This window comes from Parafrankia irregularis, from assembly GCF_001536285.1.
Classification (GTDB): domain Bacteria; phylum Actinomycetota; class Actinomycetes; order Frankiales; family Frankiaceae; genus Parafrankia; species Parafrankia irregularis.
The window spans coordinates 171587-229120 of the sequence record NZ_FAOZ01000002.1 but is presented as its reverse complement, the minus strand read 5'-3'; the positions used below and the strand labels follow the sequence as shown (position 1 = coordinate 229120).

General features: G+C 70.1%; 52 protein-coding genes, 1 tRNA gene and 2 pseudogenes (1 of these 55 running past the window's edge). 21 read left to right on the top strand and 34 right to left on the bottom strand.

The features are described from left to right. The 5 genes from AWX74_RS03510 to AWX74_RS03490 all read right to left on the bottom strand — a co-directional run. A protein-coding gene (locus tag AWX74_RS03510) for an NsdA family TPR-like regulatory protein (RefSeq protein WP_054568007.1) crosses the window boundary here: on the bottom strand, positions 1–521 show its 5' portion. 829 nt of this gene lie to the left of the window's left edge; 521 of the gene's 1350 nt are visible here — the first part of the coding sequence; it begins with the start codon at positions 519–521; its stop codon lies beyond the left edge, outside the window. 848 nt (positions 522–1369) lie between these two features. Then, positions 1370–2689, bottom strand: a complete 1320-nt coding sequence (locus AWX74_RS03505) for an ABC transporter ATP-binding protein (protein WP_091271516.1) — start codon at positions 2687–2689, stop codon at positions 1370–1372. Continuing rightward, positions 2686–4017 (bottom strand): extracellular solute-binding protein, encoded by a 1332-nt coding sequence (locus AWX74_RS03500; RefSeq protein ID WP_397311815.1) that lies wholly within the window; start codon positions 4015–4017, stop codon positions 2686–2688. Before AWX74_RS03500 ends, AWX74_RS03505 begins: the two co-directional genes overlap by 4 nt. 80 nt (positions 4018–4097) lie before the next feature. After that, positions 4098–4973 (bottom strand): carbohydrate ABC transporter permease, encoded by an 876-nt coding sequence (locus tag AWX74_RS03495; protein WP_091271514.1) that lies wholly within the window; start codon positions 4971–4973, stop codon positions 4098–4100. Between the two features lie 59 nt (positions 4974–5032). Continuing rightward, positions 5033–6040: a carbohydrate ABC transporter permease gene (locus AWX74_RS03490; RefSeq protein WP_242666059.1), complete on the bottom strand. Its 1008-nt coding sequence runs from the start codon at positions 6038–6040 to the stop codon at positions 5033–5035. Between the two features lie 480 nt (positions 6041–6520). Here AWX74_RS03490 and AWX74_RS03485 point away from each other — a divergent pair, with 480 nt between their 5' ends. The 4 genes from AWX74_RS03485 (at position 6521) to AWX74_RS03470 (ending at position 10734) form a co-directional block, all read left to right on the top strand. After that, positions 6521–7882: a DUF349 domain-containing protein gene (locus AWX74_RS03485; RefSeq protein WP_226931067.1), complete on the top strand. Its 1362-nt coding sequence runs from the start codon at positions 6521–6523 to the stop codon at positions 7880–7882. A gap of 324 nt (positions 7883–8206) precedes the next feature. After that, the gene (locus AWX74_RS03480) at positions 8207–9112 is read left to right on the top strand and encodes a helix-turn-helix domain-containing protein (RefSeq protein WP_091271508.1); all 906 of its coding nucleotides are present in this window, start codon (positions 8207–8209) and stop codon (positions 9110–9112) included. A 41-nt stretch (positions 9113–9153) separates the two neighbouring features. Continuing rightward, positions 9154–9621, top strand: a complete 468-nt coding sequence (locus AWX74_RS03475; protein ID WP_054568013.1) for a hypothetical protein — start codon at positions 9154–9156, stop codon at positions 9619–9621. A gap of 192 nt (positions 9622–9813) precedes the next feature. Further along, positions 9814–10734, top strand: coding sequence for an aldo/keto reductase (locus tag AWX74_RS03470; protein ID WP_235498068.1), 921 nt, complete (start codon positions 9814–9816; stop codon positions 10732–10734). 125 nt (positions 10735–10859) lie between these two features. Here the strand turns inward: AWX74_RS03470 and AWX74_RS03465 are convergent, their stop codons facing one another. Further along, a complete protein-coding gene (locus tag AWX74_RS03465) occupies positions 10860–11342 on the bottom strand; it encodes a DUF1269 domain-containing protein (RefSeq protein ID WP_091272040.1) in 483 nt (160 codons plus the stop codon). Positions 11343–11420: 78 nt separating this feature from the next. Here AWX74_RS03465 and AWX74_RS03460 point away from each other — a divergent pair, with 78 nt between their 5' ends. Beyond that, a complete protein-coding gene (locus tag AWX74_RS03460) occupies positions 11421–11945 on the top strand; it encodes an O-acetyl-ADP-ribose deacetylase (protein WP_091271506.1) in 525 nt (174 codons plus the stop codon). On the opposite strand, the gene AWX74_RS03455 is transcribed toward AWX74_RS03460, so the two are convergent. Beyond that, entirely contained in the window at positions 11832–12869 is a 1038-nt protein-coding gene (locus AWX74_RS03455; RefSeq protein WP_242666058.1) for a class I SAM-dependent methyltransferase, read from the bottom strand. The two genes, AWX74_RS03460 and AWX74_RS03455, sit on opposite strands and share 114 nt — an antisense overlap. Before the next feature lie 188 nt (positions 12870–13057). On the opposite strand from AWX74_RS03455, the gene mshA reads away from it, so the two are divergent. Together mshA and AWX74_RS03445 are read left to right on the top strand one after the other, a co-directional pair. Then, positions 13058–14389, top strand: coding sequence for a D-inositol-3-phosphate glycosyltransferase (gene mshA, locus AWX74_RS03450; RefSeq protein WP_091271503.1), 1332 nt, complete (start codon positions 13058–13060; stop codon positions 14387–14389). Positions 14390–14393: 4 nt separating this feature from the next. Beyond that, positions 14394–14888, top strand: a complete 495-nt coding sequence (locus AWX74_RS03445) for a type III secretion system chaperone family protein (RefSeq protein ID WP_091271501.1) — start codon at positions 14394–14396, stop codon at positions 14886–14888. 323 nt (positions 14889–15211) lie between these two features. Here the strand turns inward: AWX74_RS03445 and AWX74_RS03440 are convergent, their stop codons facing one another. Beyond that, positions 15212–15796, bottom strand: coding sequence for a nitrobindin family protein (locus AWX74_RS03440; RefSeq protein WP_091271499.1), 585 nt, complete (start codon positions 15794–15796; stop codon positions 15212–15214). Positions 15797–16045: 249 nt separating this feature from the next. Between AWX74_RS03440 and AWX74_RS03435 the strand changes: the two genes are divergently transcribed. Together AWX74_RS03435 and AWX74_RS03430 are read left to right on the top strand one after the other, a co-directional pair. Then, on the top strand, positions 16046–16408 hold the full coding sequence (locus AWX74_RS03435) for a DsrE family protein (RefSeq protein ID WP_054568020.1): 363 nt from the start codon (positions 16046–16048) through the stop codon (positions 16406–16408). Between the two features lie 166 nt (positions 16409–16574). Beyond that, positions 16575–16826, top strand: a complete 252-nt coding sequence (locus tag AWX74_RS03430) for a hypothetical protein (RefSeq protein WP_091271497.1) — start codon at positions 16575–16577, stop codon at positions 16824–16826. 118 nt (positions 16827–16944) lie between these two features. Here AWX74_RS03430 and shc read toward each other — a convergent pair whose 3' ends face one another. The 10 genes from shc to AWX74_RS03385 form a co-directional block, all read right to left on the bottom strand. Further along, entirely contained in the window at positions 16945–19149 is a 2205-nt protein-coding gene (gene shc / locus AWX74_RS03425; RefSeq protein ID WP_091271494.1) for a squalene--hopene cyclase, read from the bottom strand. 158 nt (positions 19150–19307) lie between these two features. Continuing rightward, the gene (locus tag AWX74_RS03420; RefSeq protein WP_091272038.1) at positions 19308–19991 is read right to left on the bottom strand and encodes a TetR/AcrR family transcriptional regulator; all 684 of its coding nucleotides are present in this window, start codon (positions 19989–19991) and stop codon (positions 19308–19310) included. Positions 19992–20354: 363 nt separating this feature from the next. Continuing rightward, positions 20355–20654, bottom strand: coding sequence for a DUF1416 domain-containing protein (locus tag AWX74_RS03415; RefSeq protein WP_006542398.1), 300 nt, complete (start codon positions 20652–20654; stop codon positions 20355–20357). 2 nt (positions 20655–20656) lie between these two features. Further along, positions 20657–21490 carry a sulfurtransferase gene (locus AWX74_RS03410; RefSeq protein ID WP_054568022.1) on the bottom strand — a complete coding sequence of 278 codons (834 nt, stop codon included), beginning with the start codon at positions 21488–21490 and terminating at the stop codon, positions 20657–20659. Between the two features lie 199 nt (positions 21491–21689). Then, positions 21690–21767: a putative leader peptide gene (locus tag AWX74_RS42380; protein ID WP_369809810.1), complete on the bottom strand. Its 78-nt coding sequence runs from the start codon at positions 21765–21767 to the stop codon at positions 21690–21692. A 49-nt stretch (positions 21768–21816) separates the two neighbouring features. Continuing rightward, on the bottom strand, positions 21817–22209 hold the full coding sequence (locus AWX74_RS03405; protein ID WP_091271491.1) for a thioredoxin family protein: 393 nt from the start codon (positions 22207–22209) through the stop codon (positions 21817–21819). Positions 22210–22226: 17 nt separating this feature from the next. Next, on the bottom strand, positions 22227–22994 hold the full coding sequence (locus AWX74_RS03400) for an LmeA family phospholipid-binding protein (RefSeq protein ID WP_091271489.1): 768 nt from the start codon (positions 22992–22994) through the stop codon (positions 22227–22229). Next, positions 22991–24079, bottom strand: coding sequence for a hypothetical protein (locus AWX74_RS03395; protein ID WP_091271486.1), 1089 nt, complete (start codon positions 24077–24079; stop codon positions 22991–22993). Before AWX74_RS03395 ends, AWX74_RS03400 begins: the two co-directional genes overlap by 4 nt. A gap of 121 nt (positions 24080–24200) precedes the next feature. After that, positions 24201–24455 (bottom strand): MoaD/ThiS family protein, encoded by a 255-nt coding sequence (locus AWX74_RS03390; RefSeq protein WP_091271484.1) that lies wholly within the window; start codon positions 24453–24455, stop codon positions 24201–24203. Positions 24456–24532: 77 nt separating this feature from the next. Further along, positions 24533–25315 carry an alpha/beta hydrolase gene (locus AWX74_RS03385; protein ID WP_242666057.1) on the bottom strand — a complete coding sequence of 261 codons (783 nt, stop codon included), beginning with the start codon at positions 25313–25315 and terminating at the stop codon, positions 24533–24535. Positions 25316–25533: 218 nt separating this feature from the next. Between AWX74_RS03385 and AWX74_RS03380 the strand changes: the two genes are divergently transcribed. Together AWX74_RS03380 and mshD are read left to right on the top strand one after the other, a co-directional pair. Beyond that, positions 25534–26274, top strand: a complete 741-nt coding sequence (locus AWX74_RS03380) for a response regulator transcription factor (RefSeq protein ID WP_006542391.1) — start codon at positions 25534–25536, stop codon at positions 26272–26274. Positions 26275–26762: 488 nt separating this feature from the next. Next, the gene (mshD, locus tag AWX74_RS03375; protein WP_091271482.1) at positions 26763–27755 is read left to right on the top strand and encodes a mycothiol synthase; all 993 of its coding nucleotides are present in this window, start codon (positions 26763–26765) and stop codon (positions 27753–27755) included. Here the strand turns inward: mshD and AWX74_RS03370 are convergent. Then, positions 27719–28138, bottom strand: coding sequence for an STAS domain-containing protein (locus AWX74_RS03370; RefSeq protein ID WP_242666056.1), 420 nt, complete (start codon positions 28136–28138; stop codon positions 27719–27721). The two genes, mshD and AWX74_RS03370, sit on opposite strands and share 37 nt — an antisense overlap. Before the next feature lie 651 nt (positions 28139–28789). On the opposite strand from AWX74_RS03370, the gene AWX74_RS41110 reads away from it, so the two are divergent. After that, on the top strand, positions 28790–29428 hold the full coding sequence (locus AWX74_RS41110; protein WP_091271477.1) for a hypothetical protein: 639 nt from the start codon (positions 28790–28792) through the stop codon (positions 29426–29428). A 151-nt stretch (positions 29429–29579) separates the two neighbouring features. On the opposite strand, the gene AWX74_RS03360 is transcribed toward AWX74_RS41110, so the two are convergent. The 3 genes from AWX74_RS03360 to AWX74_RS03350 form a co-directional block, all read right to left on the bottom strand. After that, complete coding sequence (locus tag AWX74_RS03360; RefSeq protein ID WP_006542387.1) at positions 29580–29981, bottom strand: hypothetical protein; 402 nt, start codon at positions 29979–29981, stop codon at positions 29580–29582. Between the two features lie 257 nt (positions 29982–30238). Next, positions 30239–30937 carry a pentapeptide repeat-containing protein gene (locus AWX74_RS03355; protein ID WP_091271475.1) on the bottom strand — a complete coding sequence of 233 codons (699 nt, stop codon included), beginning with the start codon at positions 30935–30937 and terminating at the stop codon, positions 30239–30241. Positions 30938–31017: 80 nt separating this feature from the next. Then, positions 31018–31653, bottom strand: a complete 636-nt coding sequence (locus AWX74_RS03350; protein ID WP_091271473.1) for a TMEM165/GDT1 family protein — start codon at positions 31651–31653, stop codon at positions 31018–31020. 463 nt (positions 31654–32116) lie between these two features. Between AWX74_RS03350 and selA the strand changes: the two genes are divergently transcribed. The 3 genes from selA to AWX74_RS03330 all read left to right on the top strand — a co-directional run bounded on the left by selA (position 32117) and on the right by AWX74_RS03330 (position 36156). After that, on the top strand, positions 32117–33838 hold the full coding sequence (gene selA, locus AWX74_RS03345; protein ID WP_091271470.1) for an L-seryl-tRNA(Sec) selenium transferase: 1722 nt from the start codon (positions 32117–32119) through the stop codon (positions 33836–33838). A 526-nt stretch (positions 33839–34364) separates the two neighbouring features. Next, entirely contained in the window at positions 34365–34832 is a 468-nt protein-coding gene (locus AWX74_RS03340) for a hypothetical protein (protein ID WP_242666055.1), read from the top strand. A gap of 307 nt (positions 34833–35139) precedes the next feature. Next, a complete protein-coding gene (locus AWX74_RS03330) occupies positions 35140–36156 on the top strand; it encodes an HpcH/HpaI aldolase/citrate lyase family protein (protein WP_207550248.1) in 1017 nt (338 codons plus the stop codon). A gap of 147 nt (positions 36157–36303) precedes the next feature. Here the strand turns inward: AWX74_RS03330 and AWX74_RS03325 are convergent, their stop codons facing one another. The 4 genes and pseudogenes from AWX74_RS03325 to AWX74_RS03310 all read right to left on the bottom strand — a co-directional run bounded on the left by AWX74_RS03325 (position 36304) and on the right by AWX74_RS03310 (position 40775). Continuing rightward, positions 36304–37491: a CaiB/BaiF CoA transferase family protein gene (locus AWX74_RS03325; RefSeq protein ID WP_091271465.1), complete on the bottom strand. Its 1188-nt coding sequence runs from the start codon at positions 37489–37491 to the stop codon at positions 36304–36306. Between the two features lie 271 nt (positions 37492–37762). Beyond that, positions 37763–37912: pseudogene (locus AWX74_RS41100) on the bottom strand (helix-turn-helix domain-containing protein); the annotation flags it as partial. 70 nt (positions 37913–37982) lie between these two features. Further along, the gene (locus tag AWX74_RS03315) at positions 37983–38702 is read right to left on the bottom strand and encodes an HD domain-containing protein (protein ID WP_091271462.1); all 720 of its coding nucleotides are present in this window, start codon (positions 38700–38702) and stop codon (positions 37983–37985) included. Positions 38703–38989: 287 nt separating this feature from the next. Continuing rightward, positions 38990–40775: pseudogene (locus AWX74_RS03310) on the bottom strand (hydantoinase B/oxoprolinase family protein). A 330-nt stretch (positions 40776–41105) separates the two neighbouring features. Between AWX74_RS03310 and AWX74_RS03305 the strand changes: the two are divergent. The 4 genes from AWX74_RS03305 (at position 41106) to hpnH (ending at position 47190) form a co-directional block, all read left to right on the top strand. Further along, positions 41106–42755, top strand: coding sequence for an NAD(P)/FAD-dependent oxidoreductase (locus AWX74_RS03305; protein ID WP_091271460.1), 1650 nt, complete (start codon positions 41106–41108; stop codon positions 42753–42755). A 1023-nt stretch (positions 42756–43778) separates the two neighbouring features. Beyond that, positions 43779–44252, top strand: coding sequence for a peroxiredoxin (locus tag AWX74_RS03300; protein WP_091271456.1), 474 nt, complete (start codon positions 43779–43781; stop codon positions 44250–44252). Between the two features lie 575 nt (positions 44253–44827). Further along, positions 44828–45199 carry a hypothetical protein gene (locus AWX74_RS03295; RefSeq protein WP_006542369.1) on the top strand — a complete coding sequence of 124 codons (372 nt, stop codon included), beginning with the start codon at positions 44828–44830 and terminating at the stop codon, positions 45197–45199. A gap of 992 nt (positions 45200–46191) precedes the next feature. Then, positions 46192–47190 carry an adenosyl-hopene transferase HpnH gene (gene hpnH / locus AWX74_RS03290; RefSeq protein WP_006542368.1) on the top strand — a complete coding sequence of 333 codons (999 nt, stop codon included), beginning with the start codon at positions 46192–46194 and terminating at the stop codon, positions 47188–47190. Between the two features lie 112 nt (positions 47191–47302). On the opposite strand, the gene AWX74_RS03285 is transcribed toward hpnH, so the two are convergent. Continuing rightward, the gene (locus tag AWX74_RS03285; protein WP_165615466.1) at positions 47303–48163 is read right to left on the bottom strand and encodes a helix-turn-helix domain-containing protein; all 861 of its coding nucleotides are present in this window, start codon (positions 48161–48163) and stop codon (positions 47303–47305) included. Positions 48164–48669: 506 nt separating this feature from the next. On the opposite strand from AWX74_RS03285, the gene AWX74_RS03280 reads away from it, so the two are divergent. Further along, a complete protein-coding gene (locus AWX74_RS03280; protein WP_226931069.1) occupies positions 48670–48831 on the top strand; it encodes a hypothetical protein in 162 nt (53 codons plus the stop codon). Positions 48832–49043: 212 nt separating this feature from the next. Here the strand turns inward: AWX74_RS03280 and AWX74_RS03275 are convergent, their stop codons facing one another. Both AWX74_RS03275 and AWX74_RS03270 read right to left on the bottom strand, forming a co-directional pair. Beyond that, a complete protein-coding gene (locus tag AWX74_RS03275; RefSeq protein ID WP_091271448.1) occupies positions 49044–50015 on the bottom strand; it encodes an LLM class flavin-dependent oxidoreductase in 972 nt (323 codons plus the stop codon). Between the two features lie 100 nt (positions 50016–50115). Further along, the gene (locus AWX74_RS03270; RefSeq protein WP_091271446.1) at positions 50116–51240 is read right to left on the bottom strand and encodes an XdhC family protein; all 1125 of its coding nucleotides are present in this window, start codon (positions 51238–51240) and stop codon (positions 50116–50118) included. A gap of 250 nt (positions 51241–51490) precedes the next feature. Here AWX74_RS03270 and AWX74_RS03265 point away from each other — a divergent pair, with 250 nt between their 5' ends. Next, positions 51491–52099, top strand: a complete 609-nt coding sequence (locus AWX74_RS03265; protein ID WP_091271443.1) for a nucleotidyltransferase family protein — start codon at positions 51491–51493, stop codon at positions 52097–52099. Positions 52100–52168: 69 nt separating this feature from the next. Here the strand turns inward: AWX74_RS03265 and AWX74_RS03260 are convergent, their stop codons facing one another. The 5 genes from AWX74_RS03260 to AWX74_RS03240 form a co-directional block, all read right to left on the bottom strand. After that, positions 52169–52522: a DUF4326 domain-containing protein gene (locus tag AWX74_RS03260; RefSeq protein WP_091271440.1), complete on the bottom strand. Its 354-nt coding sequence runs from the start codon at positions 52520–52522 to the stop codon at positions 52169–52171. Between the two features lie 175 nt (positions 52523–52697). Further along, positions 52698–52787: transfer RNA gene (locus tag AWX74_RS03255), tRNA-Ser, on the bottom strand. A gap of 158 nt (positions 52788–52945) precedes the next feature. After that, positions 52946–55312 carry a [protein-PII] uridylyltransferase gene (locus tag AWX74_RS03250; protein WP_091271438.1) on the bottom strand — a complete coding sequence of 789 codons (2367 nt, stop codon included), beginning with the start codon at positions 55310–55312 and terminating at the stop codon, positions 52946–52948. Positions 55313–55479: 167 nt separating this feature from the next. Further along, complete coding sequence (locus tag AWX74_RS03245; protein WP_054568042.1) at positions 55480–55818, bottom strand: P-II family nitrogen regulator; 339 nt, start codon at positions 55816–55818, stop codon at positions 55480–55482. After that, the gene (locus AWX74_RS03240) at positions 55815–57098 is read right to left on the bottom strand and encodes an ammonium transporter (protein WP_054568043.1); all 1284 of its coding nucleotides are present in this window, start codon (positions 57096–57098) and stop codon (positions 55815–55817) included. Before AWX74_RS03240 ends, AWX74_RS03245 begins: the two co-directional genes overlap by 4 nt. Positions 57099–57534: the final 436 nt, after the last annotated feature.

Genomic DNA, 57534 nt, shown 5'->3' with positions numbered 1-57534 from the left:
TCCATCACCCGCAGGCCCGGGATGTTGTGCTCGATGCGGTTGACGATCTGCTCGTCGACCCGGCCGCCCGCGAGCGCCGCCTGCATCCGGGCCGGTTCCAGGCCGAGCCACTCCGCGGACAGGGAGGCGACACCGGTACCGGTGATCGTGAGGAAGCCACGCCGGTCGGTCAGCGCGTCCTCGACGACGTCCATGAGAGCGGTGACGCTGCCCGAGGACGTCCACGGGTACTCGGTGCGTACCGCGTCACCGGTGGGCAGCCAGGCCGGCCACGGGTGGGATTCCAGCCGGTCGGCCGGCACGCCGAGCTCGGCCGCGAGCGCCAGCTGGGACACCCGGTCGGGGACGACCCCGCGGTGCTCCCACCGCCAGACTTTCTGGCGTTCCGCGGCCATGTTCGCGACGCCGAGATCTCGGGCGCGACGCGCGACGACGCGGGCAAGCCGTTGGTAGGACCACCCACGCTGCGCGCGGACGAAGGCCAGTGGGTGAGTGCAGGCATGGGCGTTATCCGTCAGCATCGGCGCATCTCCTCTGGGTCCCTGACACAGTCGATTGCGTGACCAGCTCGCAACGCTATGTCGCGACATCTTTGTGACCCAGGGGTGTGGAGAGTGCGATGTGCGCAGAGAGGTCACACACGGACCACTTCAGCGCTGTGATTGCACGCTTCGCCCATCAACCCGCGTGCGACGATGCCCGGCATCGTCCCGCAGAAGCGAGATGCGGCCCATCATCGGACAAGTCCGATGACTATCCCGTCGTCGGATGCGCCCGAAAAATTCGGGCGACGCACCCTCGGCACCACCAGACTCCCCACAGGGAACGGCGCGCCGAGCAAACCGGTGCAGTTGTTCCCGTCAGCCGCGCGCCAAGCCGCCTGCGACACGGGAACGTCACCTTTGCCCGGAATAAGCCTTCATCATCGAAGGCCCGACCAACAGGGGCAAAGGTCCATCCCTGAGCTCGCCGACAGACACTTCGAACAACGGAAGATCTCCACAGTAACTCCGGAACACAAATTCCGAGCCGAAGGACCTCCGGGACGCGCCAGGAGCCAGGCCATGCTCGCCCGCGGGATGCCGACGTTGCCACCAGACAAGGCCGCAGGCCGCCGCCGCGGCTGGCATTGCCACCGGACAGGAGCGAAGGATCCCGGTCGCGAGGGTGCCCGTCGCGAAATCACGTCGACCGAGATCGGCGCCGCTCGAAGATCATGGAATTTCGGTCGCGCCGACGACCACGATCCTCAACACTTGCCCGGCAGCAACGGCGTCCCGAGGCTCGGGATTCGCTACGGGCTCGAGGGCGGCCAAAAACCTTCGCTCTTCGAGCTGGCTACGGATCGAGACGGCAGGACGGCAGGACGTCAGGACGGCTGCCGAGCGGCGGGCACGGGAAGGGAGCGGCCGTCCGCCCCGAAGCACAGCAACGCCGAGGCGGGCGCGGTCACCGTCACGACCTCGTCCGGCACCACCGGGACACTGACGTCCACCCGCAGGCCGAGCATGCCCGCCGCGGACCGCACGAACATGGTCCGTTCCGCGCCGAGCCGCTCCGCCACGACAACCTGCCCGTGCAGGCTCAACCCGCTGTCCGGCGCGTCCGGACCGGCGCCGTGCGCCGCCCTGTCCGCCGCCCGACCGGCCGCACCAGCAGCTCCACCTGCACCACCGGCGGTCTGACCGGCCGCTTCGCCCGCCGCCCGGCCTCCCGCGCCGCCGGCCGGCCGACCTGTCACCTCACCGGTCGACACCGCCGGGGCACCCGGGCCGGCGGACGAGCCGGGGACGTCCCGGGAGGTCCCGGGGGAATCCCCGGCTCGGACCAGCCGCAGGTGCTCCGGCCGAACGCCGACGGCGACCGCGGACGGCGGCGCCGCCACGGAGAAGCCCGGGCCGTTCAGACGGCCCTTGGCCCATGTGCCCTCGAGCACGTTCATCGGCGGGCTGCCGACGAAGGTCGCCACGAAACGGGTGGCCGGCAGGTCGTAGATCTCGTCGGGCGTCGCGATCTGTTCGATGGCGCCCTGGTTCATGACCGCCACCCGGTCCCCGACGGCCATCGCCTCGGCCTGGTCGTGGGTGACGAAGACGGCCGTGGTGCCGAGCTGGCGCAGCAGGTCGACGATCTCCACCCGGAGCTCGACCCGCAGCTTCGCGTCGAGCCCGGACATCGGCTCGTCCAGCAGGACGACCCGGGCCCGGGTCGCCAGCGCCCGGCCGATGGCCACCCGCTGGCGCTGGCCGCCGGACATCTGGGCCGGCCGGCGGCGGGCCAGCTCCGCGATGCCGAGCATGCGCAGCGTCTCGTCGGCACGCGCCCGCGCCGCCGCGCGTGACATCCCGCGGCCGTAGCGCAGCGCCAGCACGAGATTGTCCTGCGCGGACAGGTGCGGATAGAGCGCGTAGTGCTGGAACACCATCGAGACGTCCCGCTGGTGCGGCGGGACTCCGAGCTGGCTGCGGCCGTCGAAGCGCAGCTCGCCGGTGGTCGGCTGCTCGAGGCCGGCGAGGATGCGCAGCAGGGTCGACTTGCCCGAACCGGACGGGCCGAGCAGGGCGACGATCTCGCCCGCGGCGATCGTCAGGTCAACGCCCGCGAGCGCGCGCACGGAACCGAAGTCCCGGCCGATGCCGACCGCGTCGACCTGCGCGCCCGGGGTGGCGATGACCGCGTGTGTCGTCACTGGTTGAAGCTCTCTGCCTCTGCCTGGGCCGCTGCCAGGGTCTGGTCGATGTCCGCACCGCCCATGATGCGCACGACCTGGTTGTTGATGGCCTGCGGCAGCTCCGGGCCACGGGCGCCGGCCCAGGACGGTGGCGCGACCAGCGACGGTGCCAGCTCGTTGAACGCGGCGAGCTGGGGGTACTGGCGGTAGAACGGCGCCAGCCGGGCCAGCGCGTCGGAGTCGACGGGCAGGTAGCTCAACGACTCGGTGCTCGCCGCGACGACGTCCGGGGCGAGCAGGGAGACGACCAGCTCGGTCGCCATCTCCCGCTGGCACCGGTCGGTGGCCAGCACGGTCAGCGCGTTGCCGCGGGCCACCGGTGCCTGCCTGCCCGCGGGCAGCGTGGGGAACGGCACCGCACCGGCCCGGAAGCCACGCGCCCCCTGGTCCTGGATGAACTTCAGCCCGCCGGCGAGCGACTCGACCGTCATCACGGTCATCGCGGTCTCCTTGCGGTACCCGAAGCGGAGCAGGCCCTGGTTCGTCGGATCGGTCGACTGTGGTCCGTAGGTGGCGGCCTTCGCGAGGAACTGCGCCGCCTCGCGGGCCTGCGGCGTGTCCAGCCGGGGCCGGCCGTCGTCGCCCTGGATCGGCGCGCCCTTGGAGCTGGCGAGGGTGTTCAGCACCCACTGACCGAACTGCTGGCCGGTCGGGATGTCGATGGGCTGGACGTCCTGCCCGGACGTCGCGATCTTCTCGGCCGCGGCGAGCACGCCGGCGGTGGTCGTGAGCGAGCCGGGATCAACCCCGGCCTTCTCCAGGACGTCGAGGTTGTAGACCAGCGCCAGGGTCGAGACCTGCTGGGGTATCCCGATCTGGCGGCCGCCGATCTGGCCGAGCCCGACCAGCCGCTGGTCGTAGGAGGCTCGCAGCAGCCGCGGCGACAGCTCCTGCGCACCGAGCCGCCCGGCGAACTCCGGCAGCAGGTCGAGGCCGGCGACCGCGACGTCGGCCCGCTGGCCGGCGGCGGAGTCCGTGCTCAGCTGCTGGGCCAGCCCGGCGTAGCTGGTGGCCGATGTGACGAGCTCCACCGTGAGCCCCGGATGCGCCTTCTCCATGGCGGCCTTGCCCGACCTGGCGACGTTCTCGAGGTTCTCGATCGTGTACAGCCGCAGGGTTCTGACCGCGGCGGCGCACTGCGACGACGCCTTCGAGCCCGTCGCGTCGTCGACCCCGGTCGTCGCGGAACGCGCCGTCGGGCCGAGGCTCCGGGCCGGATCAGGCGGTGCTGAGCCGCCTCCGCCGCAGGCGGCGAGGGTGAGCAGCGCCGCCGCGGCGACCGGCACCGCGCGTCGGCCACGGAGAGTTCGGTCGCGCAGTGTTCGGTTCCGAAGTGTCCGGCCACGGAGAGTTCGAATACCAGTGATCATGCCGCCTGCCCAGTGCCCGAGATCCCCGCCGACAGCCGCCGCTGGGCGACGACGAACACGAGCAGCGTCGGCAGGCTGATGATCAATGATCCCGCGGCGAGCTGGGCGAAGTCGGGAAACGCCGAGTTCTTCGTGGCGAGCCCGGCCAGCGCGAGCGGCGGGGTGGCGATGTCGGGCGACCGCGCGACCAGCAGCGGCCAAAGGTACTCGTTGAACGAGAGCAGGAAGCTGAACACGCTGACCGTGGCAATCGCCGGTGCGCAGAGCGGGACGATGACCAGCCGCAGGGTGCGCCAGGTCCCGAGCCCGTCCATCCGTGCCGCTTCCAGCACCGACGCGGGAATCGTCGTCATGTACTGACGCAGCAGGAAGATCGCGGCGGCATGGCTCATGAACGGAAGGACCAGGCCGACCCGGGTGTCGGCGAACCCGAGCGCCGAAATCGTCACATAGTTGGGGACAGCCGTGACCTGCGGCGGGACGAGCAGGGTGGCAAGCACGACACCGAAGAGCACCGAACGGCCACGGAACGGCACCCAGGCGAACGCGTACGCCGCGGGGATCGCGGTGATCAGCTGCAGCGCCAGAATCGCCAGGCTGACCAGGACACCGGTGACGAGCGCCGACCCCAGATCGGCCGCCGTCCAGGCGTTCTCGAACGAGTCGAAGCTGACCGAGGACGGCAGCGGGTTGGACGAGAACGTGAGGGCGTTCTGCGGTGGGCCCAGGGCCGTGCGCAGCATCCACACGAACGGGAGCAGCGCGGCGGTGACACCGACCGCGAGAAACGCGAACCGCGCCGTCGTCGACACCGCCCGGGCCGGGCGCAGCGGCGGGCTCACCACCGCACCGGTGCCCAGGCCCGAACCCACACTCGACCTCGCTCTCACCCTCGACCTCGACCTCGCGCCCGGGCCCGCATCCCGGCCCGTCACGATCGGCGTCCTTCCGCCGCGGAGGCAGCGCCCGCGGAACCCGCACCGGAGGCCGCGGGGACGGTGACAGCCGGTGTCGGCGCGCCGGCGTCAGTGCCCGCCGCGGCGTCCTCCCGGGCCGTTCTGAGCCGGCGGCCCAGCAACGCGCCCGCGGCGCCGAGAAGCACCACTGCCACCAGCAGCAGGAGAGCAATCATCGACGCGTAGCCGATCCGGTAGGAGCCTTTGAAACCGACCTCATAGATGTAGTAGATGATCGTGGTGCTGGAGTCCAGCGGTCCGCCTTCGGTCAGCACCGCCACCGTCTCGAATGTCTGCAGCGTCAGAACGGTGACGAATACCGCCAGGAACACCGTCGTGGGAGCCAACAGCGGCAGGGTGATGTGGCGCAGGCAGGCCAGCCCACGGATCCCGTCCACATCCGCCGCCTCATGGACGGACCGTGGAATCGCGGTGAGACCCGCGAGGTAGACCACGAACACCAGGCTGGTCAGGCGCCAGCCACCGACGAGCGCGACCACCGGCAAGGCGGTGGCCTTGTCGCCCAGCCAGTCCACCGGGTCGATACCGACGACCCCGACCAGGGTGTTCGCCAGTCCGTCCGGGTTGCTGTCGAAGATGTATTTGAAGACCACGGCCATCGCGACCATGTTCGCGCTGGCCGGCAGAAAGAGCGCGAAGCGGACCAGCGGGCGGCCCCGGGTGACCCGCTCCGCCGCCAGCGCCAGCAGCAGGCCGAGCAGCACGGACGGAATAACCGTCAGCAGGCAGTAGACGAGGGTGTTACGGACAGCGCGCCCCAGATCCGGGTCCGCCAGTGCTTCCCGCAGATTCGCCGTCCCGACCCAGTGGAAGTCGAGACCGGTCAGTTTCTTGTCGGTGCCGGCCACGAAGGCGGACACAAGTGCCGGCCCGATCACGAACACGCACAGCCCGACAAATGCCGGCGCGACCAGTGCGGCCGCCCGCCAGCCATCCCGTCCGGCTCCCGTACCCTCCGCCACGGTTATGCATCTTGGCCCCGGCCGGAGCGACACGCACGCACCGGGGTGTGTGGAAATCATGAACAGCCCGGGTCATTCCCGCCACAGCCTGGTGAGGCGCGGGCTGCCCGGGCAGCGCAGGTGCGGGCGTGACGCTGGTCGCGGCACCCGCCCACACCGCCAGGCCACCGCCGGCCCCTACCGCCGGCCCGCAACCAAGCCCGCAACCAGTCCACAATCGCGCCACTACCAGGACACCGCCAGGCCACCGCCGAGCCACCGCCAGTCCGCTCGCAGGCCTGCAGCCAGGCCTGGTCGCAGGCCACCGCCGGGCGCCCGAACGCCGCCAGGCCACCGGGCCGCACGGGTGCCGCGACGCGCGACGCGCTCGCCGCGACCACGGGCTCCGGCGGGCCCGACGCGGCTGGCGGCACGGCGCGCGGGCGCTGCGCCAGATCCGGTGCCCGCCGACGGTCCCCTTCTGGCCGAATGCCTGCAACAATGACAGGCATCTTGATGTCGATCTTCGGGAACGCGATGAGTGACCGCAGCGACGGCGGACGCGACGACAGCGCACGCCTGGGCACCGGGCCTGATGCGGCTGCCCGCCACCACGACGGGGACGGACGTCCCGGCGGAACCGGCGGCAGCGACCAGGTAAGCAACGACCAGAGCGAATGGGGCCGAGTCTCGTCCGACGGCACGGTCTACCTCCGCACCGCCGAGGGCGAGCGGGCGGTTGGTTCCTGGCGCGCGGGCAGTCCGGAGGAAGGTCTCGCACACTTCCGCCGGCGGTTCGACGACCTGGCCGCCGAGGTGGTGCTGCTGGAGCGGCGGCTGACCGTCAGCGGCGTCGACCCCGCCGGCATCGCCGGCAGTGCCCGGCGGCTGCGCGACGGGCTGGCCGAGGCGGCCGTGGTCGGTGATGTGGGCGCCCTCGCCGCCCGTCTCGACGCGGTCCTGGCCGCGACGGACGTCCGGCGCACGGAGCTCGCGGCCCAGCGCGCCCAGCGGGTGGCCGCCGCCGTCGCGGCGAAGGAGGAACTGGTCGCCGAGGCGGAGCAGCTCACCCGCAGCTCCGAGTGGAAGGCGACCAGCGAGCGCTTCCGCACCATCGGCGAGGACTTCCGCGCGATCACCGGTGTCGACAAGCGGACCGACTCGGCGCTGTGGCGGCGGATCGCGGTGGCCCGTGACGAGTTCACCCGCCGCCGAACCGCACACTTCGCCGCGCTCGACACCCAGCGCACCCGCTCCCGGGAGCGCAAGGAAGCGATCATCGCCGAGGCGGTCAGCATCTCGGGCTCGAGCGACTGGGGTGCGACGACGGCGCGTTACCGGGCTCTGATGGTCGAGTGGAAGTCGGCCGGGCGGGCCGCGAAGGACGTCGACGACGAGCTGTGGAACCAGTTCCGCGCCGCGCAGGACGCGTTCTTCAGCCGGCGCAACGCCGTCAACGCCGAGCGCGACGCGGAGCTGCGGGCCAACCAGGCCAGCAAGGAGGAGCTGCTCGCCGAGGCGACCGCGCTCGACCCCGCGGACGTCGAGCGGTCACTGCGCCGCTACCGGGAGATCCAGGACCGTTGGGATGCCATCGGGCATGTCCCGCGTGACGCTGTGAACAGTTTGGAGCGCCAGCTCAGCTCCATCGGCGACAAGCTGCGTGAGGCCTCGGACGCCCGCTGGGACCGGCGGGAGATCGAGGAGTCACCGTTCCTGCGCAAGCTGCGCGAGTCGATCACGAAGCTCGAGGCGAAGCTGGAGCGGGCCCGGGCCAACGGGCGGGCCCGCGAGATCGCGGAGGCCGAGAGCGCGCTGGCCACCCAGCGGGCCTGGCTCGCCCAGGCCGAGCAGCAGAGCTAGTCGCGCCTCCTTCGCAGGTGCGTGCGGCGGTGCTGTGGTGGGCTCTGCCGTGCCGACCTGGGCGGGCGGGTCCGAAGAGTGGAGGGTTTTCGTCGTTCCGACGGCCAGAATCCTCCACTCTTCGTGCTTTCCAGGTGACCCGCTGCCCCTTTTAGCCCGATCCATCTACCCGAGCGAGACCACCTGAGCCGGCCACATCCGCGTCTCGCCGCCGACGACACCACTCCGAACGCGGCGGTTGTGCTAACTGTCCGCTTGCCAGAGCTAGCATGCGGCCGTATCGTCCGGGGTGTCAGGGCGTAGTTGCGGAGGTGGGTGACTGCCGTGGCGGCAATCCACGTGAAGGATGTCGGCGACTTCATCCGTGAGCAGCGGCGCGGAGCGCAGATCTCGTTGCGTCAGCTCGCGCGGCAGGCCGGCGTGAGCAATCCCTACCTGAGCCAGATCGAGCGCGGCCTGCGCCGGCCGTCGGCCGAGATCCTCCAGCAGATCGCGAAGGCGCTGCGGATCTCCGCGGAGGTTCTTTACGTGCAGGCCGGGATTCTGGAGGAACGGGAGGGCGGCGAGGATCTGATCGCCGCCGTGCACGCCGACGACACGCTGACCGAGCGGCAGAAGCAGGTCATCGTCGACATCTACGACGCGTTCCGCCGGGAGAACGCGCTCACCGGGGCGTCCTCGGGCGCGAAGCCGGCCGAGGCCCCACTTCCCACGGCCAGCGGCCTGAAGCCAGAGGCGCCGGCCGTTCCGGAAGCACCGACTGCACCAGAAGCACCGACTGCACCAGAAGCACCGGCTGCACCAGAAGCACCGGCTGCTCCAGAAGCACCGGCCGTGGAATCCGGCGCGGAGGCCGTCTCACCCAGGGCCGGCAAGGTGCGGAGGACCCGGAAGGCCGGCACCACCCCGCCGAAACCATCCGGTACGTCCGCTCCGGACGGCTCTGGCAGCTCTGACGGATCTGACAGCTCTGGCGGCGAGGGATCCGGCGCCGCCAGGCCGGCCGGGCGCAGGTCAGCGTCGGCCGGCACCCGACGCACCGCCGGCGCCGCCCGTTCGGCCTCGAAGGCGGGGGCCGGGAGCAGGACGCCGCGTAGCAGCGGTACGAAGCGCACGTCGGCCACCGCCGCCAAAGGCTCCAACGCCGTTGGTTCCAAGACGGCGGCAGCGGAGGCCGGCGGCGAACCCACCACGGCATCGGCGCCGCCGCAGGACGACAGCACCACCTGACCCAACAACATCACAATCAGCGGAGATCACTAGGAGATCACATGGCCACCACCCGAACCAGCGCAAAGGCAAAGAGCGAAGTTCCGGCGCCCAGCTCCGACGTCCGCAAGCCGCTCTACGCCTCCGTCGGCGCCGCGGATGCCGCGGTCGAGAAGCTCCTGACGCTTCCCGCGGCCTACGGCACAGAGGTTCGCCGGATCTCGGACCGGGTGAGCCAGATTCCCGCCCAGGCGGTCCGGGTACCCGTCCAGGTCAGCTCGGCCGTCCTGGCGCTGCCGATCACGGTCGGCTCCCAGATCTCCGACCTGCAGGGCCGGGCGACCGAGCTCTACAACTCGTTCGCCAGCCGCGGCGAGAAGCGCGTCGCGGGCATCCGCCGCAGCCCCTCGACCGAGGAGGCCGTCAAGCGCACACGGACGGCAGCCAGCCAGACCCGGGCCGCTCGCACCTCGACGCGCCGCGCGGCCAGCGCGACCGGACGCGCCATCAGCGACGCGGTCACCCAGTAGCAGCGGTCACCCGGTAGCAGCGCTCACGGGCACCCGAAAGCAGCACAGCCACACAAAAAGGACCACCAGCACACAACACGGCCAACCCGCCGACTCCGCGCACCACGAACCAGGCCCCCTGAGTGCCACCGGTTCGTGGTGCGCGTGTTGTATCGGGGCATGCGCTATCGTCCCCTGGGTTCTTCGGGCCTGATGGTCTCCGTCGTTGGGCTTGGCTGCAACAACTTCGGCTCGCGGGTGGACCTCTCCGGTACCCGCGCCGTCGTCGACGCCGCACTGGATGCGGGCGTCAACTTCTTCGACACCGCCGACACCTACGGGAACAAGGGCGGTTCCGAAACGCTGCTGGGGCACGTGCTGCGTGGGCGGCGCGACGATGTCGTCCTCGCCACCAAGGTCGGCAAGGACATGGGCGGCATGTACGGCCAGGACTTCAACGCGCGGGCATCGCGCCGCTACATCCGCAAGGCCGTCGAGGGATCGCTCAGCCGGTTGCAGACGGACTACATCGACCTCTACCAGCTCCACTCCCTCGACCCGTTCACCCCGATCGAGGAGACCCTGGAGGCCCTCGGCGAGCTCGTCCAGGAGGGCAAGGTCCGCTACGTGGGCTCCTGCAACCTCGACGCCTGGCAGGTGGCGGACGCGGAGTGGACCGCCCGCGCGTCCGGAACAACCCGCTTCATCTCGGCGCAGAACCACTACAACCTGCTCACCCGGGAGCCCGAGGCCGAGCTCGTGCCCGCCACCCTCAAGTACGGCATCGGTGTCATCCCCTACTTCCCGCTCGCGAACGGCGTGCTGAGCGGCAAGTACCGGCGTGACGAGATGCCACCGCCCGGCACCCGCCTGTCGGGACGTCAGGACGAGCTCACCGACGAGCTGTTCGACCGTGTCGAGGTGCTGGAGGCCTTCGCGCGGGAACGGGACCGCTCCCTGCTCGACGTCGCGATCGGCGGACTCGCCGCCCAGCCCGGGGTGGCCTCCGTGATCGCCGGTGCGACGACCGCCGAGCAGATCCGGGCCAACGCCGCCGCCGGCCAGTGGCAGCCGCGCCCGGACGATCTCAGCGTGCTCGACAAGATCGCCCCGACCCGACGTCCGGTGTCCTGACCTCCACCTCCTGAGCGGTGCGCTGAGCCGACGTTCTGGGCCCAGGTTGGCCCCGGGGCCGCTCCCCGGGGCCAGAACGGCCAGCGCCGTCAGCATCGTCAGCGCGGCCAGCGCGGCCAGCACCGTCAGCGTGCGGTCGGCTCGCCCCGCAGCGCGCGGATCAGGGCCCCCTCACGTTCCGGGGACAACGACGTCCTGATCACCATCGGCCGGTACTCGCGCAGCGCGTCGACCACCGCCGGATGGGACCGCCGGACGAGCAGGAACACGGCGGCACGACCTGGCTGGAGACAGCCGACGACCCGGCGGACCATGGCGCCGTCGATCGGCTCGGTCACCAGCAGCCGTCCCGCGATCGCACCGCACCCGGCACCTACCAGCAGGCCGACCATCGGCGCGAGGAAGAGCGCGCCGACCGCGCTCCCGCACGCCGCGCCGCTCAGCGCCGCCGACCGGGTCCGGTGCGTCAGGTGCCTCACCTGCACCGTGCCGTCGTCGTCACGCCAGGCCAGGGCCTCGTCCGCCAGGTTGATGGTGCCCGCCCGGGACATTCGCTGACACCGGGCCCAGACCTCCTCCGCCTGCTGCCTGCTGTCGAACTCGAGCACGACCAGTTCCGCCACAGACCCATCGCATCGCAGGCCATTGACATCTGGCAAACCGAGGGAGTCGGTTAGAGTGTCCGTATGGTCACGGTGAGCCTGCTCCAGGGTGACATCACCAGCCAGGCCGTCGATGCGATTGTGAACGCCGCGAACTCGTCGCTACTCGGTGGTGGTGGGGTCGATGGGGCCATCCACCGGGCTGGCGGGCCCGAGATCCTCGCGGCCTGCCGGCGGCTCCGGGCCGGCGCGCTGCCCGACGGGCTGCCCACCGGCGGCGCGGTCGCCACCACGGCCGGCCGGCTGGCGGCCCGCCACGTCATCCACGTCGTCGGCCCCGTGCACGCGCCCGGGCAGGACCGTTCCCATCTGCTCCGTTCCTGCTACACGCAGGCCCTCGCGGTGGCGGATGAGATCGGCGCACGCACCGTCGCCCTGCCAGCCGTCAGCGCCGGCGCATACGGCTGGCCGGCCCGCGATGCCGCCGACATCGCGCTAACCACCGTGCTCACGGCTCCCACCTCCGTCAAGGAGGCCAGGTTCGTCCTGTTCGACGAAGCGATGCTCCGTGTCTTCACCGAGGCTCTCGGCGCTCTCCAGCCACGATGAGCCCACGCCGGACGGCGGCAACCCCTCGGGGCCGGGCGGCGTGGGCCCGGCATCCAGCCGCGTGCGCCCGGCATCCAGCGGCATAGATCCGAGGCCGGGCGGTGTGGGCCCGGGACCGGGCGGCCAGGCGACGGTGAGCTCACCGAGCCGCCACCGGTGCGGGCCGTCGAGGACCAGCCAGCCGTCCCGGCGCAGCAGCCCGGCGGCGGCGATCCAACGCTGTCGCGGCCCGAACGCGCCTCGCGGCGCCGAACGCTCCCAGGCCGCATCGAACGAGGTGAGCAGCGCGTGGACGTCCTCACCGGGCACATTGCGCGCGATCAGGCTCTTGGGTAGCCGCGGCGCGAGGTCGGACGGCAGGGTCAGGCTCCCCAGGTGCGCCGAGAAGGTCAGGCTCCGCGGCCGGCGATCGGGCCCAAGAGCGAACCAGCAGGCCCGGCGGCCGATCTCGTCGCAGGTCCCCTCCACCAGGATTCCGCCGGGCTGCAGGCGTCCCACCAGGGCGGCCCAGGCCGACTCGACCGCGCCCTCCTCGTACTGACGCAGCACGTTCATCGCCCGGATGACGACGGGCCGCAGGCCCGCCAGCTCGAATCCGCCGCGGGCGAACGTGAGCCCGGGCGGGCGGGCAGCCGGTTCTGCGGCGGCGACCCGTTCCGGCGCCAACTCCAGCCCGACAACCCGGACGTCGGCCCGCACCGGGCGGAGCCGGTCGTACATCTCGACGGTGGTGACCGGCGACGATCCGAAACCGAGATCGACGACGAGCGGGTCCGCGGCACGCCGCAGCACCGACCATCCCGCCGACGCCAGCCACCGGTCGACCCGGCGCAACCGGTTCGGCGCCGTGGTGCCCCGGGTGGGCAGACCAAGCGCCCGCGCACGGCCAGCGGCCAGGCGCGGCCGGCGCCGCGAAACTGTCACTCCGCTCACATCCCTCTCGAAACCCCGGCCGTGAATCCCTTGTTCGCACAGGGTCGGTCGGATGGCGCCCACCCGGTACGGGCACATACAGCTCATGCCGAGTGTGCCGGGCGGGCATAGGAGGGCCGCCGCCCGGGTTGAATGACGTTGGCGCAGGTCGTCCGCTTGGTCGCTAGTGGAGGTGGTTGGTGCACCTGGTCGATGGCCGTCCGCCGGACCGGCGTGACGCCGCTGCGCCGAGGACGCAGAGGACGCCGAGGTCACCGTCACGGGTGGCGATGCTCTCGATGCACACGTCGCCGCTCGAGCAGCCGGGAACCGGTGACGCGGGCGGCATGAACGTCTACATCATCGAGCTCAGCCGCCAGCTCGCCGCGCTCGGCACCGAGGTCGAGGTGTTCACCCGCGCGGTCAGCAGCAAGCTGCCGCCGACCGCCGAGATCGCCCCCGGTGTGACGGTGCGGCACATTCCCGCCGGCCCGTTCGAGGACATCGGCCGCGCCGAGCTGCCGGCCTGGTTGTGCGCGTTCACGGCGAACGTCCTACGCACCGAGGCCGGGCAGGACGCCGGCTGGTTCGACCTGGTCCACTCCCACTACTGGCTGTCCGGCCAGGTCGGCCTCTCCGCCGCCCGGCGGTGGGGCGTGCCGCTGGTCCACACCTCCCACACCCTGGCGAAGGTCAAGAACGCCTCGCTCGCGGACGGCGACCGACCGGAACCGGAGCTGCGCCTGCATGGCGAGCAGGAGGTGATCTCGGGCGCAAGCCGCCTCATCGCCTCGACGGAAACCGAGCGCCGTCACCTCGTCGACCTCTACGGGGCCCCGCCCGACACAGTGGACGTGGTCGCCCCCGGCGTCGACCTGGATGTCTTCCGGCCGGCCGGCGACGGCGACGAACGGGCCGCGCGAGCCCGGCTCGGCTTCGACCCCGACACGCAGCTCCTCCTCTTCGTCGGACGTATCCAGCCGCTCAAGGCTCCGGACGTCCTGCTCGCCGCCGCGGCCGAGCTCATCCGCCGGGACCCGGAACGACGCAGCCAGCTCGCCGTGGTCGTGGTCGGCGGACCCAGCGGCTCCGGGCTCGAACGCCCCGACGCCCTGGTGAAGCTTGCCGCGGAGCTCGGCATCACCGACATCGTCCACTTCCAGCCACCCGTACCGCACGATCAGCTCGCCTCCTGGTACCGCGCGGCCACCGCCGTGGTCGTGCCCAGCCACAGCGAGAGCTTCGGTCTGGTCGCCGTCGAGGCACAGGCCTGCGGCACCCCGGTGGTCGCCGCCTCCGTCGGCGGCCTGCGCACCGCCGTCGACCACGGGACGTCCGGGGTCCTCATCCGTGGCTGGGAGCCGGCGGACTACGCCACCGCACTGGAACGCATCCTCACCGAGGAGCGGTGGCGACGGCATCTCGCCGCGGGCGCCCGGGCCCGCGCCGCGGGCTTCGGCTGGACCGCGACCGCACGCGGTGTCCTGCGCAGCTACCAGGCCGCCATCGCGCCGAGCGCCGTGGCAGTCTGACGACATGACGCCCTCCATCGACGTCGCCGAGCGCGAACGTCTCGACAAGCTGATCAAAGCCGGGCTGGACGACCTCGGTGTCGCCTACGAACACTCCGACACCGGCGCCTTCCTGGTGACGTTGGAGGGCGAACACAAGCTGCGCACGATGACGTGGCTGGTGGTGCAGGACCACACGTTGCTCGTGGAGGCCTTTTTCATGCGCGCTCCGGCGGAGAACGCCGCCGGCACCTACGGCTTCCTGCTGAGCCGGAACTCCCGCACCTACGGAGTGCACTTCTCGATCGACAGCATGGGCGACATCTTCCTCACCGGGCAGGTCCCGCTCAGCGCGATCACCCCCGACGAGATCGACCGGCTGCTGGGCTGCGTCGGCACCTACGCCGACGAGAACTTCGACCCGGCCATCGCCATCGGCTTCGCCGGCGCCATCCAACGCGAACGCGCCTGGCGCGCCAAGCTTGCCGCCGACAGCGGATCCGCCGCGCGACCCGCGTAACGCCGCCACATACATGGCCACGTCGACACGAACCATCATCGACAGGAAGCCCAGAACCACAGCCCATGTTCCAGCAGGACGGAAACAGTTTCCCCTCGCTGGGGTCGGTGGTTCACCTCGGCCGGTCGTTAGTAGCAAAGCAGGAAGCGGGCGATGCCCACAGAGGCCCGCACCGAAATCTGACGCGACAGGTCGGGTGCCGAAAACCCAGGTCGAGTCAGATCATGCACCCGATCACCAGGCGGGAGCCATGGCCGCGCGGAATCGAAACACCCAGAGGAGGCCCACACCTCCGCCGGGTGGCTGCTTCACCGCCGGCCGGATTATTCCTTCACGCGGTGAAGACGAGCCGAGAGGTGGGACTGGAGTGGCTTGCCGCTGGCCTCCATGTCGATCGCATACGCCAGATCGCCGCCCTCAACGAGGCCGTACAGCCGCACCGAGCGGGTGACCTCACGGGCGGTGGTGGTTCTGATCAGAACGTTCGAGTCGAGGTCCACCCTGGTGCCGGCGATGGTCCCGACGTAGATCTCGGCGATGCCGAACGGGTGGGCCAGCATCACCTCGACGATCGGGTTGCGGTTCACCTTGCCGTCGGGGCCGGGCTCGGTGGCGGGTGGCTGCACCCGCCAGAATCCCGTCTCGGTGGCCAGGGGGCTGCCCGGCTCCCGGCCGTCCCGAGGCTCGTCGGCCCACCAGGTGTGCGACACATAGCCGAGCGCTGGACGCCCGTCGGCGGCGAAGGTGATCTCCTGGCCGTAGTGGAAGGACTCCATGCCCTCATAGCCCCCTACGCCCTCACCGCGCCAGGTGCCGACGAGGAACGCCAAGGGCAGCAGACTCGGATGAAGCTCTGACGAGGACGCCCCCTTGCCCGTCCGCACGTCGCCGGTCGTGTCGGTACCCATCGGCTTCCCGCTCCCCCCATGCCCTTCTGCCGTCGGCGCGCTCACCTGCGCGTTCCTGCCCTGTCTGCGCGCCGGCCCGCTCAGCGCCGGCCCCCGTACAGCTTGTAGACGGCGTACCCGGAGAACCAGGCGATGAGCATCGCCATGGCCACCAGCAGACCGCTCGCGAAGTAGTGCAGCACGGAGCACAGCCTAGGCTTACCTCCTGCACGCTCCGCAGCCGTGTACCAGGCAGGGCACACTGGGCGGGTGACCCGCTCGCTTGTCATCAAGGTGACCGCCGGTGCCGACGCCCCGGAACGCTGTTCTCAGGCCTTCACCGTGGCTTCGGTGGCCGTGGCCTCCGGTGTGGATGTCTCGCTGTGGCTGACGGGTGAATCAGCCTGGTTCGCTCTTCCCGGGCGTGCCGCGGAGTTCAGCCTGCCGGAGTCTGCACCGCTCACCGACCTGCTGGACGCGGTTCTGACCGGCGGCCGGGTCACCGTCTGCACCCAGTGTGCGGCACGGCGCTCCTTCGGTCCCGAGGACGTGATTCCAGGGATCCGCATCGCCGGCGCCGCGGTGTTCGTCAGCGAGGCCCTCGCGGAGGACGTCCAGGCCCTCGTGTACTAGCCGTGTGCTGAGCCAAATGCCTGCTGAGAGGCGCATACTGCCTCCCGCATGTGCTCATCGCACGTGCGGGAGGCGGGCGACGTCTTTCTGCACGCGCAGCGCAGACCACTGATGGCACACGACACGTCACGTTCACCGCGCGATTGCAATGCGCTTTCATGATCGCATGATGCCGGAGTCCGAGATGCTCTTCGCCGTGGTGCAGTTCGAGGAGGCGGGCCGAAATACGGTCCGTCGGGTGGTCGCGCCGTTCCCGGATCGCAGTGCCGCGGCGACCTTCGCCACCGATAACGACCTGCGCCACTTCACCGTGGGCCCGATGGCCTTCGCGGTCCCCACCAGCATCCCGTTCGATGGTCCGCCGCGGACTACCGCGCACCCTCGCGACCTGCCCGCCCCCCGCGACGCGCCGACCTAGCCGACATGCCGAGCCAGCCGACGACGCCGAGCCAGCCCTCGACAACGCCGAGCTGACTGACATGCCGAGCTGGTCGAGCTGACTGACATGTCGAGCTGGTCGACGCGCCAGGCTCGGACTAGTGGCCGGGCCGGGACTTCGGGTCCACGACTGTCGGCGGGGGCGACGTCCGCAGGGAGTGGCCGTAACGACCGAGGGCCAGAACCGGCCAGATCAGGCGATACCCGTTGTAGTTGAGGTAGAATTCCCCCGGAAAGCCGGTGCCTGTGAACTGGTCCTCGTCCCAGGTCCCGTCCGGGCGCTGCTGTTCGGCAAGCCAGTCCGCGGCCCGTGCGAGCGCCACCGCCACGTCGGGCCCTTGCTCTCCCGCCAGCAGCCCGAGCATCCCCCAGGCCGTCTGCGACGCTGTGGACACGCCCCTGCCGTTCCACCGCGGATCGCTGTAGGAACGCAGGTCCTCACCCCACCCACCGTCGGAGTTCTGGCGGGACAGCAGCCAGGCGACGCCATCGCCGATGGCCGGGTGGGTCGGCGCCAGCCCTGCGGCGGCCAGCGCAGGCAGGACGGATCCGGTGCCGTAGACATGGTTGACGCCCCAGCGGCCGAACCACGAACCGTCCGACTCCTGATGGTCCAGCAGCCAGGACACCCCACGCCGCGTCCGGGGATCCTCGGTCAGCCCGGCGTCGACGAGAGCCTCGACAACGTGGGCGGTGACGTCCGCAGACGGCGGATCGGTGAGGGCGCCGAAGTCACCGAACGGAATCTTGTAGACAAGCGTGCTGGTGTTGTCCGAATCGTAGGCGCCCCATCCACCGTCACTGGACTGCAGGCCGAGCAGCCAGGTCACGGTCCGATCGGTTGCGGATTCGATCTTCTCTGGCGCGGGATGACGGACATGCCGCAGAGCGAGGAGTACCTCGGCGGTGTCGTCGGTGTCGGGATAGGTGTCGTTCTCGAACTCGAACGCCCAGCCGCCGCCGGGCAGGTCCGGGTGGTTCACCTGCCAGTCACCGCTGCGATCACGGATCTCCTGGCCGAGCAGCCAGTCGGCGGCCCGCAGCAGCGCCGGGTCGTCCGGCTCGATGCCGATGACGTCGCCCGCCTCGACGATCGCGTTCACCGCGAGCGCCGTGTCCCAGACGGGAGACTGCGAGGCCTCGATCATCCGCGCCCCGTCGGGGAGGGTGACCGAGTAGTCGTCGAGAGCTTCCAGCGCTGCCTTCAGCACCGGATGCGCAAGGTCATAGCCGAGCAGCCGCAGCGCGATGATCGAGTACACGGCCGGCGGCTGGATCCCGCCGAAGCAGCCATCGGCCTCCTGCCGCGCGATGATCCAGCGTTCCGCCGTACGCATCGCGTGCCGGCGCAGCGGGCCGATCGGGTGATGGTGATAGCGGTGCAGCCCGGCATCGACCCACCGGAAGAAGGGCTTCCAGCCAAGCGGCACCATGCCGCGCAGCCCAAGGATGCCGCGCAGCGCGGATCCGACACCCGCGCTGACACCGTGGCCAGCACCGCCACTGCCGCCCCCGGCACCAACGCCGGACCCAGCACCGGCTCCAGCACCGGCGCCGGTTCCAGCGGCCACCGACGTCGTGGAACCGGAACCATCCGGATCGTCGACCGACAGCTCCTCCAGGCCGAAAGGTGCCGGACGGACCGGACGGAGCGCGAAGACGATGGTAAGGGGAACAATGGTCTGCCGAGCCCAGGATCCGAACGAGTAGATGCTCAGCGGGGCCTGGTGGGGCAGCAGCATGATCTCGGGTGGCAGCACGGGCAGATCCTCCCAGCGCCACCAGCCGAAAAGAGCCATCCAGATTCTGGTGAACACCCGGGTGGCGGGAACTCCGCCGTTCTCCCGGATCCAGGACGCAGCACGTTCCATATGTGGGGCCGACGGTTCGTCACCAGCCAGCCGAAGGGCTATGTAGGACTCGACCGTGATGGACAGTTCACCCGGTCCACCGAAGTACTGCGGCCAGGAGCCGTCCGCCAGCTGGCGGGAACGAATGAACTTCGCGGAGGCCGCCGTGAGGGACTCCGTACGAATTCCGAGGAACTCGCGCAGCAGCAGGTCCTCGGCATCCATGGTGGTGTTGCTCTCCAGGTCGAACTTCCACCAACCGGTGCTGTCCTGCAGGGACAGCAGGTGCTGGGTGGCCCGGCGCAGCGCGCCGGCCAGCCGGTCCGCGCCGTCACGAACGTCGCGAACATCGCGAACATCGCGTTCCGCCTGGTCACGTACCGCGGCGGAAGCATCGACAACCTGCTCGGGAATATGGTGCCCGATTGCCTCGGAAACCCGGGAGACAGACATGATTAATCCTTGCGTCTTCTGGATGAACGCAACCGCGTCGCCAGCTCTGGTCCGACCTTGAAGCACTTGCTGGCGTGCCTGAATTTCGCGCTTCCGCCGGCCCACTGGGCCGGCGGATGATTTTCTGGTGCTGGCCGGGCGCGGCCAGCACGGGCGGTTCAGGTTCTGAGGCAGATCCGATCGAGACACTTCTCCACCACGGCGAGAAGCTCCACCAGGTCCGTACTGCCCGATCGGCACCAGGAGCGGATTGCCACCTGAATGGCACCGAGAAAGCTGACGACAATCATCTGGGCGTCCAGTTCGGTGACCGTCGAAAGGCTCGCCTGGGTTGGCACGGTGCCGGCAACCGACCCGTCGACGCCGGCGCCGCCTCCGGTTCCACCGCCGACCAGGAGCACCTCGTTGTCGACAAGCTCCATGGCGAGACGGTCACCGATGACGATCAGCCGGCTCAGCACCGCGCCGGCCAGTGGGGTGGCCTCGTCACTGGGCAGCAGTTGATCGGCGTAGCGCCGCAACGAGCCTCCGTCCGGCGACATCAGCGCCCAGGCGCTGAGGGCCGCGCATCGCAGCGCCGTCAGCGGCGGCTCGTCGGCGGGCCGGCGGCGCAGTGCCGCAACAGTCAGATCGCCCATCTCGTCCAACGGTGCGAGCGCGATCGCCTCCTTGCCGGTGAAGTACCGGAACAGGGTGCGCACCGACACGTCCGCTCCCGCGGCGATCTCCTCGAGTGTCGCGCTGTCGAAGCCCTTCTCCTGAAACAGCTCGTGCGCCACCTCGATGATCGTCTGACGGGTGCGCCGCTTCTTCCGTTCGCGCAGGCCCTCCGCCTCAGCCACCGCCGACACCCCCCTTACGCCCCTTGCTACCGCCGCCCGATGCCACGCGCCCCATCCGCGACAACCTCGATCCCCCCGGATCGTGGTGTCATGGACGAACATACGCCACCATCGGACAACTGTCAGCTCATGACACTTATATTTTTACCCCCGACGACGGGACCACGGCAAGTCGACCCGGGTCGCGATCACCCACTCAGGCACCCACGCCCACACGCACACACACACGAAAAAGCGGCCGGGCTCCGGGGAACGTGCTCCCGGAACCCGGCCGCTGCCGAACCTGCGATCTACCGGCCGCGTGGGCCGTGGCCGCGTGGGCCGTGGCCCTTGGCCACCACCGGCCTCAGACCATGGCCGGCCTCAGACCGTGACGTCGACCTGGGTGTCGACCGGCTCACCCTGGCGGGCGACGACCTTGCGCTCGCCGGTCGCGCCCGGAACCAGGGCGCGGACCGTCCACTCGCCAGGACGCGCGAAGAAGCGGAACTGGCCGGTCGCCGAAAGCGGCACCTCGGCGGTGAAGTCGCCACCGGAGTCGAGCAGGCGGGCGTAACCAGTCGAAACCGGCTCACCGCCGGAGACCACGACTCCCTGGATCACGGTTTCCTTGGCCACGTCAATTCCTTCCACAGATGGTCCACCACTGGTCGCACCGCACATGATCAGGCGCCCTTCTCGATCGGCACGCCCACGAGCGAGCCGTACTCGGTCCACGAGCCGTCGTAGTTCTTCACGTTCGCGAGACCAAGCAGCTCGTGCAGGGCGAACCAGGTGTGCGCGGAACGCTCACCGATCCGGCAGTAGGCGATGGTGTCCTTGGTCAGGTCAACCCCGACCTCGGCGTAGAGGGCCTTCAGCTCGTCGTCCGACCGGAAGGTGCCGTCCTCGTTCGCGGTCTTCGCCCACGGGACGTTCTTGGCCGTCGGGATGTGGCCGGCCCGCTGCGACTGCTCCTGCGGCAGGTGCGCCGGGGCGAGCAGGCGACCGGAGAACTCGTCGGGCGAGCGGACGTCCACCAGGTTCTTCGAGCCGATCGCGGTGATGACCTCGTCGCGGAAGGCCCGGATGTCGGTACGCGCCTCGGAGGCGGTATAGCTGGTCGCCGGACGCGGCGTGACGTCGGGGGTCAGCTCGCGGCCGTCCAGCTCCCACTTCTTGCGGCCGCCGTCGAGCAGGCGGACGTCGGCGTGGCCGTACAGGACGAAGTACCAGTAGGCGTAGGCGGCGAACCAGTTGTTGTTGCCGCCGTACAGCACCACGGTGTCGTCGTTCGCGATGCCCTTCTCGGACAGGAGCTTCTCGAACTGCTCCTTGTTCACGAAGTCGCGGATGATCGGGTCCTGCAGCTCGGACTTCCAGTCGAGCCGGACGGCGCCGGGGATGTGCCCCTTGTCGTAGGCCGAGACGTCCTCGTCGACCTCCACGAGCACGACCTTGGGGTCGCTGGCGTGCTCTTCTGCCCAGGTCGCGTTGACCAGCGCGTTCTCGCGGCTCATGCGCGCGTTCCTTTCGCGGTTGCGGAACAGGGGACGAGACAGGTATGGCATCCGGGACGGTGCCCGGAGGTGGCGTTGCGGCAGGCCGCGGCCCGAGGCGAAGCAGGGGACGGAGACGGAGCGGAGCAGGCGGAGGTACGAGGTCGAGGCTCGCTCGGTACGCCCAAGGAACCCGGGCGCGGACTAGGTCAACGCGCTGTCAGGAACCGCAACACAAGCAGCTGCCCACGCGGCACAGGTCGACCGCGCGGCGCTTCACAAGCAGGACGCTGCACATGGTTCGTGTCACGGTAGCAGCGAATGTCACTTCTGTGTTAACCCTTACCCTAAAGATCTACCGGGGCACCATCTGGGCCCGGCTCCCGATCTCCGGGTGCGACCTCGACCAACGACGCCAGGGTCGCGATCACCGCCGCCTTCGTCGGCGGGGCACCGGTCACCCGGCGCACCTCGGTGCCCGACCCGTCGAGGATCACCACCGTCGGGGTGCTGCGAATGCCCAGACGCCGCACCAGCTCCAGGTGGGACTCCGCGTCGATCTCCACATACCGCACGCCGGGCACGAGCGCCGCGACGTCTGCCAGCTGGCGCCGCGCGGCCCGGCAGGGCGCGCAGAAGGCCGTCGAGAACTGCAGCAGCGTCGCGACCTCACCGGGCACCTGGCCGAGCGCGGCGAGCTCCGCGACCAGATCCACGGCTGGGCCCAGGTCGGGGTCCATGGCGCGGGCCCGCCGCCTCAGAGACCCGAGGAGCCGGCCGGCACCCCGGTCTGCGCCAGGTCGGCATCGAGCAGCACGTTCTCACCGCCCGCTGTGAACGTGAGCCGATCGGCACCCACCACCACGGACCGCAGCCCCATGTTGAAGGGCAGCCCGGTGACCGGCACCTTGACGGTGAGCAGTTCCCGCAGCGGTTCCAACAGCTGGGTCGGGATCACCGCGCCGAGACCTGCCGTGAGGTCGCGGGGAGTGAAGGTGACCGAGTCGGCGGCCACACCGATGTCGGCGATACCCGAGACCGGGTACTGCGAGCCCAGCACCTCGACCGTTCCGCTGATCTCGAGGCCCTGCCCGGCCGGGGCGACTCTGGCGGGTGGGTTCTGCGTCGCGAGGTAGGCGTTGAGGTCGTCGAAGGTGAGGTCGACCTGTGCCTTCACCTGGTCGACCGGTACCTGCTGGACATCCTGGTTCAGGACGTCCGAGAGCGGCAGGTGGACGCCGGCCAGTTCCGCGCGGAGCCGGTCGACCCGGACGCCGTCCCGCTCATAACCGCGGATCTCGATGTTCACGTGACGGTACCTGCCCGCGGTGACCTGGGTGAGGAACGGAAAACCGCCGAGCGACACCGTCGGCCGCTCGGCGAGGTTCTGCGAGGCCTGTGCCCTGGTGGCGATCTGATCCGCGACGACCCGGGCCGCGACCCGGTCGAGCACACCGAGAATGACCAGCGCCACGACAATCGTGACGCTGAAGGCGATCAGGCCCCGCCGCGCGGTGCGGCTCATCCGGGAAGCTGACGACCGAGGAGGTACACGACGGGTGCTGCCAATGCCAGCGGGAGCAGCACGTCCAGCAGCATCCCGGCCGCGGGGCCGAGGCGGGGTGCGGTGAGCGCCCCGCCGAATCCGGCCGACGCGACACAGGCGGCGGCCACACCGCCGGCCGCGGCGAGGACGGTGGCGGTGGCGACACCGAGGCCCGTGAACTCGCCGAAGATCACCCCCGCCACGGTGCCCGCGGCAGCCGCGGACACCGCGCCGACGACCGCGCACACCCGCGCCCGACCGAGGCCCGGAACGGCATCCGAATCCGGTACGGCATCCGTCTGCGGTACGGCATCCGGATCCGGCACGGCGCCCGGGACCATGCCCGGACCGCGCGCGAAGGTGGCTGCGAGCAGTGCCGTCACCAGACGGCCGACGAGCACCGCGGCACCGACACCGAGCAGGCCCGCGATGACCATCTCGTCGGCGGGGTGCTCGGCACCCGCCTCGGCGCGCAACACCAGGAAGCCGGTGAGGAAGGCGGCGATGCCGGCCCCGCCGAGCGCGGCGGTCATGTCGCCGCTCACCCTGTCGGCAGCCCGCTGGACACGATCGGCCGCGACGGCGCCGGCTGCGGCCGTACCGGTTGCCCCGACCGCCGGCACGCCCGCCGCCGAAACACCCGGTGCCGGCGTAGCGCCGCCGCGTAGGCGGCGGGCCAGCTGGTAGAGGACCGTGACACCGAGGGACACACCCACGACGCCCGCGACCGTTCCGATGCCGTTGTCGTCGTAGCCGTGCGCGCCGTAGCCGTGAGCGTTGTCGCCACCGAGCGGCCAGAGCACGGCGAGATCGCAGGCGAGCGCGCTGCCCGCCACCACCACCATCGTTCCCGCGGAGGCGCGCAGGGCCCCCGTCCAGGCCCAGGCCAGCGCTATCTGTGCCACGAGGACCACACCCGCGAGCGCCCATGGGCCGGCGATCGCCGCGAACGCGGCGCCCGTGACCAGCACCGCGATACCTGCGCCGACCGCACCCGCACCCGCGAGGGCGGTGGCGAGCCCGGCCTCACCCGGCAGCGCGGCCACGCCGGCTGGCCGGACCACGTCCGAAGATCCGGACAGTCCGGACGAGCCAGGCTCGGGAACAGGCACCGCACCATGCTGCCACGGGCGAGCGAACCGGAATCCACTGCCCTGGGTGGACGTACGTGTCCTTCCGTCGTGTTCACCCCCCGGCGAACGGGGGCAGCACCTCCACCACCGACCCTTCTCGCAGGTTGACGTCCTGCGGGTCGCGTCGACCGACCGGCATCTCGTCGATCAGGAAGGCACAGCGGGCCAACACCGTGGCGAGGGCGGCGCCGCGGCGGCGCGCGACGTCATCCAGCGCCACGGCGAGCGTCGGCGCGTCCACCTCGTCCTGCTCGACACCGGCCGCCTCCCGGGCCGCCGCCCAGTACCTGACCACGATGCGTGCCACTGCGCATCCCTCGCTTCGCCGTAATCGTCGCCGTAGTCGCCCGGCTGGTCGCCCGGGTGTTCGCGCCTGGACGGCGGTCACCGGGTCGGCGCGGGACCGGTCTCCCGCGCCATCCGTCGCGCGCACTGCGTCCACTCCGGGCGACCGGCGAGCAGATCGGGCAGGTGTGCCCCGATTCGATCGACCAGCCCCGGGACGACGCCGGCCTCGGCGTGCCCGAAACCGGGCACGAGCCACAGCTGCCCGGTGTCACCGGCGGCGGCCGCCAGCGCACGTGGATGTTCCACAGTGAAGTACGCATCGCGGTCACCGTGCACGATGAGGACAGGGGTTGGCGCGATCCGCCCGATCACCTCGACGGGCGAGGCGGGCACGGCCGGCCAGGGGTCCGTCGCGATCCGCACTCCGAGCCCGACCCGGGCGGCGATCCGCCCGGGCGCCGTCTCGGCGAACCAGTGGATGCGCCGCATGGGCGCCGTGTCGCGGACGAACCACCGGCTCGCCGCGCTGACCGAGACGACTGCATCAGGCCGGTACCGAAGCCGGTGTCCGTGTGTGACCTCTCCGGAGATCGCGAGGCCGGCGTGCCGCAGAACGGCGGCGCCACCCATGGACCACCCCATCGTGACCACCTTCTGGTAGCCCATGCGACGTGCCTCACCCACGGCCGCGTCGACATCCAGGACCTCGCGGTCCCCGAAGGTGCAGGTGCCCGTCGACCTGCCGTGACCTCGAAGGTCCATGGACAGCACACCCACGTGCCGGCGCAGTTCCTCTGTTACAGCACGCAGCGCGGGCCGCCCGATCGATCCGGAGAAGCCGTGGGCGACGACCACGCAGACGGCGTCACGCCCTGTCACCGCGGGGTCACGATGAAGCAGCTCCGTGGCCAGGATCTCAGCGTCTGCGGTGGGAAGAAGTCGATAGACCGTAGGAGCGGAGTAGGGCACTCCGCTATCCTCCCCTGCAGACCGGTACTCGTTTCATGCCCATGACGGTCGTGGAACGTAGGACACCGGAGACAAGGATCGCCTGGGTCGACGCTGCCCCAACACACATCGCACCTGGAGGAGCCGTCTTGAGCGTCGTCCTGTTGCTCACCAACGCCCCCGGTCCGTCGGCCGAGTCCTTCCCGTCCCTTGGCCTCCTCACCCACACCGTCCGTGTGGCGCCGTTGGAGGCAAGCGCACTGCTCGACGCACCTCCAGTCGATGTGATCGTCGTTGACGGCCGCCGCGAGCTCGTCATCGCGCGGGGCCTGTGCCGGCTGCTGCGCACGACCGGGCTCACCACCCCGCTGCTGGCGCTGGTCACCGAGGGTGGCCTCGCCGCGGTCTCGGCGGACTGGGGCGTCGACGATGTGGTGCTCGACACGGCCGGGCCGGCCGAGGTGGAGGCTCGTCTGCGGCTTGCCATCGGGCGGGTCGCGGCCGCGGGCGGTACGGCAGAGGCCGGAGTGATCCGGTCCGGTGACCTCTCCGTCGACGAGACCACCTACTCCGCCAAGCTGCGGGGCCGTCCGCTCGAGCTCACGTTCAAGGAGTTCGAGCTGCTGAAGTACCTCGCGCAGCACCCGGGGCGGGTCTTCACCCGCGCACAGCTCCTGCAGGAGGTCTGGGGCTACGACTACTACGGCGGCACCCGGACGGTGGACGTGCACGTCCGCCGGCTGCGCGCGAAGCTCGGCCCCGAGCACGAGGCGATGATCGGCACCGTCCGTCACGTCGGGTACAAGTTCGTCGCCCCGCCGATCTCGCCGCTGCCCGACACCGCCAACCGCCTGGATCGGGACGACATCCGCACTCCCGAGCGCGTCTGACCGGTCCGCCGACTCGACGCACGACCAGTACCACCGCACCGCTGGCGCCCGCTCAACGACCGGTGCCGGCGCAGCATCACCAGCTCCACCGCGCAGACAGCGAACCGTGCTGAGAACCGCGCGCACCGGGAAGGGCCCGGTGGCCGTCCGGAGAACGGCTACCGGGCCCTTCCGGCGTGTTCGGGGTCCGAGGCCTTCGCCCGGCCGCGACGCTCCCCGGCGCCCGGCCTCCTGCTCCGGCGGTACACGCGCTCCGGCCGTGCACGCACCGGCTGATCGGCGGGCCCCACCCGCTGCGCTGGCGACACGCATCAGGACGGGCCCGGTAACCTGCCGGTTACCTGATGACATCGACGCCTTCGCACCCCGGCGGCTCCACTCGCGCACGGCGGCCGGCCCCCGCCGACACTGCTCACTTTGACAGTGCATATTTCGACAGCTCACTTTGACGGTGCATGTTTCGACAGCGCACTGGCTAGCGTTGAAACATGACCTCGCTGAGCTGGCTCGACACCCTCGACGCGACTGACGTGGCGGCCATCACCGAACTGCTGACGAGCGCGGAGCAGGTCGACGGCAACGGCGGGATCTCCGAAGATGTGCGCCTCACCCTGCGGCCGGGCGGGAGCGCCGGTGGTGTGGCCCACCTGGTCGCATGGGACGGATCGACGCTCGTGGGTTTCGCCGCGGTGGGCGGGGACCCCTCGGAGCGGCAGGCCGAGCTGGTCGTCCACCCCGATCATCGCCGCGCCGGAGTCGGCAGCGCGCTGGTGCGGGAACTGTCCGCGGCGGTGGCCGGGTCGTCGCAGCTCAACATCTGGGCCCACGGCGACGCACCGGCAGCCGCGGCGCTGGCAGGCAGTGCCGGCTTCGAACGGGCGCGGGTACTTCTCCAACTGCGCCGTCCCCTGATCGCGGCCAGCAGCCCAACGGCCAGCAGCGCAACGGCCACGGCGGACGACGACCTGCCGAGCCTGACCGTCCCCCCGGGTTTCACCCTCCGGACCTTCGAGGTGGGCAGGGACGAGGAGGCCTGGCTCGCGATCAACTCGGCGGCGTTCGCCACGCACCCCGAGCAGGGCCGCTGGACGATGGACGACCTGCGCGCCCGCGAGGCGGAACCATGGTTCGACCCGGCCGGCTTCTTCCTCGCCGAACGGAACGGTCAGCTGGTGGGCTTCCACTGGACGAAGGTTCACCCCACCGACCCGATGCCCGCCGGGGACCCGCAGGCGGCGCCCGGACCGATCGGTGAGGTCTACGTGGTGGGCGTCGCGCCTGAGGCGGGCGGCGCGGGCCTGGGCCGGATTCTCACGATCGCCGGCCTGCGACATCTGCGGGATCTCGGCCTCGCCACGGTGATGCTCTATGTGGACGAGGACAACGATCACGCCGTCCGGCTCTACACCCGCCTCGGTTTCCATCGCCATACCGCCGACGTCTCCTACCAGCGGGTCGCCCCGGGGCGTGATCGAGGCTGACCGGCGAGAGTCGGCTGACCGGTGCGAGCCGGCTGCCCCTGTGCCGGCGCCACCGGCGAGTGGGCCGGCGCCACCGGCGAGCCGTGGTCGACATCGATCACAGTGGTCAGATTCGTCACGGAGAGCAGCCGGTAGGCGTTCTCGTTGAGATTGCGCAGGATCAGGCGCCCACCGGCCGACCGCTGCCGCTGGTGGGCGTAGAGGATCACGGCCAGCCCCTGTGAGTCCAGGAACGTGACCTCACGAAGATCGACGACAATCTCGCGGACACCGGCGATCCGCGCGTCTAGCAGTGCCTGCCGTAGCGGTTCCAGCGACGAGTAGTCGATCTCGCCTTCCGGGTGCACCACGACGGCATCTCGGCCGGTCACTTCCACACGCACGCTGGGGACCATGGCTCCGGTCGGCCGGACGATGGTGCGAGGCGGGAAGCCCGGCCGAGCTGGCCTCCCGCGGCGCGACGCGCTCCGGACAAGCGCGATCGCCCAGCACCTACCCCGGGGGTATCGGCCTCACACCAGGTTCAGGGGTGGGTTTTCCCGGCATCTGCTCTTTACGTCATCACCGGCCCGGCTTCACCAGCTCTGTTCGCCGGCCGTTCCCTGTCCTCCTGCTGTTCCCTGTTCGCCCGCTGTTCGCCGTTCAAAGACCGGTGGCCCTTCGTGTTCGCCGGACGGCGCGGTGGACACCTGATGCGGAAGGTGACCGTTCCTGCGGGTCGCGGCGCAATGGCACCGTTGCTCCACCGGACGCGGTACGGCTGGCCGACCCGCTTGGCCGACGCGGACGAACAGCGAAGCCCACCGCACCGCCGCGCTTCACCGCGCGCTTTCGTCCTGTCCGCTCGCCCGGCCCACAGGTCACCCGACAAGCCCCGGACCCGAAACCTGCGATATCTACCTCATCGACACATTGGCACCAACAGGCCGGCCAGAAACTCCCCGTCTCGCGGGGTGTTATGACCAGAAACACCGTGAGAGCGTCCTCGGTGAACAGCTATTCCGCGAATTCCTGCCACGCGAGGAGAAGGCGCGATGTCACGACCAGGAACACCAGCACAACCGGGCTCACCCGGTACGTCACGGGATGTCGGCAGCGATCTCGGCGGGCGAGATCTGACGACCGAACCGCGCGAGATCACGGTCTTCGTCGGCCGGGCGGACGGTGCCGCGATCACCGTGGCCGCGACGGCCCGTTCGCCCGATCAGGATCCGGCCCGCGCCCAGGCTCCAGAGGAGTGTGGAGCACGGCCGGCCGAGGACGAGAACCAGCTGCTGGTCCGGCTCCGCATCGCCGCGGCCGACCCCGGCCCCACGACGTCCGCCGATCTCGAGTCGGACGAGGTCCGCCGCATCGTCGACCATCTGCTGGCACTCGACTCCGCATGGAATTCGATGGCCGGTGAGAGCGACACAACCGGACCCGCCGAGCCCGCGCGTTCGCCTCTGCCTGTCAGCGGGAGCACCGAGGGCTTCGAAGGCGGCACACGGATCACCATCGTGGCCGCCGAAGGCACGACGGCAGGTGGTCTGCGCCATGCGCTGGCCAGTGTGCCTGCCAGCGCGCGGCTGCGGGACTTCAGCACCGACGCCGAAGTCGTCCTCGTCTTCGACGACGCCCCCAGTCAAGGCGTCGACCCCACAGCGACACCGGCGATCACCGGCCCGGCCTAGGCAAGCCCACACGGCAGGCCTGGCAACGCGACTGGTCCGGCCACCCTGGCCGTGGTCCTGCCGCCCGGCCCGCCTCGCCCCGCCCCGGCTGCCGGGCGGTGGCGAGGCAGGCCGGGCCGGCCGCGCAGGCATCGGCGCCGGACGGTGCGGATCAGCCTCTGGCAACGCTGGCGCGCCGTGCCTCCAGCTCGGCACGGTCGGCGACCCAGTACGGGCCCTCGTCCTCGACCATGTCCGCCATGATCACATGATGGTGGCCTTGATGACCGGAGGGCAGCAGGCAGGTCATCCCGTCGACTCGGCAACCGGGGGCTGTGATCGTTCTGGGGGCGGACCAGGACAGCCAGACCTCCTCACTTCCCCACCCCTGCAAAACGGCCATGTGGTTGTCCGGGTGGCCCTCCTGCAGCGCGCAGGTCACCTCACTGGGCACCTCGTAGGCCGCTCCCGGCACATCATCAAGCCGTACGACTATGTCCTCGGGCACACGCTGCCAGGCTCCGCAGCCGCCCTCCTCTGTGATCATTTCCTCGTCGTCCCCTCCGCTCTCCATCGGCAATACCCGGCGCCACACGCTAAATCAGACACCTAAGACACACTTCGTGCCCACATAGCCACAAGCGCGCTCGACGCACCGATATAAGCACGCACCGTCGGGAGCCCTCCCAGCAGGGCTAATTCGCCCTTTTTCTGCACTGTCGTGCCATTGAGCCACTCCGAATTCTGATCCTGCCACCCAACGCCAGCCGACCGACGCAGCGCTCGCGAGCACTACCAACTTTTCGGGCCTTACAGATCGCTGCGAAACGTTCAGACCACGGATATTCCAAGTGCGGCAGCCATCGGCCCGGTAAGGGTCAGCAGGCTGTCGGCATCCACCTCCGCATTGGTGAGGCCGGTCACACCCGCAGCACCGTCGAAGCGACAGCCGCGGAAGGACGCCGCCCTGATCGCGACATCGGTGAAGACGGCCTCCGTGAGGTCGCACTCCTCGAACCGCACATGATCGAGCCTGGATCCGGTCAGATCCAGACGCGACAGGTCGCACCGGCTGAAGCGGGCCCGGCCCAGCGTGCACGACCGGAGCGTGACGTCGTCCGCCCGCACGCCGTCCAGGACGACGTCGTGGAACTCGCCGCGGATCCACACCGCCCCGGAGATCCTGCCACCGGTGATCTCGACCCTCGTGCCACCGCCCCCGTCGATCACAATGCCGGCGAGAACCGCCTGATCGACCAGGACGTCGCGCAGGTGCAGGCCGGCCAGCTCGCCCCCGAGAACACGGGTGGACGCGAGCACCGCGGACTCGATCCGGACGCCGCCCAGAACGTCGGCCTCCGGGTCGTCGGCGACCGCCGCCCCCAGGTCCTCAATGGTTCCACGGATGACCCACGGCTGCCCTGGGCCACGGGGCGAGCCGTCGGCCGGCAGGGATACTCCGGCCACGGATGGCCGTACGGGTTGCCAGGGATCGGACCTGCCTCGCCCCGCCCGGGTTCGCTGAGTCATGGCCCGATTCTGACGGCGGCCACGATGCCGGCTCCGCAGGGTGTGGAGCCTGCGCGGATGTTGGGCGCCGGCCGACTCGGTCAGCCTCGGATCGCGTCGATCAGTGAGATCACCGCCAGCACCGCGAAGGCGGTGGCGGCCACCCGGGTGATCAGACGCACCGACAGGACACGGAGAAGGCTACGGCCGCCCGCGATGGCCAGGGCTGCCACCGTCCACAGCGCGAGGACCGCGCCGATCCACACGGCCACCGGCGCGGAGTAGCGGGCAGCGAGGTTCGCGGTCGAGAACTGGGTGAGATCGCCGAGCTCCGCGACGAACACGACCACGAAGGACGTCGCCGCGACCCGCGGGAAACCGGACTTGCCGGCGGCGACGGCTTCGGCGGCGGCGACGTCACTGGCCCGTCCGCCCTCGGCCGGTCCGCCTTCGGCCTCGTCGTCGGGCTCCTCCCGTCCCTCCCTGAGGACAAGCACCGCACCCAGGGCGAACAGCAGCGCCGCCACGATGTCGACCGCCCGGCCTGGCAGCAACGAGATCGCGCTGCCGGCGGCGACAGCCAGCGTGACCTGCACGGCGAAGGCCGCGGCTACTCCGGCCCAGACGTAGAGGGGACGGAATCGGCTCCCCAGGACGAGGCTCGCCACCATCGTCTTGTCCGGAAGTTCGGCCAGAAAGATCACGCCGAAGGTCACGAACGCGGCGGTGAGATTCACGGGCCCGGTAGTCCTCTCCTCGAGGCCGGGCCGGGACGGGAGCCGCCTTCGACCCGGCATGACAGCCAGATCGAAGGTCTCGCCCACCTGACGAAGGTCAGGCCCGGCGGCCGGGCTCGGAATCCGAGCCAGTATGTCGACACGCCGGACCGTGCTCAACCCAGCGCACCGACGCCAGCACGGCCGGCGACCAGCCGCCAGACGGCGGCGCGGGCCGGACCGGGGCTGGAAATCGGGCTACCAGGTCACCACGGCGGGGCTACTCCCCTTCGGGGGGAAACATTACCGCCTGATGAGCCGTGGTGAAGGTTTTGAACCAGGTCAGACGAGACGACAGCAAGGCCACACATACGCGGTCCGCTGCGGAGCGCCGCCCATTCTTCACAGATCTGCCCCCTTAGCATCACTCAAGGTGATCGTCGAATCTGGTCGACCGTCCGTCGAGCCGACACGCTTCCTCACCATGCCCACCAGGCCGGGTGCCAGCGACGGTCACCCGATCGGCGCGAGCCAGGGTGCCGGCCACGCAGCCAGCCAGCCGACGGGCCACTCCCCCGGGCAGCCAGCCGGCCACACGGCCAGCCAGCCGACCGGCTATCTGGAGGACGCCGAGCCGAGACCAGCGCTGGTGGCCCCAGCCCGGCTGCCCGGACACCTCCGCCCGGTGATCAACGCCACCGGCATCCTGCTGCACGACGGACTCGGCCGAGCGCCGCTCTCCCCCGAGGCCCGCACCGCGATCGACGCCGCCGCCGCGACCTGCGACGTCGAGCTCGATCTGGCGTCTGGGCGGCGCGGCCGGCGCGGCAACGCCGCACTGACCGCCCTGGCGGCCGCCGTCCCGGTGGCCCGCGCCGTGCATGTGGTCAACAACAACGCCGGCGCCGTCATGCTCGCCGCCATGGCGTTGGCGCCGGACCGGGAGATCGTTATCAGCCGCGGCGAGCTGGTCGAGACCGCGGACGGTTTCCGGCTCCCGGACCTGCTGGCCGCGACCGGTGCCCGGCTACGGGAAGTGGGCACGACGAACCGAACCACCCTGGGCGACTATGCCGACGCCATCGGCCCGCGAACCGGCTTCGTGCTCCGGATGCACCCGCCCAGCTTCCGGGTGGTCGGGCTGACGGCGAGGCCGGCGCTCAGTGATCTCGCGGAGCTGTGCGCCCGACGCGGAGTCCCCCTGGTCGGCGATCCCGGATCCGGTCTGTTGACACCCGACGAGACGCTGCCCGACGAACCCGACGCCTCCACCTGGCTACGCTGTGGCGCCAGTCTGGTCATCACCTGCGGCGACAAGCTCCTCGGCGGTCCGCAGTGCGGTCTCGTTCTCGGCCGCGGCGATCTGGTTGACCGGATGCGCCGGCATCCGCTGGCCCGGGCGCTGCGGGTCGGCAAACTGACGCTCGCCGCGCTCGAAGCCACCCTGCGGGGCGAGGACAACCCCGTCCGCCGCTCGTTGCGCGCGGATCCAGCCGAGCTCCGGACCCGCGCCGAGCGCCTGGCCGCCTGGCTGCGCAGGTCCGGCGTCCCGGCGTCCGCGGTGAGCAGCCGGGCGGTGGTCAGCTCGGATGGAATCGACGAGACAGGCGGAACGGGCACGCCCTCGCAGCGGGGCGGGGCGGGTCCGAAGGACCTGCGGGATGCGGACGCGGATGCCGGCGGACCCGCATCGATCGGCCCCGGCGCGCCAGGCGGCCACGGCGGCCACGGCGGCCGCCTGGCCCACGGTGGGCATGGTGGCCACAACGGTTCGCCGGAATACGGGGCGGATGGTTGGAAGGACGGGCTGCCAAGCGCGGCCGTCGCCCTCGACGCGAGCCTCGCCGCGCTGCTGCGCCAGGGCCGGCCGGCCGTGCTGGGACGGGTGGAGCAGGGCTGCTGCCTGCTCGATCTACGGTCGGTGCCGGCGGATCTGGATCCGGTCCTGGCCGCGACGGTTCTTGCCGCCGCCACCGGGTCTGGGCCCCTGGCAGGGATCAACGAGGCGCCGACCTCGCCGCCGGGCCGCTCCGGCTCCGCGGTGACGGCCCCGCACGCCCGCATCCGCGCCGGCACCAGCACCGACACCGGCGGATGGGCCCGGGTACCGGACTGGGCGCGACGCACGGAACGTTCACCCGGTGCGAGCTGGCTCCCCCTGGTGGACGCCGGACCGGACACCGACGACGAGGTGACCCTCCATTGACCTCCTCTTCCACATGAACGCGGAGGACTCCAACCGCACGAAAACTGGTTCGCGTCGTTGAGGTTCGCGGTTCGCCGGCACCGGCAACCCGGCCCCTCCCCGCGCAGTCACCGCGCGCCCCGCGGCGATGTTCGCAGCAGCGTTCACACCCGCGTTGCCCCGAAGCCCACAGGCCACACCCGGAACCGCGCTTGGCTCTCACGCGACCCCACGCCACCTGTTCCACAGAACGGGCATGCCCACGGTGCTCGTCCAGCGCGACCGCCTGCTCGGCAGACAGACAAAGCCGGAAACGGGACACACAAACCCTACGAAGGGATGTCCACATGCCTGCCAGGAAACCGGTGTCTCCCCGTGTCCAGACAGTTCCGCCACCGGGTACGCCGTCCGCAACGCCGATCCCGCCGAACCGGCGGTCCCCGCCCCACTGGGCGGGAAACCGGATTCCTCCCCAGCCTGAAGGCCGGGACATCCTCCGGGGACTTCGGTGAGCCGGGGGGTGCGTTGGGCGGCTGGGTTCATCCTCATGACACACGGTCTTGTGCATCTGCTGGTCTGGCCGGGCGCCCCGCTTGGGGCACCCGGCAGTGATGCCCGGCTTCGCTGGAACGGCACATCGTGGTCCTGGGAGCCGAGCTGGCTTCCTCCCATGGCGATCAGGACCGTCGGCGGGGTGCTGCTCGCGGCAGCGATCCTCGGTTTCCTGGCGGCCGGGCTTGCTCTGCTCGGTCTGCCCGGGGCACGCCGGTTCCCGCTGCTGACCAGCGGGACCGGTGCGGTCTGTTCTCTGCTGATGTTCGGGCTGAGCTGGCCGGGCCTCGAACCGGACCCGTCCGAGTTCGCCACCGGACCGTGTCTGAGCACGGCGGTACTGGGCAGCGTCGCCCTCGCCCTCCTGCTCAGGAAATGGCCAGGCCTGCTGCGTGGCTGGCCCCGCCGGCCGGTGGCGGGGAACCTTCCCGGCGCCCCGCCACCGACCAACCGCACCGCCTGACAGCGCAACCGCACGGCACGACGGGCCGGCCGCACCGCTCGACGGACAACCACTCCGCTCGACGAGACAGCCGTCGGGTGCGGCGCGACTCAGCCGCGGGCCACGTACTCGCCGGTCGGCTCGCCGATGACTCCCAAACGTTCCTCTAGATGGAACGATGTTTCATATCTTCCATCCAGGGATGGATCCTCCCCCACTCGCACCGCCAGGCCAGCCCCGGCCCATGTGCCTGTCGCCACCCCGACCAGGTCCCGCCCCCCGTGAGAGCATGAGTTCGGAACGGCGTCACGCAGAGTGGAACGTCCGTATGTCGATCAGAAGCTGGCTCTACGTACCGGGCAGCGATGCCACGAAGCTGGCGAAGGCGCTCGACCGCGGCGCCGACGCGCTCATCGTCGATCTCGAGGACGCCGTCCCGCCCAGCGGCAAGGACGCCGCCCGCGCGCTCGTCCGCGACTGGCTGCATACCCTCCCGGACCTGCCCGCCGGCGGCCCGACGGCCGGCGGCACAGCAGCCCGCGGCACGGCTCGCAGCGGCACAGCAGCCGGCGGTACAGCTCCCGGCGGCACAGCTCCCGGCGGCACAGCTCCCGGCGGCACCGCAGCAGCCCGGCGACCCGACCGCCCGCGGATCTGGGTGCGGGTGAACCCCGGCAGCCTGCGCGCCCGCGATGTCGCCGCGCTCGCCGACGCCCCGAACCTCGACGGCCTCTGCCTCGCCAAGACCGACCACGCCGAAGAGGTCGCGGCCGTCGACGCCGAGCTCACCCGGGCCGGTTCCACGGCGGCGGTCGCGCCGCTGCTGGAGACACCGGCCGCGATCACCCGCGCGGCGCAGATCGCTGCCGCGCCCCGGGTGCGCCATCTGCAGATCGGCGAGGCCGACCTGCGCGCCTGCCTCGGCGTCGAGCTCGGCCCGGACGAGTCGGAGCTGCTCGGGGTGCGCAGTCAGATCGTCCTCGCAAGCGCGGTGGCCGGCATCATGCCGCCCGTCGCGCCGGTCTCGGTCGTCTACAACGACCCCGACGGCCTGCGGACGTCCACCGACCGGCTGCGCCGGCTCGGATTCCTGGGGCGGGCCTGCATTCATCCGGCCCAGATCCCGGTCGTGAACGAGGTCTTCACGCCGGGCGCCGAGCAGGTGCGGCGCGCGCGTGTGCTCATCGAACGGTTCGAGGCGGCCGGCGGCGCGGCGGCGGCCAGCGACGGCAGCATGGTCGACGAGGCGGTCATCCGCGGCGCGCGCCGCGTCCTCGCCACGCACCTCGCCCTGAGCGACCCCAGCAGAAGCCCCGGCAGCGGCCACGGCACAGGGCAGCCGTGACCGACGAGCAGTCGTGACCGCTGTCGGGTCGATACGCGGGCAAAGCCAGTGGGAACTCCGCGGTGCACATCGTGTCGGGCACCACCGTGATCTTCTCCGCGAGGGCCCGCCGGCGTGGCACCGTCGCCGAGGCGAGATCGACCACGCTCACAGAACACCTTCTTCCCGCAGTTTGGCGATCTCGTCGGCGGACATGCCCAGCCGTTCGGCCAGCACGTCCGCGGTGTCGGCTCCGACCGCCCGGCCGGTCCAGCGGATCTCGCCGGGGGTGGTGGAGAGCCGGAACAACAGGTTCTGCATCTTCAGCGGACCGAGATCCGGGTCGTCGACCGTCGTGATGGTGTCGAGCGCCTGGTACTGCGGGTCCCCGAGCACGTCGGTGACGTCGTAGATCGGGGCGACGGCGGCCTGCGCCTCGGTGAAGGCCGCGCTCACCTCGCCGAGGCTGCGCTGGGCGATCCACCCGCCGACGGCCGCGTCGAGCTCCTCGGCGTGCTGTGCCCGCCCCGCCCCGGTCGCGAACCAGGGCTCGTCGATCACCTCGGGGCGCCCGACCAGCCGCATCACCCGCTCGGCGATGGTCTGCGCCGAGGTCGACACGGCCACCCAGCGACCGTCGGCGGTGCGGTAGGTGTTGCGCGGCGCGTTGTTGACGGACCGGTTGCCGGTCCGCTCGTGGATCAGGCCGAGCTGGTCGTAGACGGTCGGCTGCGGGCCGAGCAGGGTGACCAGCGGCTCGATGATCGCGAGGTCGATGACCTGGCCGACTCCGGTGGACGCCCGGCTGTGCAACGCGGTGAGGATCGCGCCGTAGCAGGTCAGGGCGGCGATCCCGTCGGCGAGGCCGAAGGGGGGCAGGGTCGGCGGCCCGTCCGGCTCACCCGTCATCGCGGCGAAGCCGCTCATCGACTCGGCGAGCGTGCCGAAGCCGGGCCGACGGGCGTACGGGCCGAACTGGCCGAAGCCGGTGACCCGGGCGATCACGAGCCGCGGGTTGATCTCGTGCAGGACGTCCGGCCCCAGCCCCCAGCGTTCCAGGGTGCCGGGGCGGAAGTTCTCGATCAGCACGTCGGCGCCGGCCACCAGGCCACGGAGGATCTCCGCGCCTTCCGGGCGGCCCAGGTTGAGCGTGACCGCGCGCTTGTTGCGCCCGAGCATCTTCCACCACAGGCCCACACCGTTCTTCGAGTGCCCGTGGGTACGGCTCGGGTCGCCCTTCTCGGGATGCTCGATCTTGATGACCTCGGCGCCGAAGTCGCCAAGCACCGTCGCCGCGAGCGGACCGGCGAACAGCGTCGAGCAGTCCAGAACGGTCAGGTCCGAGAGCGGCCCCATTGCTACTCCGTTCCATCAGTCGAAATTGCGTTCCAAACTCGTAACAGTCGGATCCGCCGCCGGAAAGTCGCCGGACAGCAGCACCCGATGTGTCAGTGCCCACGCCCGAAGCGCGCGACAACACCCCCGCGACAACAGCAACGACCCCTGCGGCAGCACCGCCGCGGCACGACCACGGGCAGGCGGGAATCCCGGTTCGGGCCGCCCCGAGGCCGAGCACCAGGGCCGTCGGCCCGAGCGAGTAGCGGCGGGTCTTCTCGTCGAACGCGATGAGATCCCGGGAGCGCAGCGACGCGAGCACCCGGTGCACCGCCGCCTTGGACAGGCCCATCTCGGAGGCGATGTCGGTGATGCCCAGGCTCGCCGACCGGGCCCTGGTGAAGTGCAGCAGGATGTCGGCGGCCCGCTCGACCGCGGCCACGGTCTGGCTGCCCTTCGCCTCGGGCACGCCGTCAGAGATCCCGTCGGACGCCCGGTCGGACGGATCCGTCTCAGGTCAGGGACAGCGCCGAAAGCTCGCGGTTGAGGTTGGCCCGGGCGGCCGGTTCCCAGTGCCGGCGGGCCCAGGCCGTCGCGTAGATCGGCCCGTCCAGCAGGTGCCGCAGCACGGCACCACGGCCGGCGGCCCAGGCGTCGCCGCCAGCCCAGGAGTACTCCAGCCGCACCCGGCGGACATAGTGGTCGTAGGACTGCGCGGGGCGGGCCAGCACCCGCAGGTCGGCGTCGTTCACGAACGCCTCGTCGACCGAACGCGAACCGTGGCCCGCAGTGGCCTCCACCAGCCGGCGCACGTCGGCGATCACCCCGGCCGGGCAGCCGAGGCCGCCGAGGACCTCAGCGGCCAGATCGGCTGACAGTCGCTCGTTGTCGCGGGCGCGCGAGTCGTACACGGCATCGTGGAAGTGCACCGCGAGCAGGCAGACCGCCGGATCGACCCCGGCGGCCTCCGCACGATCGGCGGCGATCAGCAGGTGGAAGGCCGCGGTGGTCTCCGCTATGTGACGCAGCGTGTGGTAGTGGCGGCCGGGTTCCCGGTAGCGCCGGACGAGATCGACGAAGGCCGCCACCCGCTCTCCCGCCTCGGCACTGGCCCCGACGGTCAGTAACGCTCCGTCGAAGGCTCTGGCCAGGGGCGAGCGCGGAGCGCGGCCTGGTTCGCCCGGATCGGCCCACCCGGCCATCGCCGTGCCGACACCGAACTCGGCTTCCATCCGTGCCTCCCGGTGCCTGGTGTCCCGGTCGGGCCACTGCCTTTCCCATCTCGATCGTGAACGCCGAGTGCCGATTTCGCAGCCGATTGCGTGGATCCGCCGATCACACCTTTGGCTCATCGTTTGCTAGATGACACGTTGCCGTAGTCGAACACGTGTGCGAAGGTGGGCGCGTGGCAGTTCAGATAACGATTGACGATCAGACCTACACTCTGCGTGACGAGGTCGACCCCGAGGAACTCCGGCGGCGCGTCGCGCAGGCCGTGTTCCGCTGCGAAGTCGAGCAGCTACACCTCGTCGGCGGGCAGCGGGTGCTCGTCAACTGGCGCTCCGTCCGCTTCGTCCAGGTCAGTGTCGTCACTTCCGGTGACGACATGGCCGTTGACGCCACCGCGACCGCCGCCGCCGGTACCACCGGCGACACCATCCACAGCACCGTCACCTGACGGCGGCGGGCCCCATCCACCGCCACCAGGAGTACGGAGAGTGACCACCGCGCCGGCTGGAAGCTGCCGGCTCGCCTTGGGCGGGAGCGGAACCCCGTCGACGTCGTTGTGGCCGACCGCACCCGGTTCCCCGCCGGCGATCCCACCCGGCGCATGCCGCCGCCGATCACTCAGCACCGACAGCGTCGCCGGTTCCAGGACCCGCACCGAGCGCACGAGCCCCGCGCCCCCGGCATGCCGACCGCGCCCACCGGTTCCGTCGGCCAGCTCGTAACGCTCCACCCGTAGCGGGTACTCCAGTTCGAGCGCCTCGATCGGGGTGTTGAGGGTGTTCGTCATCCCCACGTGCACTCCGGACGGGCCCGGCCCCCGGGCGGACGCACCCTGGCCGCCGCCCAGCGTCTCGTAGTAGGTCCAGGTGGCTCCGCCGATCACCAGGTTGTTCATCGTCCCCTGCCCGGGGGCCGGCAGCACGGCGGCCTCGGAGATCTCGACGGTCTCGGAGATCTCCGAGCGCAGTGCCTCCGACTCCGACGCCCCGGCCGCATCCGACACTCCGACCGAACCTGCATCCGCCCCGGTCGCCAGTCGCAGGGCCGCGAGCACGGTGTCGGCGATCCGCTGCGACGTCTCGACGTTGCCGGCCACGACGGCGGAAGGCCGCCGCGCGTCCACCAGCGAGCCGGGCTCGGTCACCACGGTCAGCGGGGCGTAGGTGCCGTCACCGGTCGGGACGTCCTCGGGCAACAGCACCCGCAGCGCGAAGCAGCAGGCCGAGCGGGTGACGGCACGTGGGCAGTTGACGTTGCCGCGAACCGCCGGGGAGGTTCCGCTGAAGTCCACCGTCATGCTGTCGCCCGCGATGACGACCGCGACCCGCAGCGCGATGTCCCGGTCGTCGACTCCGTCGCCCTCCAGCTCGCTCTCCACCCGGTACACGCCGTCGGGCAGACTCGCGATCACCGCCCGGCTGCGCCGCTCGCCGTAGCGGAGCACCTCGGCGAACGACTCCAGCACCACCGACCCGCCGTGCCGGTGAGAGAGCTCGGTGAGCCGGGTCTGCGCCAGGCCAGCCGGCCGCCGCCGCCTGCGCGCGCAGGTCACCGCGCCGAAGATCAGGCGTCCGCGAGTTGGCGCAGATGAGATCGAGCACGTCCGTCTGCCACTGACCGGCTCGGACGAGACGGATCGGCGGGATGATCAGGCCTTCCGCGAAGATCTCGGTCGAGTCGGCGGGCATGGAGCCCGGGCGCATCCCGCCCATGTCCGAGTGGTGGGCGCGGGTGGCGGCATAGCCGACGACCTCGTCACCGAGCAGCAACGGGGATACCAGAGTCACATCCGGCAGATGGTTGCCGCCGGAGAACGGGTCGTTGAGCACCCACACGTCACCGGGCTCCGGCCCACGCTCGGTGACCACCCGCACGGACTCGTACATCGCGCCGAGATGGACGGGCACGTGAGCGGCCTGCGCGATCATCCGCCCGCGGGCGTCGAAGAGCGCCGCCGAGCAGTCCCGCCGCTCCTTGATGTTGGACGAGTAGGCACTGCGGACCAGCAGCGTCCCCATCTCCTGCGCGATGCCGCCCACCGCACTCGACAACACCGCCAGGGTCACCGGATCCATGCCCCCAGCTTCCCACCCCGCGCCGCGGCCGAGCCGAGCTCACCGAGGAAGTCAACATCCGTGACACAAGACCAGGTGACAGGATCCAGACCAACAAAGCACCCCAATAAGACCATACGGACAGATCAGGCCAAACACCTAAGTTAGATCAATCCCTGCCAAACACCACAATGCAACGTCCACTTCGTATTGATTTCTCATTTATCTAGACCAACGGACGGATAAGTGGTTCAGTACGCGATTAGGACGAGGCCTGAGGGTCTCGGGCGCCCACGGGCGCGACAAGATCCGTCAATCGTCTCCGGATAGCTGCGTCCAGGGAGCAACGCAATGAGTGAGTACGACTATTCGGTCGCCATTCTCGGCAGCGGCATCGCCGGCTCAACACTGGCCAACATCCTCGCCCGCCATGGTCACAGCGTGGTACTCATCGACAGCGGCACACACCCGAGATTCGCGCTGGGGGAATCGACGATCGGAGAGACGACCTATCTGCTGAAACTCCTGGCCAAACGGTTCGACGTCCCGGAACTCGGCCACGTCAGCAGCTTCGAGGGAGTCCGTCGGCACGTCTCCTCCGCCTGCGGAGTGAAACGAAACTTCGGCTTCGTCTACCACCGGGAGGGGGAGATCCAGAACCCGGAGGAGGTGACGCAGTGTAGCGTTTCGGAGTTCCCGAACGGCCCCGAGATGCACATGCACCGCCAGGACATCGACTCCTACCTCTTCTACTCCGCGGTGCGGCACGGTGCGCATCCTCGGCAGCGGACCTTCGTCGATCGCGTGGAGATCACCGACAGCGCGGCGATCCTGCACACCAGGGCCGGAGAACAGCTGCGGGTCCGCTACGTCGTCGACGCGTCCGGGCGCAACTCCGTGCTCGCGAACCAGTACGGCCTGCGCGAGGATCCCTGCCGCTTCCGGAGCCACTCACGGACGCTGTTCACCCACATGGTCGGCGTCACCCCGTTCGATCACGTCACCCGGCCGAGCGGTCAGCCGACGCCCTGGTATCAGGGCACGCTGCACCACCTGTTCGACGGTGGCTGGATGTGGGTGATCCCGTTCGACAACCACGAAGGCGCCACCAACCCGTTGTGCAGCGTCGGGCTCAACCTCGACACACGCCGGTTCCCGAAGCAGCCCGGAGTCGGCGCGACCGAGGAGTGGCAGGCATTCCTCGACCGCTTCCCCAGCGTCGCCCGCCAGTTCGAGCACGCGCGGCCGACCTGGGAGTGGGTCTCCACCGGGCGCACCCAGTACTCCAGCACCCGCACCGTCGGCGATCGCTGGGCCATGATGAGCCACGCCGCCGGTGCCATCGACGCCCTGTTCTCCCGAGGCATGGCGAACACGATGCAGGTGATCTACTCGTTCGCGCCGCTGCTCATGGAGGCCCTCGCCGACGACGACCTCTCGGCCGAGCGCTTCGCCTCCGTCGACCAGCTCAACCAGACCATCCTCGACGTGAACGACCAGCTGGTAGCCGGCTCCTACACCTCCTTCCGCGACTTCGATCTGTGGCGGGCCTGGTCGAAGGTCTGGTTCATGGGCTGGAACCTCGGGATCGCCCGCATCGTCGGCACCTACTTCGCCTATGAGGAGAGCGGCGACCCGGCGCTGTTCGACCGGCTGTTCGACGCCCCCTTCCCCGGCACCTTCTGCCCCGACCTGCCGGAGTTCCAGGACCTGTTCCGCCGGCTCGGCCTGGTCATGGAGGACGTCGAGCAGAACCGGACGACACCGGGGGCGGCGGTGGAGCAGCTCGCCACGCTGCTCGGCTCGGCGGACTTCCTGCCGAGTCCGCTACGGCTCGGGGACGTCCTGCGCCGGTGGCATGACGGCTCGTTCGAAGCGCAGCGCCGGATGTACGAGTGGGGCCGGACGACCTCGCCGGAGCCGATGCGCCGGTGGTACGGCTACGACCTCGAGGCGTTGCTGGCCCGCAGCGGTGGCGCTCCGGCGCCGGCGGCGCTCTGAGGACTGCTACCGACGGCGACCAGATCTGGCCCAGGGTGCGGCCGACGCCAAGCGCCGCTCCCGCCCTGGGCCCGTCCGGCACGCTGCCGGACAGCGCCCTCTGTCGCTCCTGCCCACCGCCTGGGCAGGAGCTTTTCTCTGTTAACCGGGAACCAATCCCCCGCTGCCGCACCGGGCCGGCTGCGCCAGCGTGAACAGTGGACCTGTTCCGCGCCATTCCGTGCCGCTGCGCCCCGACAGGAGCGTCGGATCGACATCTGTTCTGCGCCAGAGCGCACGATTCGAAGCACGGGCCGCCGGCGTTTCCCGCCTGCATCCATGACTACGACCCCGGGAACAGGCGGACGCGGCACCCGTGAATCCGCCCACAGCACCCGGAAGATCTGACACAGCTCCACTGAATCCGGTAGATCGGTTCCGAGATCTATTCCGGGCCGCTGTGGAGTTCCGCTCCGGATTCTCCCAGCCGCGCCGCGACGCACGGGCCGGGCCGGATTGGTTCGGGGCTATTGCCGCACCGACCGGGCCTTTGGTCCCACAACATGGGCACAATGGCAGACCCTGGCGAGCATCGCGACTCGGCACACCGGGAGAATGCCGGCGACACAGCTTGCCGGGCCACCACCAGGAGTGCGGGATCAAGGGGCGCCGACGACATCAGCTTTACGTCACCGGCGTGGTGGCATAATTCGACGGTCACCCACGACGGGCACCGGCGCTCGGACCGCCTTGTCACGGGTACCACGTCCGAGCGCAACCGAAGGAGTCAGATGGTCGAGCTTGCGGGTGGATCCCGCAACTCCCCTGCGGCCCGCCCAGGACGCGGCCCCGAACGTTGCGCGGTTCCCACATCCCCTGCAGGTCCCGCACTCCCGCACGTCCACCATGCCCGGGCTCCGGGCGGCCGAAGCGTTGTCGCCTCACCCATCGGGCCCCCGCCGCCCGTCGGCCTGCCGGCGGCCCCCCAGGCGGGTCCGACGACGGCACGAGCACACTCGGCCACAAAGAAAGGGTGATCTCCAGATGGCAACTCCCGCGGTCGGCCAACCGGCTCCCGACTTCACTCTTCCCGGCCTGACGCTCAACGGCCCAGAGGCGCTCCGGTCGGACTTCACCCTCTCCCAGGAGAAGGGCCATCCGGTCGTCCTCGCGTTCTACCCCGGCGACAACACCCCGGTCTGCACGAAGCAGCTGTGCTCCTACACTGCGGGTATCGAGGTGTTCCGCGGTCTCGGGGCACCGGTATGGGGAATCAGCCCGCAGGGGCTCGACAGCCACGAGGAATTCGCCCGGTCGCACTCGCTGGGGTTCCCGCTCCTGGCCGACACCGAGCGCACGGTCGTCAAACAGTACGGCATCGCCCTGCCCGGACTGGGCCTGCGGCGTTCGGTGTTCGTCGTCGACGGGGACGGCGTGCTGCGTTGGAAAGAGGTCGGATTGATCGGCATAACCTATTCAAACGTCGACACGATCGCTGCCGCGCTCGCCAAGCTCTGACCGGTCCGGGCCGCACACCCGATGTGCCCCCCGGACCGTCACCATCTGACCGGGCGGCTGCGCAGTCTGGCAGTTCTGGTGCCGGCGGTTCCGGTGTCTCGATGTCATCTCCTTCCGGCTCTGATCAGCCGCCGGGCCTGTCCGCGACAGGCCCGGCTCCGGACAGCCGGCACCGCTTCAACCACCCCGCGCCGCCCCTGACCTGCGGTTATGGAATTGAAGGCAGCAAACCTACAGCGCTCTCAATATGCAGGCTCGCGATACCTCACCTGTCTGGTCGACCAACCAGTGTGCAATGCACGCCATAACTGCACGGGCCGGATGCACCTGAATTCTGGTGGAATGGTGTCGGCAGGTACCTGCGAGTTGGCATTGCCGGGAGAGAGGGCGTCTACGGCATGGCGCTCGAAGACCCGGAGAGTGCTCCCATTTTCAAGTGGGGCGAAATGCGAAGAAGGCTCGGGACCTGGTGGTTCGCACGAGAGGATCGGCTCGCCGAAGACGACCATCCCGCAGACGACGGAGGCAGTGACGAACCTGCCAAGGACGAAACCAAAGATCAAGTGGGAGGCGACATGAACAGCGTGGACATCGCGCTGAAGGAATGCCTGGAGATCGAGGGTGCCACCGGAGTCGCACTCGTCGACTTCACCAGTGGAATGACCCTCGGCAAGCTCAGCAACATCCATAACTTCGACCTGGAGATTGCGGCCGCGGGCAACACCGAGGTCATCCGCTCGAAGATCCGCACGATGGAGAATCTGGGCCTGCAGGACACCATCGAGGACATCCTCATCACCCTCGGCAGGCAGTACCACCTGATCAGGCTGCTCAGCAGCCACACCGGGCGCGGGCTGTTCATCTATCTGGTGCTCGACAAGAGCCGGGCCAACCTTGCGATGGCTCGTCACCGCCTACGCTCCATCGAGTCGCGTCTCGACATGTGACGTCGTCCCACTCGACGACCGGCTGCCGCCGAGGCCACCCCACCGAGGGCATGGCCTCGGCGGCAGCCGGCTTTTCAGGGGCCGCGCAACGCGACCGCCTTCTCGGACCACGCGCGAGACCACTCCCGTAGTCCGTCACGGTCGGCCCACCGCCGTCACGGCCACAGCCGGGGCCAGGGAGGCACGAAACCGGGGCCAGAGCCGGGGCCGGGGCCACAACGACACCACAGCCCCACGGCACCGCCCTTGCCGGCTGCATACACGCCGGCGGCCAGCTGCCGCCCGCCGGACCGGCCCTGACAGGCACCCCCGTCCGGTCATCGACGCCGAAACGCCTGGCTAGCTGGACAACGGGGCTCCGCCGTCGAGCATGACCGCGGCACGTCCGACCCACGCCCCTCCTGAGCGGGCACTTCAGACCGGTGGCACCGACTGCCGGCACGCCCGGCGCTCGTTACCCGATGGCACGGTGGCCCCATCACCCGATGGCCCGGCACCATTGGGCGCGACGAGATTCCGCTGATCTTGTTACGGTCGTTCCAGTCGACGTGCCTCGCGGGGACCCCATACCGACCGGACGCACCGCCGCTTTCCACCGGTCCACGCGCAGGCAGGTCGAAGGTCCAGGTATCACGACCGGCCGCACGACAGCCCTGGCCGCAGCCCGACGGGCCCAGGGTCCTGGCTGGAATACGAACGTGACACCTGCTCCGGTGGCCGGATGTCACGTCTCACCCCGGCACGCGGCAGTTGCTGGACAACAGAACCGACGAAGTACGATCTCGCACCAGCCGGTTAAGTAGATCTCAATGAAGAATTTTCCTGGGAATTAGATTAGGTGCCTACCTAGACTGACAGGAGCGGTAAGGCATCGCCGATGATCCTTTTCCATCTCGCATCCGTCGGGCGCTGTCGCGGCAGGTCAGAGCCGACAACGGAAAAGGATCACTCCACTCACCAGGCGAACATAGATCACCACCGGAAGGGTGAAAATGAGCATTCCGCGGCGTCAGGCGATCAAGATCGGTGCCTATCTGCTGAAGCAGAAGATCGCACGTCGGGACAAGTTCCCGATCACTTTGGAGCTGGAGCCTCTTTTCGCGTGCAACCTCTCCTGCGAGGGCTGCGGAAAGATCCAGCACCCGGCGGACGTCCTCCGGCAGCGGATGCCGGTGGACCAGGCGCTGGCCGCCGCCGACGAGTGCGGCGCGCCCGTCGTCTGCCTGGCGGGCGGTGAGCCACTCATGCACCCGCAGATCGAGCAGATCGTGGAAGGCCTGGTCAAGCGCAAGAAGTTCATCTACCTCTGCACGAATGCGCTGCTGCTGCCCCGCAAGATCGACAAGCTGAAGCCGTCGCCGTACCTGTCTCTTGCGGTGCACATCGACGGGCTTGAGGAGCGCCACGACGAGTCTGTCGCGAAGCAGGGCGTGTTCGCGCAGGCCGTGGACGCCATCAAGGAGGCCCAGCGCCGCGGCTTCCGGGTGACGACCAACACGACGTTCTTCAACACTGACACCCCGCAGACCGTTATCGAGGTCCTGGACTTCCTGAACAACGACCTCAATGTCGACGGGATGATGCTCTCGCCCGCGTACGCGTATGAGAAGGCCCCCGAGCAGGACAAGTTCCTCGGAATCAAGGAGACCCAGGAGCTCTTCCGCAAGGCCTTCGCCGAGGGCCGGCGCAACCGCTGGCGGATCAACCACTCGCCGATGTTCCTGGACTTCCTCGAAGGCAAGGTGGACTTCCCCTGCACCGCCTGGGGGATTCCGTCCTACTCGCTGTATGGCTGGCAGAAGCCCTGTTATCTGATGGGCGACGGCTACGCCAAGACCTACCAGGAACTGCTGGACACCACCGACTGGGAGTCGTATGGCCGCGGCCGCGACCCGCGTTGCGCGAACTGCATGGCGCACTGCGGTTACGAGCCGACGGCGATCGCGGCGACGCTGAGCTCGTTGCGAGAGTCGATTCGCGCGACCCGCTGAACCACCCGCCCGGCAGGGGTGGCGGTCGACCTCGGTGATGGCGGCCCGGCTCCCTGCTCAGTGGCCGACGACCGCCTCACCGTGGTCCCGCCTGCCGGGCTGCCACGGCGTCTCAGACCCCGCGCGGGTGCTGCTTCTTCAGCCGCTCGATCAGCGCGATCGTGACCTGTTCTGACCGCGCCATCGCTCCCCAACCCTCGATGAAGAGGCCGTCGTAGCTGAGCCCCACCCAGCGGCCCGTCAGTCGGTCTCCGTGCGGATGCAGCGACATGAACAGCGTTCCCTTCGACCGCACCGGACCGTCGATCGCCATGTACCAGCCCATGACGATCTCGTTGTCGAAGACGCGGAGCTCCCCCGACCACAGGTAGCCGCCCTCCTCCAGCGCCAGGCCGCGCGAGATCGCCGCGATGGTGAGGTGGTCGCCGGCCTGGTCGACGTTGACCTCCTGCGAGGAGTGGATCTCCTCACCGTCCCGGAAGGTCTGCCAGGACGTCCACCAACGGCCGGCGAGGTCACCGCGGACCTGGCCCGGTATGCCGGCCAGCGCGGCCCGCGACGCGGCGGGCACCGGTGCGTTCTCCATCGTCGCCGACGCGACGGCCGCCGACCCGACGGCTACGGGCGCGACCATCGCGGGCGCGACCGCCGCCGCGCCGCCTCCGACGATGAGCTGTCGACGATTCGTGATGTCCACCTCCTGCGGAACCTCCCTCCACGTGACGCCAGCCTGGCCTCCCTTGTCCTCGAGCCACGCGTGGCGCCGTAGCTCGACGAGCGTGCCGCCGGCGTTCAGCTCCGCGTCGATAGCGGTGATGAGCGACTGCGACGGAACGCCCAACAGGCCACGTTCGGCCTTCGAGAGATAGCTCGGTTGGTACCGCACCCGGTTGGCGAGCTGGGCCTGACTGAGCCCGGCGGCCTTCCTGTACTGGACGATGGCGCCCAGCAGACTGGCGAGACAGGGTTGCATGTCCCGTACATCGTCCACCCGGGACCCCCGGTTCTGGCCCGCGGTCGGCCGTGTCCAACCGGTCTGACTGTTTTCACACCCCTGCATTCGAAACACCACTCCCCCGGTCCACGGACGTTCGTGCGCTGATCTCCCATTCTGATCGTGCCATGCGACCCGGTTCTGCCCGATGACCCTTATTCGGCGTGCCGGTGGCTCTGTGTCGCTTCTTCCCCATGACTGCAGTATGACGACTCTCACACCCTCCCCTTGTGGTCCGTCTTCAGGGACCGTCGGTGCAAGCGGAAGGAGGATGCGATCCAGCAGTCACCGCACCTTGACCGGAGCATCGACATGGCGAAGAGCAACCGGCACGCCGACGACATCAGCGGAAACCCCCCGTATTCCTCTAGCGAAATTAGACCTTTCCTGGGCGGGGCGGGGCGAACATGACCACGCCGAGCCCACTTCACCCTCCGTCGGAGGAAAGCTGGCGGCACGCCCAGGCGGTAATGGGGAGGAAGTGGTTGGCGCCGACCGCCTACGCGGTCGTGTTCGTGGACACCTCAGGCTCTCCCACGTCCGTCGTGGGCACCTTTCCCGGGCCGATGTCGGCGGAGATGTACGGGCGAATCGTGGGAGTCGACTTCCGGGTCGTCCGGGTGCATCCCTCAAGCCCGTCCCCGTGAGCCAGCAGGGCATGCGGCGCAGCCGGCGCGGTGAGCCCGGGTGGCACCCGGGCGGCTGGCACCGTCGGCGCCGCGCCGTCAGCGCCAGCCGGGCCCAGGGGCACCCCGCCGAGTCCGGGGCTACCCCGCCCGAGCCCGAGGGCGAAGCCGAGCCCACGACCGAAGGCGGGCCCGGCCCCAGCCTCAGGGGCACCGGCCGGGTCGCAGAAACGTCAGGCGAACCTGGGTAGAACTTCGTGCTCGAAGAGCCGGAGGCTCGACCAGGCGACCTCCGGTGGCATCCCACCGCACATCGGATGGAACTGAACGAACGGGAACGGCGCATCCTTCTGCTCGGCGACAAGTTGATCCGGGGTCAGCACCCGGTACTGCCCCTCAACCCGCAACTGCTCCACACCCGATTTCGTGTGATAGGGCGACGCGATGCCCTGCTGCGCCTGCCAGGCACCGTAGGAGTTCGTCTCGTGCAGGAAGAACGGCGCCATCCGTCGCCAGCCGTCCTCGGCGTCCTCGGCGAGCGCCACCACCTTGTTCGCGCTGATCGGGCACGGTCCTGGATCCGGCCGCCCGAGCTTCTGCACCTCGTCGCGGTAGAACTCCCAGACCTCCGGAACCGCCGGGATGAATCCGTCGGCAATGCGCGCCGCCCGCCGCGCCGCCGCCTCGCTGTTCCCACCGAGTATCAGCCCCGGACCACCCGGCCGATGCGGCGCGGGAGTGATATGAACGGTGCGGCCACGGTATTCGAACGGCTCCCCACCGAAAGCCGCCTTCAACGTCCGCACCGTCTCGGTCACACGCTTTCCGCGCTCGTTCATCGGGACGTCGTACATCTCGAATTCCTCGCGGACGTACCCGGCCCCGACCACCAGGTCCACGCGGCCTCTGCTGATGTTGTCGAGAACAATCATGTCCTCGGCCAGCCGCAGCGGGTCATAGAACGGGGCCACCAGGGCCGCGATCATGAAGCGAACATTCTTCGTCCGGGCCGCCATCGCCGCCAGCATCGGGATCGGGCTGGGCAGATAGCCATCGGACGAGCCGTGATGTTCCGAGACCGCGATCGTCACGCAACCGAGCTGATCAGCCCACTCGGCCATGTCGAGGGCCGCCGCGTAGCGATCGGCCATGGATGTCCCGGCTAGCTCCGGATTACGGAAGTCGAATCGTAAGGCAAACAGCACGGCCGGAGACTAGCAGGAATCAGGTGACCGAATCAGGAGAAATCCCGACGCCTGCTCTCGGCCGACCCGATCTGCCCTGCTCAGCGGCACTGCACGCGCCTCAGCGAGCCACCCGAATGTGCTGCTCGTGGTGGATCGGCCCGCTCAACGCACGCAGCTGGCCTCCCGATCCGCCCTGGCGGGTGGCGATGATCTCCGCGGCTATGGAGATCGCGGTCTCCTCCGGAGTACGGCCACCGATATCGAGGCCGATCGGCGCGTGCAGCCGGCGGAGATCCGCGTCGGAGAAACCGATCTCCCGCAGTCGTCGAACCCGGTCCTCGTGGGTCCGCCGGGATCCCATCACCCCGAGGTAGGCGAGCGGCTTGTTGAGCGCCACCTCCAGCAGCGGCACGTCGAACTTCGGATCATGCGTGAGAACGCACACCACCGTGCGCGCGTCCACCGGGGTCGCCGCGAGATATCGGTGCGGCCAGTCGACGACCACCTCGTCGGCATCGGGAAAACGCCTGCTCGTCGCGAAGGTCGCGCGCGCGTCACAGACGGTCACCCGGAAACCGAGGAAGGCCCCGACCCGGGCCAGCGCCGCGGCGAAATCGATCGCGCCGAACACGATCATTCGCGGTTTCGGGGCGAACGACGACACGAACACGGCGGCGTCATCGCCGCGCCGCTCCCCGTGCGGGCCGTACCGCAGGATGCCCGTACCGCCCTGGTCCAACAGGCCCCGGGCGTCGTCCCGCACCGCCTCGTCGAACCGCTCGCCACCGAGCGTGCCCTCGACCGATTCCGGCCGCACGATCAGATGCGCGCCGACCGGAGCACCAGGCGGCCCGCTCACCAGCGTCGCGACCGCCACCGGGCGACCCGCCCGCACGTCGGCGAGCACATCACCCAGCTCGGGAAACGATCGCCGGTTCACCGGCTCCACGAAGACGTCGATGATCCCACCGCAGGTGAGGCCGACCGAGAAGGCATCGTCGTCACTGACCCCGTAGCGCTGCAGAACGGGCACGGACGTCGCACGGCACTGCTCGGCGAGCTCGTACACGGCGCCTTCGACACATCCACCGGACACGCTGCCGATCGCGGCACCGTCCGGGCCCACCGCCATCGTCGCGCCCGGCTGGCGAGGCGCGGACCGCCAGGTGCCGACAACGGTCGCGAGCCCGGACGTCTCCCCAGCCTCCCACCAGGTCCGGAGATCAGTGAGCACGTCGCGCATCGAGATCGCCTCAGCTCGTCGTCGTGGAGTCCCAGGGACCAGACCCGCCACCCCATAGGTGTGCCCGGCTCATCGACCGTATGCCGCACCGCGACAAAATGCCCGAATTCACGCGAGACATCCCGCAGCAATCATGCAACGTGACGTTCGGGCCCAGGTGCGGGCGCCCAGTGCGAGCCCGGTGCGAGCCCGGGCAGGCGCCGGAGGATTACGGCAAGCGTGGCCGGCCACGGCGCACTAGTCTGCCGACATGGCTGATCATGACGCCGACCTTCCAGCTCAGCCGAGAACCACCCACCTGGTCGCGGCCGTGCTCGCGGCGGGCAGCGGCAGTCGGATGGGCACGCCGAAGGCCACAATCACGGTCGGCGGCGTTCGCCTCCTGGACCGGGCGATCAACGCCGCAGGCGAGGCGGGGTGCGACCGAATCATCGCGGTGGTCCGCTCCGGAACCACCGCGCCGAACGCCGAACTGGTCGTGAATCCCGCCCCCGAGCAGGGTCTGCGCAGCTCACTCGCGTTAGCGCTGGAGCAGGCGGACACCCCCGGCCGCCCTCCCGCGGACGCGGTCGCCGTGCTCCTCGTCGACACGCCGGGCATCGGTGGTCCCGCAGTCCGCGCGGCCCTCGCCGCCTGGAAACCCGGGCGGGTCACCGTCGCCAGGTACGGGCAGCGCCGCGGCCACCCGATCGTCATGGCACCCGACCTGTGGCGCGCCGCCATCGCCCTCGCCGGCCCGGACGAGGGCGCCCGCCGCTTCCTCGCGGCCCACCCCGAACTCCTCGACGAGGTGCCGGCCCCAGGCGATCCAACCGACCTCGACACCCCCGACGACCTACGACGCTGGACGTCATCCTGAACCCGGACGGGGTCAGCCAGGCAGGCGTCTGTTACTGCCGCTAACGCTCGTTACGGCCGCTCACCCTCGTTACGGCCGCTCACGCTCGGCGGCGAGGCGGGTGAGCACATCGGCGTGGCACGCTTCGTCCAGCGGGCACCAGCAGGCCAGCGGGTGGCCGGCGAGTTCCGGGAGGTGCTCCAGCACCCACGTTCGAGAGACCGTCCCGACCCGCTTGCCGGCGGGCATCTCGTCCGGCCCCTCTCCGCCGATCCACGCGGTGTACCGCCGGATGGCATCTGCTCTGCCGCGCAGGCGGTGATCGAACGGATTGCCCCACCGGGTGGTCCGGTCAACCTTCACCGCGTTGTCAGGCATGCGCCACCCCGGTGCGCGGGAAAGCCGGACCCGTGCCGGCACGGTGCTCGTGGGTGTGCTGGCCATGCCGCCTCCTGGTCGTCCGCTCGGCACCAGGCCCTCGCGCCCTGCTTGGCATGCACGTTCTACCCGAACTGCCGCCCACGGAAGCACACCTCAGCACACAGTGCGATGCCAGACAGTGAAGGAAAAGTACCTGGTCAGAAGCCCGTCCGACGCGAACGGGCCCGACCAGCAAGGGCGGAGGCTCGGGGATTTGAACCCCGGATGGGCTGTAGACCCAAACCGCATTAGCAGTGCGGCGCCATAGACCGGACTAGGCGAAGCCTCCTTGAAGGTGCGTCCCAAGCATAGCGCCCCGCACAGCGGACCAGACCACGACCCTCCCGTGCGGAGCGCAACACTCCCCCGATGGCACCACGCCAGCTCCCGATCAGGACACCCTCAGGTATCGGACGGCGACGAACGTGACGGGATCGAGGTGGACGGTCACGGACCGTCGCCAGCGCTGGCACCGGCCACCGCGCCTGCGGTCAGGGCTGCCAGGACGACGGACTCCACCTCGGCGCGCCGTTCGCCGCTGAGCACCGCGGCCGGTCGCGTGCCGGCCGGGCCCTCGACAGGATCCTCGACGTAGAAGGCATCGACCACGTCCAGGCCCAGGGTCGCGACGATCGCGGTGCGGACGTCCAGGCCCGTCTCGGCCAGCGCCCTGGCGATGCGGTGCAGCACGCCGGCACGGTCGGGCGCCCGGACCTCGACCACCGGCACGGAGCCGGAATCGTCGAAGATCACCTGGGGTGGCGCCGGGGTGCTGCGCCGCCGACTCGATGCATAGTCCTGTTCGCGGCCGGCGAGACGTGCGGTCAGGTCGAGGCTGCCCGTGATCGCCCCACGCAGGTCCGTCTGGAGCCGTTGGAGGTCGGGCCGCTCGCCGTGCGGCGCGGCGACGGCAGCCTGTAGCAGGGACCGCCCGGCGGAGCTTCGCGCCGAGGCACGTCGGACGTCCAGCCGGTTGAGCGCGAGCACGCCCGCCGTGGTGGCGAGCAGCCCCACCCGGTCGTCGGCCGTCACGACGACGATCTCGAACATGCCCTCGTCGGGCAGCGGGTTGACCTGCACGGTGAGGTCGCCGGGCAGCGCGAGCAGCGCGATCTGGCGGTCGGACAGCGCGGGCGGGCAGGGCGGCTCGCGGCCGTCGAGCACGGCCGTGGCGCGTTGGACGAGCTCGGAGACGAGCCGGGCCTTCCAGGCGTTCCAGGCGGTCGGCCCGGTCGCCTGGGCGTCGGCCTCGGTGAGCCGGTGCAGCAGGGTGAGCACTCGGACGCTGCCGGCGGAGGCGGCCACCGACTCGATCGTGGCGGTGTCGTCGATGTCCCGCCTCGTCGCGGCCTCGACCAGCAGGAGATGGTGCCGGATCATCGCGAGCAGGATCTCGGTGTCCTCGGGCGGGAGCCCCAGCCGGGGTGCCAGCTCTCGCACGACGTCGATGCCGGCGTCGGTGTGGTCTCCTGGGTACCCCTTGCCGATATCGTGCAGCAGCGCGCCGAGCAGGAGCAGGTCGGGCCGGTCGACGTCCCGGGTGTGCGCGGCGGCGCGGGCGGCGGCCTCGAGCAGATGCCGGTCGACGGTGTAGCGGTGGTACGGGTTGCGCTGTGGCCTGCTGCGCACCGCGGCCCACTCGGGGATCAGCCGCTCGAGCAGCCCCACCTGATCGAGGGACTCCATCACCCGGATCGCGGGGTCACCGGTCGCCAGCAGGCTGACCAGGTCGTCGCGCGCGGCCTCGGGCCACGGCGCGGGCATCGCGGGCGCCTCCTGGGCGAGCCGGTCGATGGCGTAGCGGCCGAACGGGATGCCGGTGCGCGCCGCGGCGGCGGCCGCACGCAGGACGAGTCCGGGGTCGTTCCCCGGATCGGCGTCCCGGGCCAGCTGGATCTCCCCGTCCTGCTCGACCACGCCTTCGTCCAGCGGCCGGCGGACCGGGCGACGCAGCCCGGCGCCGATCCTGGAGTTGGAGCGCTGCGCGGCCGCGACCCGATACCAGGTGGTGTCCCAGGTCCAGGAGATGACCCGGCCCGCGTCGGCGACCGCGCGGGAGACGGCGACGGAGTCCGGGTAGCCCAGGGCCGCGGCCACCGCCTCGCCGTCCTGCAGGAGGAGCCGGTCCTGCCCGCGGCCCTGACCGATCCGGCGCACCTCACCGCGGACGTCCAGCAGCACCTCGTAGGCCTGCTGGACGCGCGGCGGGGGCTCCTCGGCCACCCAGGCGGCGGCGAGCGCCTTCAGCGCCTGCACATCGCGCATGCCGCCCCGGGAGTCCTTCAGGTCCGGCTCGAGGAGGAAGGCGACCTCTCCCGTCCGGCGAGCCCGTTCGTTGACCGACAGGGCGAGCTCCGGCAGCCGACGTGACGCCCGCGACCGCCAACGGGCCCGGACCGTGTCGACGAGCTTCGCCGCGAGGCCGGTGTCACCGCGGATGAGACGTGCGTCGAGCAGGCCCAGGGCCGCCTTGAGGTCGGTGTCGGCGACGGTGACGGCTTCGTCGACGGTGCGGACGCTGTGGTCCAGGCCGACCCCGGCGTCCCACAGCGGGTACCAGATCGCGTCGGCGACCGCGGACACGTCCTTGCGGCGACCGTCGTGGACGAGCACGAGGTCGAGGTCGCTGCCGAAGGCCGGCTCGCGGCGCCCGTAGCCGCCCACGGCCAGCAGCGCGATACCGGCACCTGGTTCTCCGAACAGGTCGGCGAGCGCGGCGTCGGCGAGTTCAGCCAGGGCCTTACGCAGCGCGGATCCGGTCAAACCGGGAAATTCGTCCGCACGGCCCCGCAGAGCCTGGAGTCTCGCGTCCACCGGTCGCCCCCCGTCCTACTGGTCCACAGCCCCCACTCTGGCACTCTCGCGCACTTTCCTTCCCGCTGTCCGGTGATATGCGACCGAAAGCTCTTCTGGTCGTCACGGCACCGAAACGGAAAGGGGGCGCACCGTAACAGGTGCGCCCCCAGGATGTTTCGTACGGCTTACAGAGCGTCCGAGCCCCGCTCACCCGTCCGCACACGGACAACCGCGTCGACGGGAACGACCCACACTTTCCCGTCACCGATCTTGCCGGTCTGGGCAGACGTGGTGATCGCGGCGACGAGCTCGTCCACCGCCTCGTCGTCGACAACGACCTCGATCTTGATTTTCGGGACGAAGTCCACCTTGTACTCGGCACCCCGATAGACCTCGGTGTGCCCCTTCTGGCGGCCGTATCCCTGAACCTCGGAGATCGTGAGACCGTGCACGCCGAGACCTTCCAGCGCCGTCTTCACGTCGTCGACCTTGAACGGCTTGATGACCGCGGTGACGAGCTTCATGCCTGGGCCTCCTCGGGGACACGGGCGGCGGCGACGGAGGTGAACCCGCTGCCGCTGCTGAGCGAGGTCTGGCGGTAGGCGGTCTCACCGTGCAGCGCCTCGTCGAGGCCCTGCTCCTCTTCCTCCTCGGAGACCTTGAGGCCGATCGTGTACTTGATCGCCAGAGCGATCAGCAGGGTCACGACCGCGGAGTAGCCCAGCGTCGCGCCGATGGCGATCAGCTGCTCGAGCACGACCTTCCAGGGGCCGCCGTAGAACACGCCGTCCTTGCCCGCCGGGTTGGTGTCGACGGTCGCGAAGAAACCGGTGAGCAGTGCACCGAGGACACCACCAACGAGGTGGACCGCGCCGACGTCGAGCGAGTCGTCGATGCCGACCTTGCCCTTGATCGAGGTGGCCAGCGCGCAGACCGCACCCGCGATCAGACCGATGGCGATCGATCCCATCGGCGAGACAAAACCACAGGCCGGCGTGATGGCGACCAGACCGGCGACCGCACCGGAGGCGGCGCCGAGCGTGGTGGCCTTGCCGTCCCGCAGGTACTCGATGGCGATCCAGCCGAGGATGGCCGTGGCGGCGCCGATCTGTGTGTTGAGCAGGGCGAACGCCGCGACCTTGTTCGCACCCAGCGCGGAGCCGGCGTTGAAGCCGAACCAGCCGACCCACAGGATGCCGGTGCCGAGCAGGACGAACGGCACATTGTGCGGGCGGAAGTCGCCGCCGGGCCAGCCACGCCGGTTGCCCAGCACCACGGCGAGCACGATCGCGGCGATACCGGCGTTCGCGTGGACGACCGTGCCACCGGCGAAGTCAAGCGCGCCCCGCTCGAACAGCCAGCCGGTGCTCGCCCAGACCCAGTGCGCGATCGGCGAGTAGACGAGGATCGACCACAGCGTGATGAAGACCGCGAAGGCGCTGAACTTCATCCGGTCCGCGATGGCCCCGGTGATCAGCGCCGGGGTGATGACCGCGAACATCATCTGGAAGGCGACGAACGCGACGTAGGGGTACGCGCCGTCACTGGCGGTCAGGTCCTGAAGCGCGAAAAAGTCGAGGCCACCCCAGAATCCGTTGCCCGCGCCGAATGCGAGGCTGAATCCGATGACCGACCACACCAGGGTGATCATGCCCATGGTGAAGAAATTCTGCATCAGCATGCCCAGCACATTCTTCGCGCGGACCATGCCGCCGTAGAAAAATGCCAGGCCGGGCGTCATGAAGAGCACGATCGCGGCGCTGATCAGCACCCACGCGGTGTCGCCCGAGTTCAGTTCTGCCATGTCACTCCTGTCATTCCCCCCGCGCGCACCGCGCGGACTGCGCTACCCGGACTCCGGCCACGCTGCGCTCGTCCCGGTCCCTCCGGCCGAAGAGTCGATAAGATCTGTTCCGTTCTAGTGTCTAATCTGTTTCCGACGTGTGAAATCGCTGAATTGGGCGACCCGTGCGCCCCGACCTTGGGCGCCAGGTGGGCGTTCCGAGACCCTCCGTGTCGGTCGGCGCGCTTCCGTGACTCTACAACTGCACAGAGTTACGGTGCCGCGTCGTGACCAGTGTTCCGACGGAGGGCTGGCATAGCGCCGGCAGCCCGTCCCACGAGGCCAACAGTATCCCCCGATCGGGTATGAATTCGCCCGCTTCGTCCGCCGCGGATGACAGAGGAGGTATTGAAGGGCCGAGCTCATCGAGCACGAAAGACGAGAAATGGCGCCGTGA

Bases quoted from the DNA above. Each gene is read 5' to 3' on its own strand.
- AWX74_RS03315 (WP_091271462.1), bottom strand. From the start codon at position 38,702: ATGGAAGCCGAGTTCGGTGTCGGCACGGCGATGGCCGGGTGGGCCGAT.
- hpnH (WP_006542368.1), top strand. From the start codon at position 46,192: ATGAGCATTCCGCGGCGTCAGGCGATCAAGATCGGTGCCTATCTGCTG.
- AWX74_RS03440 (WP_091271499.1), bottom strand. From the start codon at position 15,796: ATGGGTACCGACACGACCGGCGACGTGCGGACGGGCAAGGGGGCGTCC.
- AWX74_RS03260 (WP_091271440.1), bottom strand. From the start codon at position 52,522: ATGGCCAGCACACCCACGAGCACCGTGCCGGCACGGGTCCGGCTTTCC.
- selA (WP_091271470.1), top strand. From the start codon at position 32,117: ATGCCCACCAGGCCGGGTGCCAGCGACGGTCACCCGATCGGCGCGAGC.
- AWX74_RS03355 (WP_091271475.1), bottom strand. From the start codon at position 30,937: ATGACTCAGCGAACCCGGGCGGGGCGAGGCAGGTCCGATCCCTGGCAA.
- AWX74_RS03270 (WP_091271446.1), bottom strand. From the start codon at position 51,240: ATGCGCGACGTGCTCACTGATCTCCGGACCTGGTGGGAGGCTGGGGAG.
- AWX74_RS03300 (WP_091271456.1), top strand. From the start codon at position 43,779: ATGGCAACTCCCGCGGTCGGCCAACCGGCTCCCGACTTCACTCTTCCC.
- AWX74_RS03295 (WP_006542369.1), top strand. From the start codon at position 44,828: ATGAACAGCGTGGACATCGCGCTGAAGGAATGCCTGGAGATCGAGGGT.
- AWX74_RS03405 (WP_091271491.1), bottom strand. From the start codon at position 22,209: ATGGACCCCGACCTGGGCCCAGCCGTGGATCTGGTCGCGGAGCTCGCC.
- AWX74_RS03325 (WP_091271465.1), bottom strand. From the start codon at position 37,491: ATGGGGCCGCTCTCGGACCTGACCGTTCTGGACTGCTCGACGCTGTTC.
- AWX74_RS03285 (WP_165615466.1), bottom strand. From the start codon at position 48,163: ATGCAACCCTGTCTCGCCAGTCTGCTGGGCGCCATCGTCCAGTACAGG.
- AWX74_RS42380 (WP_369809810.1), bottom strand. From the start codon at position 21,767: ATGTGCAGCGTCCTGCTTGTGAAGCGCCGCGCGGTCGACCTGTGCCGC.
- AWX74_RS03415 (WP_006542398.1), bottom strand. From the start codon at position 20,654: ATGTGCGGTGCGACCAGTGGTGGACCATCTGTGGAAGGAATTGACGTG.
- AWX74_RS03305 (WP_091271460.1), top strand. From the start codon at position 41,106: ATGAGTGAGTACGACTATTCGGTCGCCATTCTCGGCAGCGGCATCGCC.
- AWX74_RS03265 (WP_091271443.1), top strand. From the start codon at position 51,491: ATGGCTGATCATGACGCCGACCTTCCAGCTCAGCCGAGAACCACCCAC.
- AWX74_RS03410 (WP_054568022.1), bottom strand. From the start codon at position 21,490: ATGAGCCGCGAGAACGCGCTGGTCAACGCGACCTGGGCAGAAGAGCAC.
- AWX74_RS41110 (WP_091271477.1), top strand. From the start codon at position 28,790: ATGTCACGACCAGGAACACCAGCACAACCGGGCTCACCCGGTACGTCA.
- AWX74_RS03460 (WP_091271506.1), top strand. From the start codon at position 11,421: ATGGTCACGGTGAGCCTGCTCCAGGGTGACATCACCAGCCAGGCCGTC.
- AWX74_RS03400 (WP_091271489.1), bottom strand. From the start codon at position 22,994: ATGAGCCGCACCGCGCGGCGGGGCCTGATCGCCTTCAGCGTCACGATT.
- AWX74_RS03470 (WP_235498068.1), top strand. From the start codon at position 9,814: ATGGTCTCCGTCGTTGGGCTTGGCTGCAACAACTTCGGCTCGCGGGTG.
- AWX74_RS03360 (WP_006542387.1), bottom strand. From the start codon at position 29,981: ATGGAGAGCGGAGGGGACGACGAGGAAATGATCACAGAGGAGGGCGGC.
- AWX74_RS03245 (WP_054568042.1), bottom strand. From the start codon at position 55,818: ATGAAGCTCGTCACCGCGGTCATCAAGCCGTTCAAGGTCGACGACGTG.
- AWX74_RS03475 (WP_054568013.1), top strand. From the start codon at position 9,154: ATGGCCACCACCCGAACCAGCGCAAAGGCAAAGAGCGAAGTTCCGGCG.
- shc (WP_091271494.1), bottom strand. From the start codon at position 19,149: ATGTCTGTCTCCCGGGTTTCCGAGGCAATCGGGCACCATATTCCCGAG.
- AWX74_RS03330 (WP_207550248.1), top strand. From the start codon at position 35,140: ATGTCGATCAGAAGCTGGCTCTACGTACCGGGCAGCGATGCCACGAAG.
- AWX74_RS03445 (WP_091271501.1), top strand. From the start codon at position 14,394: ATGACGCCCTCCATCGACGTCGCCGAGCGCGAACGTCTCGACAAGCTG.
- mshD (WP_091271482.1), top strand. From the start codon at position 26,763: ATGACCTCGCTGAGCTGGCTCGACACCCTCGACGCGACTGACGTGGCG.
- AWX74_RS03340 (WP_242666055.1), top strand. From the start codon at position 34,365: ATGACACACGGTCTTGTGCATCTGCTGGTCTGGCCGGGCGCCCCGCTT.
- AWX74_RS03430 (WP_091271497.1), top strand. From the start codon at position 16,575: ATGATGCCGGAGTCCGAGATGCTCTTCGCCGTGGTGCAGTTCGAGGAG.
- AWX74_RS03485 (WP_226931067.1), top strand. From the start codon at position 6,521: ATGACAGGCATCTTGATGTCGATCTTCGGGAACGCGATGAGTGACCGC.
- AWX74_RS03240 (WP_054568043.1), bottom strand. From the start codon at position 57,098: ATGGCAGAACTGAACTCGGGCGACACCGCGTGGGTGCTGATCAGCGCC.